Raw genomic sequence first — 42,112 nt, 5'->3', positions numbered from 1 at the left:
TAGATATATATAGAGTTATTATTGCATTATTTTGCAAATAAAAGACGAACAGTAACTAATTACTGTCCGTCTTTTATGGTATCGGCTGTCATTGATGTGCCGGCAGGTCGATCCCCATTTTGTAAATCAGCAATACTCAAGCCAAAATTCATCTCTAAATGGGGATAATCTTTAAAGTCAGCCCAATCCCCTCCCCATTCAAAGCCGAGAACCTTTGCCATTTCAACAACCTCGTTCCAATCTGCTTTCCCGTTTTTATTTCCATCATACTGCCGATCCCAAATGATATCTCCTGAAGGGGTCTTTAGCGCAAAATCAACGGCAAGCCCAAAATTGTGGTAGGACTCTCCCCCTTTGGCATACGTGACAATTGTCCCGTTTGCTGTCCGTCCTTTTTCATAAAGTCGATTCTGATCTTCGGCACTTCGGAAGTCATCCGTAATCACAATCACGATTCCTTTTTTCGCAGATTGTTGGATCAATTGATTGCTCCGTTCTTTCACAATCGGATGAAGTTCAGTCGGGTATGAGTCAGATCGAGTATTTGTTGAGTCCGTAAAAGGATTAATTTCTTTATCAAAAAATATAAACAATAGGATAGCGGTTAACACAAGGAGAAATAAATAAATGGAATTTCCTATCCGTTTTCGTTTCAAGATTGCATATTCCTTTCACAACAAAAATAATTTCATTAGCTATGACGAAAAATATAGCCTAATTGTTTCATATTATTATAAACCTTATGCGAGCAATTGGATTATCTATACTCCGTTCTGGTTTACCATTGCTTTACAATAGTACTAAAATATTTGGGGGGAAATGGTGGAGGGATTATCGGAGGAATTCTGTCTATAGAGCTCTTCGAAAATCCGGAGCAATAGCCTGATGGCCTTTGGAAGCGAATAAGGCTACTTAGATCATAGTCCTTGGCAGAAAAGGGCGTGAAATTGATTTCATTGAAACGATTTAGATGAAGATTAATAAACTTTTCTAATTCCGGATAAACGGATCGTGAAGGAATTTTGTTGTTCATCCTTCAATGAAAGGATTTGTTCACGCAAATTAAGACAATAGACACGCCCTTTTATCGTTTGTGATCTGCCATTTTTAACATAATCAATCGTAACAGGTTTTCTCTCAGACAACTTTTTCAAAAACATCTATATCCCTTCTTTCAGCAGTATTGGTTTAACCAATACCATTGTAAACTGAGGATATTAAGAAAAAATGAAGAAGATGTTAAGGAAAGGTGTTAAAAAAGTAAATATATTAAAAGGTAGTGGGAGCCTGTTCTTTTTTCACGATGGTTAACTCACTTAAAAATGTTGCCCCCAAAACTAGAACACCGCCGACTAGTTGTATCACTGTCATGTTTTCGCTTAAGAAAATGGACGCCATGAGGACAGCGGAAATCGGATCGATATAGCTTAGAACGGCAATCGTTTGCCCCTTTAACTTTTGAATGGATGTAAAATATAAAAAATAGGCAGCCCCTGTATGTACAACACCAAGAATTAGGATAAACATAATAGAAGTCGAGTTTAAACCAGCCAAATGAAGATGACCCTGCCACAATATATAGGGCAGTAAGACCAATGCTCCTGCCATTAATTGTACTAACGTGGTTTCAAAGCCTGATAAATCTTTAATAAATTTGTTCATTAACACTATGCTTGCATAGAATGCCGCCGCTAATAGACCATAGAAAATCCCAAGTGCATGATGTCCAGAGCTACTTGTGCCGCCACTCCCAGGATTAACGATTAAAAATAGACCAACCATGGCCGTTATGATACAAGCAACCTTCATGCTTGTCAGTTTTTCCTTCAGAACCAATGGTGACAACAACATAACAAAGATAGGCGCAAAGTAATAGCTTATTGTTGCATTGGATATTGTCGTGTAGCGATAGGATTCAAAAAGGAAGATCCAATTAAAGCCAATCGCCGCCCCTGATAAGAGTAGGAGAACGGCATTCTTCTTAAGCGCTTTAAATGATGGCTTATGCTTCACTAGCAAACTAACAAGAAGCAGGAACAGACTTCCGATTACCCCTCGTAAGAACGCAATTTCACTTGAAGTTAGATCAATCTTTTTTACAAAAATACCGATGCTTCCAAAAATGAGCATGGTCGTGATCAGTCTCATTTTACCTTTCATTTTGATTCCCCCTTATTGATAATCCAATCACAAAACAAGTGAATTCTCAACCACTAAAAATGTGTATGAAGGCCATTTTTGGGAAGAGAAGCGGGATTTGCCCTTCAAAAGGAGAATGAAGATAGCCCGCCTAGATGATGGTCATTTATTAGTAAAAATCGGCACATGAAACCAGAACAGTAAAAATACAATAATAGGTATCGATAACATATACGCCCACATGGGGTGCTTATGATGGAGTAACAGCATAGGTATCATCATGCTTGCAAAAGAAATAGACCAGCCATATGACCAGCCGTGATGATAAACGCACAGTCCAAAGTAAACCATAAAATATTCGAAAACTGCCCAAAGTAAAATCCATATCAAAATAAACAGAAGCTGATGAAAGAAGTTTCGTTTAGGAAAGCGATATAAAAAAATGAGCACCGTACTTGGATAGATGATAAACATAATAAAGAGGTTAGTAAACAAATGATTTGGCAAAAGGTTTGGCGGATTGGGATATTGCCACAACGGAAAGCCCATCGTGAACAAGTTATAAAGCATGTCACCGATAATAAAGTATTGGATGGTGCTAAGATACCGGCGCCAATTTTTCCAATCTCCCCATCTCCAGGCGCAAAGGATTGAGATAAAGCCACTTATTATAAGAAACATATGATCCACCTTTATATGTAATAACCGTAAAAGATTACTCAAGTTTTGACAGCTTTATAGTAGAATGATGGTAGTATTCCTCAATAAGCCGTAAATCATTACTTTAAGTAACTTCAAAGGAAGTGTAAGGCTTGACAAAACACTTAACAAGAAATGATAAAAATATCCATCGCTACAGTGCTAACTGTGAAGATTGCTTTGGGCTATGCTGCGTAGCGTTACCATATGCCAAGTCAGCAGATTTTCCAGTTGATAAAGATAGTGGGACTCCTTGTTCCAACTTGCAAGCAGATTATCGATGTGGGATTCACAGCCACCTGAGAAATAAAGGGTTTCGCGGTTGCACGGTATATGAATGCTTTGGTGCAGGTCAAAAGGTATCTCAAATTACTTATGATGGAAATGATTGGCGGGATCATCCAGAGTCAGCTAAGGAATTGTTTGATCTATTTCCGATCATGCAGCAACTTCATGAAATGCTTTATTACTTAAATGAAGCACTTAGTTTACAAGAAACTCAACCTATTACTCAAGTTTTGCAGAAAGCTCTAGAAAAAACGGAGAAACTCACTTATTTAAGCCCGAAATCAATTATGGAGCTTAATATACCGGCCCATAGAGCCATGGTTAATGAGTTACTGCTACAAACCAGTGAATTGGTTCGTGCCCAAGTGCCCTCTTCTAAAAAAATAAAGCGTAGTATGGACCTACTAGGTGCAAAATTAAAAGGTGCTAACCTTAGAGGGGCTAACTTACGAGGAGCATTGTTGATAGCAGCTGACCTCAGAGGAGCTGACATGCGGGTAACTGATCTGATTGGTGCTGACTTTAGAGATGCTGATATAAGTGGTGCTAATCTTACAGGGAGTATTTTTCTCACTCAGGCACAAATTAACTCGGCTAAGGGTGATAGGTCGACCAAATTGCCCGCTTCTTTACGTATTCCAGACCATTGGAAAAAATAGTCAAACAATGCTCATTCTTTTTCCATCATTCAGTATCTGAAAAGTGAAAATTCAATCAGTTGTATGATACTATTATTGTTAAAAGGGAGGAATAAATAATGCCAATTAATTTACAAGACACGACTACATTACATAACGGTGTAAAAATGCCATGGCTGGGTTTAGGTGTTTTTAAGGTTAAAGAAGGGGCAGAGGTTGTCGAATCCGTAAAAGCAGCAATTCGAAACGGGTACATTAGTATTGATACGGCAGCGGTTTATAAGAATGAAGAAGGTGTCGGACAAGCGATCCGTGAATCGGGCGTTAATCGTGAAGAATTGTTTATTACTTCAAAGGTATGGAATGCGGATCAAGGGTATGAAACTACTTTAAATGCGTTCGAAACCAGCCTTAACAAGCTTGGCCTTGATTACTTGGATCTTTATTTAATTCACTGGCCTGGTAAAGATAAATATAAAGATACCTGGAAGGCTTTGGAGAAGTTATATAAAGAAGGGCGCATCCGTGCGATTGGTGTAAGTAACTTCCAGATTCACCATTTAGAAGATTTAATTAGTTCCGCGGAAATTAAACCAATGGTCAACCAAGTTGAGTACCACCCGCATTTAACACAAAAAGAGCTCCAGGCATTTTGTGTGAAGGAGGGCATTCAACTTGAGGCATGGTCTCCATTAAAGCAAGGCCAGCTCTTGGAAGAACCAGTACTTGTCGACATTGCCCAAAAATATAATAAATCCGTCGCTCAAGTCATTTTGCGCTGGGATCTTCAAAATGGAGTGGTTACCATTCCGAAATCCATCAAGGAACACCGTATTATTGAGAATACAGATGTTTTTGATTTTGAATTATCGGCTGAAGATATGGAAAAAATCGATGGCTTAAATCAGGATAGCCGTGCTGGATCCCATCCAGATGAGATGTCTGTAGGGTTTTAATACTGGCTAAGTCGTGTGGACAGTTACCGTTGTGAAAAAAATAATAGTAGACTAAAAGAGGGTGCGAAACACGGTTTCGCACCCTCTTTACATACATAAATACCCCTAAAAATGGAAAACTATATAAAAATTAGGGGTGGTTCAGAATGATTAAAAAAATGATTAAAACAATTAATAAGGCATTCAACACAGAACCACAATTCAGCGAACAATCCAATGCGAATGTCATAGAGGTAAAAAAGCAAGAAATTAGTCGCTATTATGAACAAAATAGGGAGATATTTAAGGCGCTTTTTAGCATTCCAAAAAGTGTTGATGTCAAAATTCGTGAGTTTACCATCCGTTCTTTAAAAAGGCGTGCCTTTATCATATATATCGGTACCATGGTAGACACGGATCAGGTTCAGAGGAGCATTGTAGAACCACTCATTGAAAACGAGCAGCCAACTGGGAATGTTGAAGATATTGTATCCTTTCCCGTCGCACAGACAATAGCCAATATCGGTGAAATTACAGAAAATATCACCAGAGGTGTTACAGCACTTTTTGTGGATGGTGATGACCAATGCTATGTATTTGAAACGACGAAAATTTCAGGTCGTGCCATTGAAAAGTCGGATAATGAGGTCATTGTCAAAGGGGCAAAAGAGGCCTTTAACGAAAGATTAGCCGATAATGTTGGGTTAATCCGCAAAAAAATTAAAAATGAGAATCTGATTGTTGAGGTCCATGTTGTTACAAAACGGTCCAGGAATGACGTGCTGATTGTTTATGAAAAAGACTTAGTAAAGGATGAACTGGTTCAAGAGGTTAAAGATAGGCTGGCTTCGATTAATACGGATAGTATTCTTGATTTAAGTATATTGGAGCAGTATCTTGAGGAACGGCCAAGATCCATATTTCCAACAATTTTAAACACGGAACGTCCTGACAGGGCGGCCTCTTTTATTGAAGAAGGTCATATTGTTTTGTTAATGTCCAATTCACCAAACTGTCTTGTCCTTCCTGCCACTTTTTGGGCGTTATTCCATTCACCGGAGGATCATTACCTACGTACACCGTATGGGAATTTTATCAGGCTTTTGCGATACCTTGCCTTTTTTATCTCATTATTTGCTTCCTCCTTTTATATTGCGATTACAAATTATCATGTGGGGATGATTCCGCCTGACTTATTAATGGCCATGGCAGGAACAAGGGAACGGGTTCCATTTCCATCTGTCATAGAAATCCTCATGATGGAAACTGCCTTTGAACTGATTCGTGAAGCCGGACTCCGGGTACCGTCCCCAATTGGGCCGACAATTGGGATTGTGGGTGCTTTAATTCTGGGTCAGGCTGCTGTTCAAGCCAATATTATTAGCCCAATCGTCATCATTGTCATTGCCCTAAGCGGCTTAAGTTCTTTTATTATCAGTGATACAAGCATGAATTTCGCGATTCGCATATCGCGCTTTTTGTTTATTTTAACAGCAGGCATTCTTGGAATTTATGGGGTAGCTGCATTAATCATTGCAGGTTTGTTTTATTTAGTTTCGCTAAAGTCGTTTGGGACATCGTATTTTGCACCGATGACCCCGCATTTTTTCTCTGGGAAGGACTTACTTATCCGTCATATTCCGATGAAAGCAAGGTTTCGGCCAGGTTATTTAAAACCAAAGGATATGGTCAAACAAAGAAAGGGTTAATCATCCGATGAATCAGTTGCCTGGAAAACTTGGAATTCGAGAATACGTGTCTATTGCCATTTTAATGGTAGGATCAAAAGCAACAGAAGATACCCCTGCTGTATTGTTTACTAAGGATCAAAACGCTGCCTGGATGATTCCAATTCTATCTGCAGGAATTTTTTTTATTCCTTTCTTTTTATTACTTAAGACTCTGTCGTTATTTCAAGGGAAAAACCTATTTTTTATTATTCAAAAATTACTGGGGAAATATATTGGTTTTTTCGTATGTCTTGTTATTTTTATCATTACTTCAGCCGGTATTTCATTTGATTCGAGAACCTATACCAACATTATTAGGGCATTTTATTTCAGAACAACACCCATCCTCATTCTCTATGCTCTTTTAATGGCGGTTTGTGCCTATGGTGCAAAAAAGGGAATTCAGCATATTGGGTCAGTTGCGTACCTGCTTATTCTTTATGCCATTATCGGCTTGTTTGTTGCGTTAGGATTAAGTACTCAAGATAGTAATGTCCAAGCCATGCTGCCTATTTGGGGCCCAGGGAAAATGGAGATCATCAGGCAAAGTTCACAAAGCTTAACCCTTTTTGCTGACTTTTTTCTGCTTACGATGCTTATTCCATATCTTACTTCATATAAAGAGTTTCGAAAGGGCACGTGGATAGCCTATATATATGTCAGTATCCAAATTAGTGTGGCTACGCTCCTTTTCATTTGCATGCTTGACCATATGTTGGGTGGCGTGGGCTATCCGTTTCATACGGCGATTCGCTATATATCACTTGGAAGTTATATTCCTAATATCGAAATTATTTTTTTCATTATTTGGATTATGTCCGCATTTATTCGTTTCACTGCCTTTTTGTATATTAGCGTTCAGATGTTCGGACATATATTTAAAATTAAGGATTTTGAATTCCTTATTCCATCGCTCGCTACCCTTTATTTATTGATTGGCATTATTCCGGAATCACCGATTGAGCTTGGTATAGAGTGGGAAAAAATGGTTCAAACAGTAGCTGGCCCTGCATTCGCAGCAATTTCTCTCATTTTATGGCTGTCCGCGCTGTTAAAAGGAGAATTTAAACATGCAAAAGACCAAAACAGTAGGTAAAGTTTTGTTGCTAGTAGTGATTGTTTTTTCTTTAACAGGCTGCTGGGATCGGGAAGAACTTGAGGATAGAGCCTATGTAATTGGACTCGGACTGGACCGCTCCCAACATAAGGGGAAGCTCAAAGTTACGATGTTACTTGCCAATGCCGAAGTTGGGAGTATGCAGGGAGGGGGCGGTTCGACGGAAAAGCCAAGGGAAATTATCTCATTCGATGCTAATGATTTCACCGTGGCGAAAGTGACAGCTAATGCCATTATCTCCCGAATCATTAGTTATGATTTATTAAAAATTATTGTTGTTTCGGAGGAACTTGCTAAAGATCCAAATTTTTTTCGGATTATTAGCAGTGCTTCCTATGATAAACAAATTCGGTTGAATACGTATATAGCGGTATCGAAAGAAAAGGCCAGTGAGTATTTCTTGAAAAACCGTCCAAAAATGGAAACGAGGCCGCATAAGTATTTTCAATATATGGTGGAACATGGGATTAAAAATGGGCTCATTCCCGATTCTACCCTTTTTCGCTTTTTTAAAACAAAGGAAAGTGGAACAGATCTCTTCCTGGCGATGAACACAACTGCAGTAAGAGAGAAAAAACCTAAATTTAAAGGGGAGGATGAGTACATGGCCGGTCAGGTGAATGCTTCAGGGGAGCTTGATGATACCCAATTTATCGGGTCAGCAGTGTTTAAGAATGGCGTGATGATTGGAAAGTTGAACGGACAGGAAACAAGTATCGTCAATACTCTTGATGATACAACAAACATTAACAACTTTTTGCTGAATATGCCGAATCCATTTCCAGGTAAACAGAAATCATTCGCAGCTAGAGTCATGAAAATTGAAAACAATAAAATCAAAATGGACTTAAAGGGACCGAGGCCAAAGATTTTTATCACTCTCCCATTAAAGTTTGAAATTATGTCAAATCCATCAATGGTTGATTTCTCTAAGAAGAAAAACCAAGAAATCATAAAAAAGGAAATAACCCGCCATTTCGAAATAGAGAATGAGCAGGTGTTAAAAAAAACTCAAAGAAACTATAAAGGGGCACCATTTCCGTTGTCCTATAATGCCCGAAAATATTTTGGAACGATTCAGGAATATAAAAGATTCAATTGGAACAAATCGTATCTAAAAGCGGACATTTACGTAAAGGCAAACGTTGAAATTGTTGATTATGGAAGGATAGTAAAGGAGGCGGGGAAGTAGGTTGAAGATAATCACTGTCATTGTGCTGATTATCATTGCTATTTATACCGCAGGTTTTGCCGTTACTTTGTGGAAGGAGAAACAAAAATTTGGAGCGGCAGCCGTTTTTATTCTTACCATTGCTATTCTTATTCTTCCATTTTTTTCGATTTTAAAATAAGAACAAAAGGACTTCTAGCTGGCAAAAGGCGTACAGGATTTGTGCGCCTTTTCATATTAAAATGGATACGCTAGGTAGGTGAGAACACCAACAATAATTCCTGTAATCACTCCGAAGAAAACCTCTGCAGGTTGATGTCCCAATAGTTCTTTCAGCTTTTCTCTGGATTCAGTCTTCTTTAAATTCGGATTTTTTAATGTTTCAATCAGACGATTCCAATCAGCTAACAAAGTATTTAACACCTCAGCATGGTATCCGGCATGCCTTCGGACACCTGTGGCATCATGCATAACAATCATCGATACGACCACGCAAATGGCAAACTCGTTTGATTGAAATCCTGATGTTAACCCAATAGCTGTAGTCAAAGAAATAATGGTTGCTGTATGTGAACTAGGCATTCCGCCCGTACTAACCATCAGATTCCATTTTAGTTCTCTTGACGTGATATAGTGGATGGGAATTTTTACAAATTGAGCAAACAACATCCCCAAAAGTGCCGCTAAAATAGGATAGGATAAAAACATGGTGATCCTCCTAATGATTGTCTGTCCTTAGAATATGTCAAAAAAACCAAAATGATGAAAAATAGTCATTATGGGCGAAAGTATTGTACAATGGTTCCTTTTCCATCTGCGACTTCAACTTCTGCATGAGCCCCATTGATAAATGTAATCTGTGGTGGAACATGGCCGCAATCAATATCATAAATAATCGGGATATCGAGTTCAGCAGTAAGGTCTTGATAAACATTTACAGCCGTATAGTTTTCGACGGGCGTATTCGCGGGGCTTCGGCCAAACATTAGACCGGAGCAATGGTCAAACCAGCCAGCTAATTTCATTTGCACCAATGATCTTCGAAGGTCAGTGGTATTTAATTCACAGTTCTCTAAATACCAAATAACTGGATCCCCATTTATATATTTTCCTCTAAAGCTTTGAACATCACCGAATGGTGTGCCGATCAAATGTCTAATCATATCAATACACCCGCCAAGTAAGCGGCCTTGAATTTTGACATTGTGATTCGAGACAGTTTTCCAACTGGTTTTTTCAGTTAAGTGAAAAACGCAGGGAGAGGGATGATCATGCTGCCATTCTTTCTGAAACAGTTCAGAGGACCGCTGTAGGACTGATTCGCCTGTTTTTGTCGATAAGACTGTCTGCCACATGGCGGTGGTTTCATCGGAAAATTCTCCTCGTAAATCAATTAAATTCGTTCCGTGAGCAGTTGCGATTCCTGTCTTCAATGTGATCGATAAGAGCAAGCCGCTAATGTCGGAGTACCCTAATATCCACTTGTTTTTAATATTTTCATAGTCGATATATTCGAGGATTTCAATTAACAATTCGCCGCCCCATGGGGGAATAAGGATGTCGATTTCGCTGTCAGCCATAAGCGTATTAAATTCGGTTGCACGTTTTATAGCAGATGCCGATTTTGCCTTGTTTTGCGTCCAAACAGTCTCACCACAGGTCATTCGAAAACCACTTCGTTCCAGCCTGGTGCAAGAATTTGTAACCAGTTGATGTAATTCAGCAGGTATACCAGATGAAGGTGCTGTTACCCCTATTGAGGCGCCTTCTTTTAAATGTGGATACGTAATCATGGAAAATCCTCCTCACTTTTAGATGATTTTACCAGATGATTTGCTTGAAGTTAAACAATATTTCTAAAAAGATAATTTATTTCCAAACCCAATGTAAATTAACTAGTACTGGCTCCGCCTTCGCCAAATACCATGATAGCCACGCATGCTATCCCCACTACAATTTACTATAGCTCGTAATTATTAATAAAATATGAATTAGATGTTACTCATCGGTTAATATTTAAAAACCAACAACGAAAATAGTAGGAATAATTGTGTGCCATTTTTAGATTGTGTATACTTCAAACAATAGAAGCAATCTAAAGGACAAAACTCCAGGAATCCAGATGGAAATGTCCAATAGAAGCACTCTAATGAGGTTAGCCAGATAGCTGATAGCTGGTTGACCTTTTTCAATGTGGTCTTTTTATTACAGTTGTCGAGGGAGAAAGATGCATGCCTGCAGTCCCTCAAATAATCGGATAATCAATTAATCTCTTTCTCTTGCCCTCTGGGTATCTCGTATATTCTTTTGAACGGTTATGGATGCGAAGATACTTAGAATAAATGACATCCCATAAAATCCCTTTTCACTTAAATCAATACTTCCTGCATTGAATAAGCCGATACCCATTAATGAAATAGATACAATAAGCGCAAACCAACTAATCCCATAATAAATAGTGGTTACTGGTATCCCCTCATCTTTATCTCTTACTGCTTTTTGTAAAGATACTGCTGCATAAAGTCCGAATACTAAAACAGCAAAGTAATACCCTTTTTCATTTAATTGCATCGATGCGTTAAACAAACCTATGAGATATGCCGCAACCCCTACTAATAGCGCTGCCCAGGAAGCCCCTATGAAAGCTGGAGTCGGTTCTCCTTCTTTCCTTGTGACTTTCACTTTTGGATCCTTGTGTTTACCATTCTCTACTACAACTTCATTCTCATTAGACATGGAATGTTCCCCTCCATCTTTTTAAAAATAAAAATGGAGCACTATAGTGCCCCTACCTTAATCTTATTATATAGATTTTTTTTACAAATAATAGTTAATTTATTTGAAATTTCCAATTAGAATTTCTGTAGTGGCGACTTGTTAAATTGTTGTTGTTTCAGAGTTTTTTTAAAAACAAAAAGAGCGAACAGTCCCAACCGCTATTCGCTCTTGATTCCAATGAAAAATACTTTGCAAAAAAACGCCAATAGACATAACAGTGACAACACCATAAGGGTCGCTCCTAGTTGGTTTTGCTGCCCAATTAAATAATTATTACAAAGGCGAATGGGGGCGTTGGCGTAAAGCCAGCCCATGACAAAAAGCATGGAAATAACGTTTGCCCAGACGACCCCTTTGACTGTTCCAGGCAATTTCCCCCAGCTCCATGCAAGGGGGAGGCCGATTAATAAAGGAACCGTCACATATTTTAGTATTTCAAACACGCTGCTATTTAAGGCAGCATCAAGGGAACGCGGTAAAAGCCAATAGATGCTTGCGAATAGTACTATTAGGAGACCAGGTATACCCAGGCTGTTATATTCGGAATCGTCCTTTCTAAATCCGCTCCCAAGAAAATAACCGGCTAATGCTAACAAAGGAATTTGAATGATCATCTGCCCAATCATGGTATCCACAAGACTTGTTCTAACCTGCGGGATGCTTAGGATTGCTACTAAACCAAGGCCAATGAGGATGTTCCTTTTCATTCTGCCCCCCTCCTCAAAAAGAGATAATCTCCCTCAATTCTTTGACCACTTCATTGGGAGAGTCAAAGTTGAATATTCGTATAAATTGACCTTCAGGATTGATTAAATAAAAAGCGGCATTATGCTCAAAACCGTTCTCAATGGGAAGGACAATTACTCCTGACTGTTCTAATAATAAATCCAGCTCTTTTTGGTTAGGAACACGCGCCATTTTCCAATAGACACCGTCTGCTTCATACATTTCTCGATGATGTTCAAGCATCTCAGGTGTATCTTGTGCAGGATCAAAGCTGATGCTTAGTAACTGTATTTTTTTTTCTAAAATTTTTGGGGGCAGCTGTGTGTATATTTTATTAAAATTCTTTTCTACTAATGGACAGACGTCACCGCAAGTTGCATAAATGTAAGTAACTAAAATATATTGACCACGGTAGTCAGAAAAGGTGAATTTTTCACCCTTACTATCTTCGAGTATCACATCCGGAACTACTGGGCTATTTTGTAAGACATTGACCCGACGCGCTTGTTCAGCCGTCAAAGCCTGGAAATGATCGGTAGAAAAGAATAAGAGCATGATCCCAAACACCGGTATTGCCATTAGAAGAAAAATACTTTTCTTAGCCATGTGTTGGGGTTCCAATATTATCTGTGTGGTCCTTATTCGTGCCAATTTTGCTGGAATAGTTAATGAAACGGACGATAAATAGCAGGAAGATAAGGGTTACTGCCATCCCAGAGAATGCGGCCATAACATCAGCCGGGATCCATTCCGGAAGATGTTCAGCCCAGCGCCTTGGGGTACTATCCGCTCCCGAAAATAAAAAGGAGCCTGTCAACCCAAGGAACGTTAGGACAAACAACCATAAGGTGAGAAAGTCCATTTTACTATCGCTCCGTCCGCCCTCCACTTTGGTCAGGTAATACATGAACCCAATAAGCATGGAACATACTCCAATCCCCATGTACATATGGAAATGTCCTGGAACCCATTTGGTGTTGTGCATCACATGATTAATGACAATGGTGGCATCGACAATCGCTGGAATAACCCCAATGACCCAGCCAAACATTGATAGGTATAAGAAGCCCGAGGCCACATCCCATTTAATGCCGGAACGATAGATGATCATCAATGCCCCATAAGCAGTGATAACTAGAACCGGTATTCCATTTAAATAGGAAAGAACCTGCCCCATAATTAGCATCCATTTTGGCATGACAAAGTCCATCAACAAGTGATGAGGATAGATAATCAGGGTGAAAATGGTTGATATATTCCAAGCGATTAGAAAAATCTTATTGGATTTCCACGGTCTTCCGGTATATCTAGGGAGCAATTCATAGACAACGATCACGGCCATATATATGGTGGAGTTTGCAAGGACATGGCCAAATCCGTAGGTCAAGTTTTTGGCTAGGAGGGGATCAATTGTAAAGCCTGGTGCATAGAGGTTGATAAGGCTTATTAACAGGATGGCAGCCCCTGCGATAATCGCTGTAATGTCAACAATACAAACCATAGTGCTGGCAACGACAGTCGTTGGCGGACCAAAGCCCTTTTTTAGACCTAAAATTTGTGGCCAGCCAAGTGTTGCCGCAAAACTGCCATATTGTTTAATCATGGCACGTGCAGCTTCTAAAAATAAAATTAAAAATCCGCTGCCAATCACCAGCATTCCCCCTAAATAGAGGGCAGCAGCCGTTTTTCCCCACATTCCCCCTGAAATGCTCGGTAGGGGATAAAGAAATGTCCAGCCTCCTGCGAAATCATAGGCAAATATTGCTACTAATACCATCGCCACACCCACAATGAAAAAAATGAGATTTACATAAAATACCGATCTTTTAAGTGAAACATATTGACTAAGGAAATACCACATAATGCAGGATACGGCCAGGGCTGCAGTTCCAATCATTCCTGTTCCGTGCAACGTCATAATTTTATAGAACATCCTTGGATCTAACGCAATCAACTTTCCTTGAGCCAGGAGCATGAGTACCCCCACGATCATCATTAGTAATAACAATGCCCCACTTAAGACTAGTGGAAAAATGACGCTTTTCTTTGTTTTCAAATCTATTGAAACTCGTAAAGTGTGCATCCTTTAATCACTCCCTCCGATTATTTGTTGACGGTGATTTCCCGTTTCATTAAGTGATGGGCCATGCCGCAATATTCCATACATAAAATTGTGTAGGTTCCCGGCTTCGTAAATTGATAGTACACCGTGTTTGTATATTTAGGCATTGCTTGAGTTTGCGCAACAATATTCATGGTTTCATCGTATAAACCGAAGCCGTGATTGACGTCCTTACTTGTAACATGAAAGGCGATATAATCTCCCACCTTAAACACATCTTCAGAAACTTCAAATCCAAATTGCATGGCCGTTACCTCGACATCAATCGGTGTTCCTTTTGCTTCCACTCGTTCAAAAGGCAAGTCTTTTAAGGTAAAATAACTGGCGGTTAACAGGGTGGTAAATAAAATGAGGAACCAGACCTTGCGAATGAAATACCATTTTTTCTGAACCTTGGCATAATCGGCTTTCTTTCTAGATTGGGATAAGACATAGAGGAAGAGAAAAATGACAAACATGCTTAGCAGTATCGTAATGATCCAGGCTGCTTGTTGATACATAAACGAACCCCCCTTATTTAAAATCAACCTTTTCTTCTGTGATGGTGGAGAAAAGAGCTATGTCTTAAAAATCATACAAGAGATAGAAGGGAATTACTGTTAAATTTATCACAATTTTCAGTTATTTAATTCGCGTGGTGGTGCCTGACACCAATTGGATATTGTTGGATATTAGCGAAAATTGGCTCGGGAGATAAGAAAGTTTTAAATTCGCTCATTGAACCCCGAAATTCGCTCATTGAAACATAAGATTCGCTCATAGAACTCCGAAATTCGCTCATAGAGTGGGACAAGTAGTGAAATGAATAATGAATTTCTGATAAAGGAAAGGAAATTTTAGAAATACGAAATTTACCGCGAATTAATTTGAACAAATTTAATGAAAATACCCCTTTTAAGAAGATTTTAGAGAGTTTACTATTATTTCGGGTCACTAAACGTTCACAATTTTCAATTTTGTGATAAAGTTAGGGGGAAATTATTAGGATACTAATGGGAGCGATTGGCATGCAAGGCTGGAAACGTAATTTATGGGTTTTATGGATTGGTGTCTTTTTTACATCGGCAAGCTTTTCGATGGTTATCCCCTTTTTACCGATCTTTCTTCCACAAATCGGCGTCCATGAACATATTGAAATGTGGGCAGGATTATTATTTAGCGCAGCTTTCTTTGCGGGAGCGATCGCTTCGCCGTTCTGGGGGAGCGTAGCCGATAAATATGGACGAAAGCCGATGATTATCCGGGCGGGATTTTGTCTTTTTATCATCTATAGTTTGACCGCATTTGTGACAAATCCCTATCAGTTATTGTCCTTACGGATTGCGCAAGGGCTATTAACCGGATTTATTCCTGGGTCGATTGCTTTAATTGGGACGAATACACCCGGTAAAAGGATCGGGTATGCACTGTCGATGATTTCGACTGCATCTGCATCTGGCGGGATTCTTGGACCGCTGCTTGGCGGAGGAATTGCACATTTGGTCGGAAACCGCTGGGCTTTTGGCAGCGCGGGAATCTTTACTTTGATTTCGACAATTTTGGTCATTTTTTGGGTAACGGAGGAGAACTTTACCCCAAGCAAAAAGCGTGGTTCTGTAAAAAATGATATAAAAGAAGCGTGGAGCAATCGGCCATTTATGCTAGTGCTGATCTTAACAGTTGTTACGGCAGGATCGATCATGACGATTGAGCCGGTTCTACCCTTGTATATTGTTAAATTGGGCGGCTCAGTTGATAAGGCTTCACTGTTAGCCGGTATTGTATTTTCACTTCCGGGGATTGCCAGTGCGTTATTTGCTCCTGTCTGGGGGAGATGGGCTGATAAAGTCGGATTTCATCGCGTACTTGTGGTCGGGCTGCTTGGCGGCGGTCTCGGCACGCTGGCACAGATTCTGTTCAGTGAAATCATCGGATTTTCCATTATCCGTTTTGTCTTTGGTGTCTTTTTCTGTGCGGTCTATCCAGCATTAAATGGTCTTGTCGTGAAGTCAACAGCCGAGGAATTCCGCGGTCGAGCATTCGGATTAAGCCAAACCGCTAATCAGATTGGCGGGATGACAGGACCGATGATTGGCGGCTTCATAGGCGGGATTTTTCCGGTGCAGATGGTCTTTCTCGTAACAGGTGTTTTATTGTTAGTGGCGATGGGAGCGGCATATTGGAAAGGCAAAGGTCTTAAAAGCTTGTCGATGCAGAAAAGAAACGCTTAATTTTGGAAGAATGTATAAATAAGGAGCAGGGCTTTCATCAAGATGATGAAAGCCATTTTATGTACAGTTGTGGATGTTGACACAAGAAGATAAATGTTTTATAATTATCTCGAATTCGAGATAAATGAATTCAAGGGAATTGGTATCAGAAATGAGATGTTCGGAACTTTAAATAATGATAAAACAGAAAAAATATGATAAAGAGGAGTGAAATGGAATGGAACTCTTAGGATTACATCATGTATCCATATTGACAGGGAAAGCGGAAAAGAATTATGAATTTTATACGAAGATTTTAGGAATGAGATTGGTAAAGAAAACAGTGAATCAAGATAATACAGAATCTTATCATCTCTTTTATGCGGATGCAGAAGGAACTCCCGGAGCCGACGTAACGTTCTTCGACATTCCTGGCCTTGGACAATCATATAGAGGAACTTCAGATATTTCCTTCGTATCGCTAAGGGTGAAAAGTTCAGATTCATTGTTATTTTGGAAACAACGTTTTCAACAATATGGTGTAGAACATGAGGATATTCAAAAAGGAGCCAATCGTGAGACATTGGCCTTCAGAGATTTCGAGGGAACCCGTTTAATCCTTGTAGCAGATAATGGGGAAAAAGGTGTTAGAGCTGGCGTACCTTGGCAAAGAGAGGACATTCCTTTGGAGCATGCTATTGTTGGATTAGGACCTGTAACACTTACAGTCGGAATCGCCGAACCAACGATCGGTGTTTTAACAGATGTTATGGGCTTCCGATTTGTCGGCTCCTATCCATCTCTTGAAGGGAATTTTCCTGATATATTGGTTTACGCGACTGGTGAAGGCGGCAGCGGTGCAGAAGTTCATATTGAAACAAGACCTGATTTGCCAAAAGCCCGACTTGGGCGCGGCGGCGTTCATCATGTTGCCTTCCGCATTCCCAATGAAGAAGAGTATGATCAATGGGCACAGCGGATAAAGGAAAATCGATTACCGAATTCGGGGAAAGTGGAACGGTATTACTTCAAGGCATTATATTTCCGAGAACCCAATGGAATATTATTTGAATTATCCACAGATACACCAGGGTTTGCAACAGATGAACCAATGGAAACCATGGGGGAGAAACTAGCTCTGCCGCCATTTTTGGAACCAAAGCGAAAAGAAATTGAAGAAAAATTGCGTCCATTGATCTTAGAATAAAAATCTAGCTATTATGGGAGGAATATATAATGAACCATCTAAAAGGACTGCACCATGTAACAGCGATTACAAGTAGTGCTGAAAAGAACTATGAATTTTTCACCTATATTTTAGGTATGCGGTTAGTGAAAAAAACGGTCAATCAAGATGATATTCAAACCTATCATTTATTCTTTGCCGATGATAAAGGTAGTGCAGGAACAGACATGACCTTTTTTGACTTCCCAGGCATTCCGAAAGGCATTCACGGTACAAATGAGATATCAAAAACATCATTTCGTGTACCAAGTGATGCAGCCTTAGACTATTGGGTAAAACGCTTTGATCATTTGGAAGTCAAACATACTGGAATCCAACAGCAATTTGGTAAGAAGACTCTCTCATTCGTTGATTTTGATGATCAGCACTATCAATTGATCTCGGATGAATTGAATACAGGAGTAGAATCCGGCACACCTTGGCAAAACGGTCCGATTCCACTTGAATATGCGATTACAGGTTTAGGACCAATTTTTGTTCGGATTGCCAACTTTGATTACTTTAAAGAAATGATGGAAAAAGTTCTCTTATTTAAAGAGACTGATAAAGACGGATCATTCCATTTATTTGAAGTCGGTGAGGGCGGAAATGGCGCTTCGGTTATTGTCGAATATAACGCGATTCTTCCAGAAGCCCGACAAGGTTTTGGTACGGTACACCATGCCGCATTCCGCGTAGAGGATCGCCCTGTTTTAGAAGAATGGATCCAGCGGATGAGTAGTTTTGGTTTCCAGACATCCGGGTATGTCAATCGTCACTTTTTTGAGTCATTGTATGCAAGAGTTGCACCGCAAATTTTATTTGAATTTGCCACGGACGGGCCAGGCTTCATGGGTGATGAACCTTATGAAACACTTGGGGAAAAATTATCTTTACCTCCATTCCTAGAGCCTAAACGTGCACAAATAGAAAAATTAGTTCGCCCAATTGATACAGTGAGGAGTACAAAGGTGTTTAGTAAAGAATAACAGACTCCTGAAAATATGTAGGTTCAGCCAATTTATATGGCTGGACCTTTATTTAATTTTTTTTCTAAGTATCTGTGAATCCTAGTGAACCAAATAAAACCTCTGGTAAAAAATGAAACCTTTTTTAAAATTAGGCAGTATACTATGTAGTATGTGTTTTAATTTCTGTTTCTGAAATAAGGGAGGAATGGTCACGTATGAGTATTATTTCAAGATTTAAAGATATTATGGCGAGCAATATCAATGCTTTATTGGATAAGGCTGAAAACCCGGAGAAAATGATTGATCAGTACCTACGAAATCTTAACAGTGACTTAGGGAAGGTAAAATCGGAAACAGCATCCGTGATGGCTGAAGAACAGCGGGCAAAAAGGCTCGTAACTAACTGTGAAGAAGATATGGAGAAGATGGAACAATATGCGATGAAGGCCTTAGAAGCGGGAAATGAAGGAGATGCAAGGAAGTTTTTAGAAAAGAAAGCCGCACTCACAGCTAGATTAACAGAATTACAGTCAGCCCATCAATTAGCCTCTGCGAACGCTCTGCAAATGAAACAAATGCATGATAAGCTTGTCGCGGATATCGGTGAATTGGACTCACGCAAAAATATACTAAAAGCGAAATGGTCTGTTGCCAAGACACAGGAACGAATGAATAAACTTGGGGCATCGGCAGCCGGTTCCGGCCAATCGATTACAGCATTTGAGCGAATGGAAGAAAAGGTGAATCGTGCGCTGGACGAGGCGAATGCCATAGCGGAACTTAATGCAGGCCCGAAAGATGAAATCGAAGACTTAACGGCTAAATATGACGAAGCGAGCCATGATGTTGAGGACGAACTTGCGGCGTTGAAAGCAAGAATGAAGAATAAGGGATAGAGGTCTATCAAAAGCTGTAGTTTTTATGCTGCAGCTTTTGAACACCGACCATTAAAAGATAGATATAAAAAGGGGTTGAAAACATGATCCTTCACTATAAATGCCCCAGCTGTGGAAATGATATGAACTTCGATTCTGAATCAGGCGAATTGTCTTGTCAAAGCTGCGGTAGACACGAAAATATAGAAAATTATCCTGAAGATTTGGTATCAGTCAGGTTTTCAATTGATGAGGCGAATGAGTACCATTGCGAAAATTGTGGAGCTGTTCTCATTACAGAAGCAGAAACAGCCGCAACAAGCTGCAGTTTCTGCGGTGCGGGTGTTGTAATTGCCGAACGAGTATCAGGTCAGCTTGCACCGGCAAAGGTGATTCCTTTTACCATTAATAAGGAAGAAGCAACGAATGCGTTTAAAAAATGGTGCAGGAAAGGGCTTTTAACTCCGAAAGGCTTTATGACCGCCGATCGAATTAAAAGTATTACTGGAATCTATGTTCCCTTTTGGTTATTTGATTTAAATAGTAAGGTGCAAGTAAATGCCACGTGTACGAAGGTAAGGACCTACGAACAGGGCGATTATATTTACACAGAAACAAAGTATTATGATGCCTTCCGCGATATCAACCTTGATTATGTTAAGATTCCAGTTGATGCATCGGAAAAGATGAATGACGAATTAATGGATAAACTGGAACCCTTCCCATACGATCAATTAAAAGAGTTTAAAACTCCCTATTTAGCTGGATATATTGCGGAAAAATACAATTATACAGATGAAGAGCTGCTACCAAGGGCGAAGGATAGAATCAGCGGTTACATTGAATCCTTTATTTCTTCGACTTTAACAGGCTATCATTCTGTAAATATAAAAAAGAAGCAGATCAATACGAGAAACGTGAACAGCTTTTATGTTTTACTGCCCGTATGGATGGTCAGTTATGATTACAACGATTCTGAGCACACCTTTGCGATGAATGGACAGACTGGAAAAATTGTTGGCAAACCGCCAATCAGTTTTGGTAAAGTAGCGATGTGGTTAAGTGGAATCACAGCAGGAACCTTTTTTGCCTTAAAATGTGTCTCTTATCTGATGGGGGGCGGGTTCTGGTGAGTGGAAATTTTGTAAAAAAATGCAGTATCCCATTCTTGTTTCTTACGATTCTCCTACTTCTACCGTTGGGGCTGTCGGTAAAAGCTCAAGACTTTGATCGGAATCAGTATATATATGACTCCGCCGGATTGCTAACGACCGAAGAGGCGGCAGAACTTCAGAATTTGGCAAGTGAGTTGGGAAATGAGAGGGAGACCGCTTTTATTATCCTCTCCTTAAATGGAACGGACGGAAAGGTCCTGAAACAATATGTGGAAGATTTCTATGATGAACAGGCTCCCGGGTTTGACCAACCACATGGAAATACCGCAATCCTAGCTATTGACATGCAAGAACGGGATGTGTATTTGGCGGGGTTTAAAAAGGCGGAGCAGTATTTGGATGATGGGCGGCTTGATCAGATTCGTGATTCCATTACGCCTGATTTATCTGCGGGCAATTATTATCAAGCATTTTCGGCCTTTTTAAATACTTCCTATGAATTTATGAGTGAAGAGCCGAGTTACAGTTCGGATGGATATTCAGGCAATGGTTCAGGTGGCAGTCCAGAGGGGTATATTGCCAACGATTCGGAGGGCAATCAGGAAAATATCTTTTTCCAATGGTGGTTTCAATTAATAGTCGCGCTTATCGTGGCAGGTACGGCTGTTGCGATTATGGCCTATCGTTCCGGTGGGAGGATCACGGTTACTGCCCGAACCTATATGGACAGCGATAAATCAAAAGTAGTTAGCAAGTATGATAACTTTGTCAATCAAACAGTGACTCGACAGAGAAAACCAGATAATCCGAAAAGTGGCGGTGGAGGCGGGATCACCGGTGGCGGCCACTCGCATAGCGGAAGCAGCGGTAAATTCTAACTAAGAAAAGCACAAGCGCCCTGGAGCTAGAAAATCTCTAGTTCAAAACATATAAATTCTGATATAAGTGGAAGGGAGTAATGAATCAATGTCTTTTTTTAAAAATCAATTTGCAAATGTCGTAGAATGGCAAGAATTTCGGGATGATATGATCTTCTATAAATGGAGCAATCGTGAAATCAAAAAAGGGAGCAGACTGATCATTCGGCCCGGTCAAGATGCCATATTTTTTAGCAATGGAAAAATCGAAGGGATATTTCGCGATGATGGAGAATATGATATCGAATCGCAAATCATTCCATTCTTATCAACTTTAAAGGGGTTCAAGTTTGGATTCAATAGTGGGATGAGAGTAGAAGTACTGTTTGTGAACACCAAGGAGTTTGTGGTGAAATGGGGAACTCAAAATGCAATTAATATCCCCGCACCGGGACTCCCAGGCGGTATGCCAATTCGGGCAAATGGAACTTTTACATTTAAGGTAGATGATTATATTGCTTTAATTGATCAAATAGCCGGTGTGAAGGATCAATATGTCGTGGAGGATGTAAAAATTCGCATTTCTTCTGTCCTTGACCAGCTCCTAATGAAATGGATTACAAAGGAAGGGAAGGATATGTTTAATCTTCAGGCCAACTCCTTCGACATTTCTAAAGGAATCCAAGAGGATTTGGATATGCAGCTGCTAAAAAGCGGTATTACGATCACCGGATTTACCGTCATGAGTTTCAGCTATCCAAAGGAGATTCAAGATAGGATTACCAAAAATGCTTCACACGGTATGGTTGGCAATATGGATCGGTACCAGCAAATCGAGTTGACAGATGGCATGGCCTCAGGGAAAATGGGCGGTGGCGGAGCGGCATCTGATATGGCCGGGATGATGATGGGGATGAATATCGCGGGGCAAATGATGAACAAAATGTCTCAGCAAACCCCAAACCAGCCTGCACCATCTCCAAATATGGCACTCCCTGCTGATACTGGTAACCAAAAGAGACCAAACTTTTGCCCGAATTGTGGAACCAAAACAGCCGGGGCCAACTTTTGTTCAAACTGTGGGCAAAAACTTATTTCCTAATTTCAACCACATGATCATTAACTCAATAAGTAGCACAGAAAAACGTCTAGGGTTTATATTACCCTAGCTTTTTTGTTTTGAATTGGCTGTTGCTATTACTCACATTTAAACTTCTAAAAACGTACTAATGAGGCGCGAAATTACATTTTGTTCGTAAGTTAATCTGATTTATCGGCGAATTTTCCAATATATCAGCGAATCTAAAAAGCAATCCATGTCCCATCAGTTAATGTTCCTGGAGCTTCAAACTAATCAATGAATACTCATTCAGTCTATGTTAATATTTAACAAAGGGATGGTTATAGGGGGGGCGCTTAATGTTTGTAAAAAAGAATTTCAAACAGCAGACGATAAATGGAGTCCAAATGGGGAACGGTACGGTAGCACTGCAAGGGGTAAGATTAAATGTTCATTGCTTTGTTGTGGACGGGGTATTAATTGATACGGGGGCAAAGTCATTAGAAAAGGACTTTAAGCCATTTTTTAACCAACAAGATATAGATCAGGTGGTCATCACACATTTTCATGAGGATCATACAGGCTGTGCAGCGTTTTTACAGAAAGAGCTGCACCTGCCTATTTATATGAGTGATATAATGATTGAATATTGTGAAAATAGAGCAGACTATCCAATGTATCGAAAAATATTTTGGGGGAAACGAAGTCCCTTTCAGGCGACGGCAATTGGAAAAACCTTTTTATCTCACCATGCAACATGGGACGTGATTGAAACACCTGGTCATGCTATCGATCATTTGGCGTTTTTAAACCGTGAAACCGGTCAACTTTTTACCGGTGATTTGTATTGCCAGGAAAAGACAAAGGTCGTTTTACGTGAAGAAGACATTCCCACCATTATTCAATCCTTAAAGAAAGTGTTAACCTATAATTTCGAAGAAGTGTTTTGCTGCCACGCTGGCTATTTAGAGGATGGACGTGCTGCATTACAAAGAAAGTTAGATTATTTGTTAGATCTTCAAGGGAAAATTATCAAGTTCCACCAAGATGGATTGTCGCCAAGTCAAATCAAAAACACTCTCTTTCCAAAGAAATATCCCATCGTCTTTTTTTCAAAAGGGGAATGGGATTCTGTTCACATTATTAATTCAATTATTCAAGAACATATGAAAAATTCATTTTCGGTATAACGTGGAAGAAGTGGGTATATAAGAATATGGTTTGGGAGCTGAGATTAATTGAAGAATTACCTGATTCATACATACGAAGAAGCCATTGAGGTGATTGAGGAAAATGGCTTGTTACCATTGGCAAAGTTAGTACCTAATTATCCTTCGTTAGATAGTATTACTTCAAAGGATCATTGGTATAGTGGTTCAGAATTGGATCCGTGGATGTGGCGTGTCGAATTCGCAGTTGATGGAGTAGCGGCATACGGAAAGTTTATCAAGAAAAAATCTGTTTTAATTTCACATAAGATCCTTCCGTTAGTTAGGATAATTTTGGGCTCAGCGCAACCATTGGAAAAACGATATGATGATGGAATGGTTTCAAGGGAAGCCTTAGAACTGTACAGGCTTATTCATGAGGAACCAGGCATTGATACTAGGCTGTTAAGGGCCAAAGCAGGAATGAAGGATAAAGAAAAGAAAAAGCCATTTGATAATGCGTTGCTGGAATTACAAGGATCCATGGATATTGTTGTTTCTGGGACGAAGGCAAAAACCAACGAATTGGGTGAAAAAAATGGCTGGAGCAGCACGTCATTTGAGACAATGGAATATTGGGCGGAAAATAATGATGTAAAGGCACTAAGCATGGATATAGAAGAAGCCAAAATGGAACTTAAAGAGCACTTCTCACGAATCTGCAGCCCGGAATCCATAAAAGGATGGGAAAAGATATTTAAGTTTTAACTTGTTTAAATAAAAACAGAAAAAAACGGGCTATCGAGGCAAATGATCTATATTTGTATCGTGATGGTGCCCGTTTTTCTTTGGAAATTGGTCGCTATTTGGGGTGGTTTTGTTTTATTTGCGAAAGTAAGCCGTTTGTTTGCGAGACCAATGGATTTGTTTGCGAAACCGGGTAGTTTGTTTGCGAACCTACCCCATTTGTTTGCGAACCTGAATTTTACCAAGGAATAGTATCGGGAGAATATGAACGATTCTTTTTTTCACCGGAACTGGTAAGTCCTGCGGATCGCAGATGCCTCCCTGCTGCATCGACAGATGTTATATGCGCAAAGGCACGAAACTCGTGGTTTGTTATTTTGGAATCAAAGAGCAAAAAATAATCCAGGAGCGCCCTATCTAGTGCATCATTAGCAAAGGTATTACAGGATGGGCAGTACCATTTTCTCTTTTTGCGGACAATCGGAAGATAATCACATGAAGGACAATGAGGACCGGTCCTTAATTCGCTCCTTTTAATACCACATCTTTCTAATACATGGATTGTTGGCGGAGTATTCTTTTTAACTAGGAGTTTACATAACTTTCGGAGCTCTTTTTCGGTGAGGAATTCATTTGTGTACATTTTCTCAAACATATCAATCTTTTTCAGGAGATTATGAGATTTGCAGACTCGTTTCTTCACTTCGGAGTGGTTTCCATTGTAGGAAATAACAGCATATGGATTACTAATGACAACTAAGTAATCAACTGGAACAGGAGGGAAATTATATTTTAATAGAAACTCCTGGATGCAGGCCTTATGCATCTCAGCCTGCGCGATGGGATCTGTGTAGCCTTTATCATTTCCATCAATCGTTTGAAAAAATTGCTCATTTTCTAAATCAAATTTTAACGTTCCTGTCATATTTTTAGTTTCTAGGATAAGGGCGAGTTTAGGTGTAAGGAGAATCGTATCGTTTTGGCAGTTATATTTTCCGAAAGGAAGGTTTAAATCGTGGAAAATCATATAGTCTTTTTCAGGTAGTCGGCATAAATAGTAGTCTAGGGACTCTTCTCCTTGGTATCCGGCCTGCCTTCTAGCAAGTTCCTTCATAATTTGTGACCGCTTATCATGATTTTTGGGAAGCCGACGCAATAGAGCCAACAAAATCAAGATAATTAATGGGACTTTCCGTGCCTTGATAATCAAAATAATCACTCCTTGTAGTTAATATCTACTAATTCTCATTTAGCGTGGTAAAATCCTGCAGAATTTGTAGAAAAATATCATTCATTTGTTACGAGATATTTGAAACTTTATAGTAGAAAATTTTATTTGCGAAAGTAAGCCGTTTGTTTGCGAAACCAATGGATTTGTTTGCGAAACTACCCCATTTGTTTGCGGAAACCAAACCAAGATAGAGAAATTTTGCGGCAGTTCATACTAAATTCATACATTTTTAATATAATTCGAATGGAGCAATGGATACTGAATGATGAGTGCTTGATAATGAAAGGATGTATAGATATGTCAAAAGAAAAACCCGAAAAAGGGTGGCGTCAATTTATTCGATTAGTGCAACAAACCAAGCCATCAAAACTACTGATTGCGATTGCTTTATTACTAAGTGTCAGTACAACTTTAGTTGGATTATCCGTTCCACTATTTACGAAAAACCTGATTAATGACTTTTCAATAAGCTCTTTAAGTCCAGGGAAAATTATTCTTCTTGCTGGAGCTCTTTTGATTCAGGCTGCGGCCAGCGGGATATCGATCTACCTCCTCAATCACATCGGACAATCGGTTGTTGCAGGTATTAGAGAACGTCTATGGAAGAAGCTTCTCACCTTACCAATCCCTTATTTTGATGAGCATCAATCAGGTGAAACGGTCAGCCGCGTGACAAATGATACAGGAGTTGTAAGAGGTTTAATTACGGAACATCTCACTAATTTCCTATCAGGAACGATATCTATTATGGGTTCCATTATTGTCATGTTTGTAATGGATTGGAAAATGACCATGTTAATGATGATCGCTATCCCACTTTCTGCTGTGATATTGATGGTATTAGGTAGAAAAATGCATCTAGTGTCGAAGGGTCTTCAGGACGAGACGGCAAAGTTCACTTCTGTCATCCAACAAGTATTATCGGAAATCCGGCTCGTGAAGACCTCGAATGCAGAGCCAATGGAGTATGAGAATGGAAAAAGGGGAATAACAAAATTGTTTCAATATGGGCTAAAAGAGGCAAAGATTCAAGCATTACTTGGTCCGCTAATGGGAATAGTCATTATGCTTTTACTCGTTACCATTTTGGGATATGGAGGAATGAGCGTTTCCTCTGGGGCTTTAACCGCAGGTGATTTAGTCGCCTTTATTATGTATCTTTTCCAAATCGTTATGCCAATGGGGCAATTAGCGGCATTTTTTACTCAATTTCAAAAAGCCACTGGTGCAACGGAACGAATTATTTCAATCATGGATTCGACGGAAGAACAGGATGATTCCAAACCACATGTAAAAAATATGAACCAACTCATTACCGTGAAGCAATTAGATTTTTCCTATCAAAACGGAGAAAAGATTCTGCACGATATCAACTTTACGATAGAAGCTGGAAAGGTGACAGCGATTGTTGGTCCAAGTGGAAGTGGTAAAACGACACTCTTTTCTTTATTGGAGCGTTTCTACCAACCAAATCAGGGAACGATTCTTCTTGGGAAAGAGTCCATTGATCATTTTTCGCTAGCTTCATGGAGAAGTCATATTGGCTATGTTTCACAGGAAAGTCCGATTATTTCCGGAACTATACGTGATAATATTTGTTATGGAATGAAAGCTGCCGTCGGAGATGAAGAGATCGCTCGTGTAGCGAAAATGGCTTATGCCGATCAATTTATTTCTGAGCTGCCGAGTGGATATGATACCGAAGTCGGTGAACGTGGAATCAAATTGTCGGGTGGTCAAAGGCAGAGAATCGCCATTGCGCGTGCCTTTTTGAGGAATCCTCAAATTCTTATGTTAGACGAAGCGACCTCTAGCCTTGATAGCAAATCAGAGCTTGTTGTTCAACAGGCATTGCAGAATTTAATGAAGGGAAGAACAACTTTAATCATTGCCCATCGTCTTTCGACTGTGATTGATTCTGACCAAATCATCTTCCTTGAAAAAGGAGAAATTACGGGGAGCGGGACACATGAGCAACTTGTCCAAACACACTCCCTGTATCGCCAATTTGCGGAGCAGCAATTACGTAGGGCCGAACTTGCTTAATCAATTGAAAGGATGAGAATAAATGACGAAGGTACTGATCGTTGACGATGACTCCCACATTCGCGAGCTTGTCCTTCTTTTTTTAAAAAAGGAAGGATTTGAACTTTACGAAGCTTCGGACGGATTAAAGGCATTGGAATTGATGGAGAAAACAAAGATGGATTTGGTCATCATTGATATTATGATGCCCAATATGGATGGTTGGGAACTATGTCGGGAGATAAGAGTTTTTAGTGATATTCCGATCTTAATGTTAACCGCTATGGGTGAAACGCCCCAAAAGGTTAAGGGCTTTGACCTTGGAGCAGATGATTATCTAGTGAAACCATTTGAGCCGATTGAATTAGTAGTGAGAGTTAAAGCATTACTAAAAAGGTATAACTTGAATGTCTCACAAATAATTAACATAGATGGCTTCAAGCTGAATCGGAGAACACATGAAATGTCTTATGGAGAACAGGAATTCACGATCCCATTGAAGGAATTTGAGCTTTTATTTAAATTAGCTAGTTATCCAGGAAAGACATTTTCTAGAGAAATGCTCATTGAAGATATTTGGGGTTATGATTATGATGGTGACGAACGTACTGTGGATGTCCATATTAAAAGGGTGAGGGAGCGATTCCCTGAAACCTGGGTCCCTTTTCGGATTCAAACGGTATGGGGGTTAGGGTATCGACTTGAGGTGAAACCGTGAAGAAGCGGAGCCTTGTTAGACATTTATTTGGTATTTTCATCTTTTTAACTACGATAATAGTAAGTTTTTCAATCGCCTATTTGGTTAAGATTATTTTTTATCAGAAATTTCATTTGCATTTATCTCATTATATTCAGTATTTAGGAACAACCATTCTAGGCTTTTTTATTTTTGTTTGTATTGGATATAGTTTTGGTAAAATCATTCGTTCTAGGCAACGTAACCACTTTAAGGAAATCATCGATGCTTTGCGAAAAATTGCGAATGGGGACTTTAATATTCAGTTGCAAACATTGAAAAGAGAGGATCCCTTCACTACATTAATTGATCATATCAATCATATGGCAAAGCAATTGAAGGAAATGGAAGCGATGCGACAGGAGTTTATTTCAAATGTTTCTCATGAAATTCAGTCCCCGTTAACGTCAATAGGTGGTTTTGCCAAAGCCCTTCAATATGATGAATTGACGAATGAGGAACGAAGCCACTATCTTAGTATTATTGAAACTGAAACGTACCGATTATCGAAATTAAGTGATAATCTGCTAAAGCTAACATCCCTGGAATCTGAGCATCATCCATTTGAGCGGAAAAACTATCGATTAGACCAACAAATCAGAAATATTATTTTGGCATGTGAACCTAATTGGATGGAAAAAGAAATAGAGATCGATGTATCATTGGAGAAAGTCCACATCTTAGCGGACGAGGACTTAATGAGCCAAGTATGGACAAATTTACTCCATAATAGTATTAAATTTACTCCTCATTTAGGAAAAATTCGTATCCAGCTTAAAAATATTGATGGCAAGGCAATGATAAAAATATCTGATACAGGGATTGGTATTTCTAAAAAAGATCAAGTCCACATATTCGAACGGTTTTTTAAAGCGGATAAGGCACGGGAGCGATCGAGAGGCGGGAGTGGTCTAGGGCTTTCTATTGTGAAAAAGATCATTGAGATGCATGATGGGGCGATTTACGTTGAAAGTGAAATAGAGAAGGGAACGACTTTTACTATCTTCATCCCAGTTTGATTAGTGGAAATCCCATCAGCGGGATTTCTTTTTTTGTTCTTTTCAGGAAGGAACTAGGACCTATGAAGAAGGTCCACTTTTATGTCAGGAATAATTTTAAAAAAACATGAAAAATTGGCATAGAAGGATAAAAAGGAGAAATATAATGAAGGTAAACTTAGTTAATTAAATTTATAAAGATTTTCGTATTCCGAAAAGGTGAGGATCGTTATGCTTCGAGGGACATTTGAATATATGAAATCAGTCAATAAAACAACTATTTTAAACAAAATTCGATTGTCCGGTTCTATTTCCCGTGCAGATATCGCAAGAGAAACAGGCATTACCCCACCTACCGTAAGCAGTCTAGTGAAAGAATTGATTCGTGAAAATTTGGTGATAGAAAGCCGCCTGGGGCAGTCAATAGGAGGCAGGAAGCCAACACTGCTTCAATTAAAAGAAGATGGATATTATGTGATTGGGTTGGATGCAGGTTCGAAAACGATTAAAGGGATTGTTAGTGATTTGGTGGGCAACATCTATGACCGTGTAGAAGTGGATATTTATCCAAACATCACCAAAGAGGAATTCTTGACCTGTTTGTCAGTGGTGGCAGAACAGTTAGTGGGGGGCAATAAACAGTATACAGGTAGGATTCTGGGGATTGGTGTTGCCATGCATGGGATCATCGATGTTAAGACAGGTACCTCTCTTTCCTCTGTCAATTCCGGTTTATTAAATGTGCCAATTAAGCAAACGTTGGAGAAGCAAACTGACTTACAGGTCTTGGTGGAAAATAATTCACGGGCCATGACGCTTGGCGAATATTGGTTTGGAAATGAGAGTGTCGCCAAACGTTTTGCGGTGATAAATATTGGCCGCGGTGTGGGATCAGGCCTGATTGAAGACAATAAGTTGATCCACGGTGCTCACGGTGTGGCCGGTGAAATAGGCCATGCTTCGATTTCATTAGAGGGTGAACGATGCAGCTGTGGCAATATTGGGTGCCTTGAAACTTTCGTTACGGGTGAAGCCATTGTCCGCAGAGCAAAAAGGTCTATACCGGATGCACCAGAAAACTTAACCGCAGAAGGAGTCTATCGTCTGGCAAAACAAGGAAAAAGGGAATATATTCAGGCGTTGGAGGAAACCGGGAGATTAATCGGAGTGGGAATTGTCAATTTCATCCATACGGCCAATCCGAATAAGATTGTGTTAAGCGGAGGAGTTATGAAAAGCAAAGAGTTTTTATTGCCGAGTATACAGCAAATAATTAGTGAGCGGGCTCTGATAGACGAAACTATTATTGAAGTAAGTAAACTAGGAGATGACATCACAGTACTTGGAGCGGCAGCATTATTGCTGAATGATTTGTTCTATTGTTATATCGTCTGAGAATACAAGTTTTATAGTTTAAGGATAATTTTATTAAAAGAGCTTTTGCAAACGGTTTCAGGTTAACGTTTTATTATGATTAGACCGAGCATATGCTGTTTTAGACCAAAACTTGAAGGGTGGGATGCGATGGAAGGAAAACAAAGAGAATTTAAGAAAGAAGAAACCTGCTTTGACCTAGTATTTGGATTTAGAACATGTTTTTAAAATCCTTATAGGGAGGTTTTACAATGCAATTTTTAATTGCATGGTTGGAAAAGTATTTTCTGCCACTTGCGGGTAAGATCGGGGGCCAAAAGCATCTGGTTGCTTTAAGGGATGCATTTATTGGAACAATCCCGGCAACGATGGCGGGATCTGTGGCTGTTATGATTAACGCTCTTATACGGGATCTGCCACCGCAATTCTTTGATGGATACGATGGGAACAGCATTCCAGTTATTAGAGAAATTATTGCCGTTAATGGATATGTATGGAGTGGGACCCTTGCGATTGCCGGTTTAATTTTTGTATTTTCCTGGGGGTATAATCTTGCCAAAGCCTACGGAGTTGATCAGTTATCTGGTGGAATTGTGTCAACAGCGGCTTCAATTGCTGGGATTACGTTCTCTTTCTCCGGTGGCATTTCTGGATTGAAATTGGATGCAACCACTGTAGATGCCATAAATGCAGCCGGGTGGTCTGCAACTGCTGATAGCATCACAGCTGGTGGATGGGGCTGGCTCCCATTAAACAACTTGGACGCGAACCTCTTCTTTACGGCCATGATTATTGGTTTTGTTGCTACTATGATATATGTAAAATTGATGTTGAAGGATATCACTATCAAGTTGCCGGATTCCGTTCCGCCAGCCATTTCGAAAGCATTTGCCTCCATTATCCCGGCAACTGCCGCTCTATATGTAGTTGGTATTTTCTATTTCGTTTTCTCCAAGATCGTGCCAGATATGACTTTCTTACAATGGATGCAAAAAACGGTGGCTCAGCCGCTTCTTGGACTGTCCCAAGGGTTTGGAGCAGTTATCCTAGTTGCTTTATTCGTTCAGTTGTTTTGGTTCTTCGGAATTCATGGACCGAATGTTCTTGCGCCAATCCTGGATGGGGTCTTCGGTGTTGCCCAATTGGAAAACGTTAACTTGTTCCAACAAGGCGGAGCTGATTTGGTCATTTCTAAAGGATACATGTGGGTTCGCGGGTCATTTGACGCCTATGCTTGGTATGGCGGCTCAGGCGGAACCATTGTATTAATTTTAGCGCTTCTTCTATTTTCTAAACGGAAAGATTATCGGACAGTTGCTAATTTGTCCATAGGACCTGGTATTTTCAATATCAACGAACCAATCCTGTTCGGTTTACCAATTGTATTGAACCCGATGATGTTCATTCCATTCTTGCTTGCACCAGTTGTGTCTGTTTCAATCGGTTACTGGGCGACGATGTGGGGACTTGTTAATCCGGTTTCGCAACAAGTGACCTGGGTGACACCTCCATTCTTACTATCCTTCTTGGCAACTGGGGCGGACTGGCGTGCACCAATTGTTACATTGGTTGCCATGCTAGTATCATTTGTCATTTGGATTCCATTTGTTATCTCCGCAAACAAGTTGGACCCAGATTTAGGACCTGATAAGTCTGTATAGATGAATTCTCAAATGGGGGGCTGCTTCCCTAGAGAAGTGGCTCATCCTTCTTTCCCATGGAGAAAGGGGTAGAAAACATGATTGAAATAAGTGCAGGAGTATTTCACGACAAAATCATTGAACTATTGAACCATTATAACGAGGAGGGGATTCAATTTTCTTTTAAAGAAAAAAAGGGTATCAATCTTTATTTTGAAACAAACGCGGAAGATTTGAAGGAAGCATCAAATTTGGCGAAATTGACCATTAAAAAACAGCCGTGGGGTTCGGTTCTTTATTTCCGTTCTTCCCCAGCCAAATAAAAAGGATGATGAACGTGGGTAAATGGGGTTTATTTCTTCTTAGTATTGGCTGTCTCCTATTACTATTCAGCGCAAATGCTAAAACAGGACAGTATGATATTCTTAATTTGACTACGGCACTCTTTCTTCTTATTGTTGGTACTATTATCCTTTTTATGGAAAAGAAGCGAAATAAAACAGAAAAGAAGATTAGGTGAATGGGATGGAAATAGTAAAAAAAATGAAAGTACCGGTAGCATTTCTTTATGAGACGATTATAAAATCAGTCTTGGCGGACATTCATTCCCAAACGGGGAAAAAGGTATCGGAAAAACAACTGGCAGGGTTCGAATATGTTAAGACGTTTTCAAAAAATGCCAAAGCCACCATTCGGATTGAAGAAATCACCCAAAATACGTCCTATCAATATCGAACAACTAGTAATAAACATGACTTTTTAGTAGCATACCAGATTCGTCCACTTACAGAAGAGAGTTGTGAATTGCACTATATTGAAAAGATGGACTCCTTTGGCTATCTCCAGAATGTAAATGATCTATTTATCGGAATCATTTGGTCTCCGTTGAAAAAAAGGAGATTTAAAGAAATGCTGAAACAAATAGAAGCGGCTTATTTACAAGAAGTCGATGGAAAGTGATTAAGAAAAAAGTTCAAACTGACAACTGAAAAATAAACCACTTTTATATAAAATAAAATGTTCCGTTGAAATAGGAGGAGGAAAAATGGGGAATTTAGGCTTATCTATATACCCTGAAAAAAGCACCTTTGAACATGATAAAGAATATCTTGATCTTGCCAGGAAACATGGCTTCACAAGAATTTTCACTAGCTTATTAGAAATTGATGGAGATGCAGAAGAAGTTATTAATAAATTCAACAGAATACTTGAATATGGCAATTCAATTGGAATGGAAACGATCGTAGATATCAATCCTGGATTATTCAAACAACTAAATATCAGTTATGATCAACTCAGTTTTTTTAAAAATTTAGGGGCGGCAGGAATTCGTTTGGATATTGGCTTTACTGGTTTTGAGGAATCTCTCATGACAAAGAATCCCTTTCATTTGAAAATCGAAGTAAATATGAGCAGCGGCACAAAATACATTGAAAATATCGTAAGCTACCATCCAAATATGGAAAACTTTCGCGCCTCACATAACTTTTACCCACAAAAATACTCTGGTATATCACAATCTCATTTTGAAGAGACCACAGCCCAATTTACTAAATACAATATTCATACCGCAGCTTTTGTTACGTCAATGGAAGGTAAATTCGGACCATGGCCTGTTCAAACGGGCTTGTGTACATTAGAGCAGCATCGGGGCTTAAATGTACAGACTCAAGTTACCCACTATCGATTAATGGGGACAATTGATGATTTATTAATTGGTAATGCATATGCAACTGAAGCAGAATTAAAGGCAATGTCAGAAGCATTTTTTAGCGCGCATCCAAACTTTGAAATTGAATTAATTAATAGTCTTTCTGATGTAGAAAGGAAAATAATTCTTGATGAGATCCATCTATACAGAGGGGATCGCTCGGAATATATGATTCGTTCAACTTCTACACGGATTAAATATAAAGATGAAAGTATTCCGGCCCATCATACGGAACCCATTAAAAAAGGTGATATTTTAATTTGTAATGATAATTTTGGTCAATACAAAGGCGAAACTCAAGTCGCATTAAAGGATATGGAAAACGAGGGCAATCGGAATGTCATCGGGCATCTTAAAAAGGACTCCATCTTTTTAGTAGATTACCTCAAGCCTTGGTCAACATTTACACTTTCAATATAGGAGGGGAATAGCTATGAAAACCATTATGTTGGTATGTTCAGCCGGAATGAGTACAAGTCTGTTAGTATCAAAAATGCAAAAAGCAGCCGAAGCCCAAAATATTGAAGCGGATATTTTCGCAGTTCCGCAATCAGAGGTTGATAGTATGATGGGAAAGAAAAATATCGATGTACTATTACTTGGTCCACAGGTCCGTTATATGCAAGCTCAATTTGAAAAAAAACTACAAGGAAAAAATATCCCGGTTGACTCAATCAACATGCAACATTATGGATTGATGAACGGTGAAAGGGTGTTAGAACAGGCCTTAAAACTAATGGATACTAAATAATCAATCTTTGAGATTCCAATTGAAAGAGTAGTAACGTACGGTTACTATTCCCTTTTAAGATTCTTAGGCGAATAGAAGGATGTGAATGAAAATGGCAGATGAACGTTTAGAGATGATCGCTTTTCAAATTATTAGTCATGTCGGAACAGCAAAAAGTTTGGTAATGGAAGCCCTGTATGCAGCAAAGGAAGGGGATTTTGTTCTGGCAGAAGAAAAAATAGAAGAATCAAAGAAATATTTTGTTGAAGGACATAAAGTACACGCTTCCCTAATTCAAAAAGAGGCCGCTGGAGACAAAGTTGAATATTCCTTACTCTTTATGCATGCCGAAGACCAATTAATGAGTACAGAAACAATTAGTGAATTGGTGAAAGAAATGATTGAAATGTATAAAAAGTTCGGTAAGTAATGAAGCGCAACAAAAAAAGTAGTCTTAACGGCTACTTTTTTTGTTGCGCAACGCCCCGCATTCCACCTTTTGAACCCCAACTAGTAAACGTTAAGAAATTCTTAAGAAATCTATCCACTAGTTTCTAAGATTTTTCCATTAAGATAATCCCATCAGACAAAAAGGCTATTAGCCGTGCGTGAGGAGAGATTCTTTGAAAAATCACCATTCCTTTTTATTCTTGCAATCCTATTTACGAAAGCCAATGGAGATCGGCAGTGTATGGCCAAGCTCACGTTTTTTGGCAAGAAAAATGATTCAGCCGGTGGCATGGAATGAAGTAGAGGCAATAGCTGAGCTTGGTTCCGGTACGGGTGCGATTACAAAAGAAATAAAATCACATGCATCTAAAAAAACAACTGTGCTTCTGTTCGAGAAGGATGAAAAAATGAGGAGGAACCTCCAGCAAGAATTCCCGAATTACCCTTGTAACCAGAACGCTGTTCATTTACTAAATGTAATGAGCCACAATGATATTCAGCAATTAGACTGTGTCATTAGCGGACTACCCTTCTTTAATTTTTCAAAGGAACTACGTGAAAGATTACTTAATCAAGTGCTGAATTCATTAAAACCGGGGGGTTATTTCATTGCTTTTCAATATTCTTTACAAATGAAAAAGCAACTCTCCAAAACCTTCCACATTGAGAGAATTGATTATGTCCCGTTAAATTTCCCGCCAGCTTTTGTTTATGTTTGCAAAAAAACTAGTTAAAAACGAATAATAGGGGGAGTGACATGACATTTTAGCTTATTTTAGGGGTGGATTTAGTGAATATATTGGTTTGTGATGATGATCAAGCAATTGTTGATGCAATAGGAATTTACTTAGAAAATGAGGGTTTTTCTATTTTCAAAGCTTTTAATGGAATAGAGGCAATTGATGTCATCGACCATCAGGAGATTCATCTAGTGATCATGGATATTATGATGCCAAAAATGGATGGAATAAGAGCTACTAGGAAGATTAGGGAAGAGAATAACATACCACTGATTATGCTTTCCGCCAAAACTGAGGATTACGATAAAATATTAGGATTAAATATTGGAGCAGATGACTATATTACCAAACCTTTTAATCCCTTGGAGCTAATTGCGAGGGTTAAATCGCAGCTTAGGAGATATACCACACTGGGAAGCCTTGAAACCAAGAGCAATGTTTTTAAAACAGGTGGGCTGATGATTGATGATGAATGTAAAATGATCACCGTGGATGGAGAGGCAGTTCAGCTTACTCCAGTACAATACAAGATTTTAAAACTATTGACAGCAAATGCAGGTAGAGTGTTCTCTATCGAGGAGATTTATGAGAAGGTATGGAATGAAACAGCCTTTAGCCCGGAAAATACCGTGACCGTTCATATAAGAAAAATTAGAGAGAAAATAGAAATCAATCCGAAAGAGCCAAAATATTTAAAGGTGGTGTGGGGAATTGGATATAAGGTCGAAAAAATTTAGCCACTCAATGATAACAAAGTTGATGGTCTTTATCATCATGATTGCCTGTTTTACAGGTGTCATACAAGCAATTGTCGATTTAGATGACATGGCAGATGGGGATGTTGGAATGGTTTTTGAAGACAACTACTTCCTAAGCAAGTCATTTATGAGAGAAAGTGATAATCTCATGAGTGATCTGACCCGTCTGTTGAAGTATAAAAATGAAGAATATATTTTAAAGGGTGAGACGATTAGTAAGGAAGAATTAAGAAATGAAGTACAGGACTTGTATTTCAATTTTCAGGTTGATTCAAAAAGTTATAATCCAAATCTTAGTGAAGCGGAGAACTATGAAAAGTTTAAAGTGGAGAATGCCGATAAAATTGCCCAGGTAAGGGATCGGTTGATCAAGAAGGATGTAAGAGAATTTCATTTACTAGAGCAAAATATTCAAGAGGTTAAGGATCCAGTATATTATGCAAGCGATGGTGTAAATGTATATTCAAATAGTATGATGAAAGAAAAAGAACCGTTTAAAACCTATCCATCCTACATGGTGTTTGAGGGATATAATCAAGAGGTCTATCCAAAAGAAATTGAAGCAAATAAATACTTGGATTGGGTTACGATGCAAATGGATGAAATGGGCTCGGATAACAATAAGGTTTATGTTGCTTTTTCTAAGGATTTCTTACATTCGAAAATAAATGCGTGGAAAGAAAATAAAGGAACTGCTACGAAAGACTTCTATCGATTACTTGGGTTTCTAGCTGGATTTATCTTAACATTTTTCTATCTGATCCTTGTAAACGGGAGAAAGTCCTTTAAAGATAAAGAGGCGCACTTTCATGCACTCGATAAATTATATAGTGATTTGAACCTCTTGTTATGTGTAGGACTTATAGCGCTTTGGGTTGCGATAGTTGATTTTGTTGGACTTCCAACTATCATAAAATGGGTCACTCCCATTACGATTCTTTTTTCCGTAGTTTTTTTCGTATTGATTCTATCATTGGTAAGGCATGTTAAGAATGGAACGCTGGTTAGGCATAGCCTGATTTATCAAATTATCAAAGGAATTGTCCTATTTATAAGGAATGTCTACGATAGCGGAAATGTTGGAGTAAAGACAGTCCTGATTGTTATAGGCTATCCACTATTGATTGCTATAACATTTTTTATGTTTCCGATCACCATAGGGGTGGCTGCCTGGTTCGCCTTAAAGAAAGTGAAGGCCTTTAAGGCCATAAAGGATGGAGTAGAGAGAATCAAAAATGGCGAAATCCATCATATCATTGATATAGATGGAAAGGGAGAGTTTGCGAGTCTGGCTGCCAATATTAACAGCATTACTGATGGGTTGAAAAATGCAGTAGATAACGAACTAAAAAGTGAGCGTTTAAAAACGGAACTGATCACCAACGTTTCCCATGATATTCGAACACCGTTAACATCCATTATCACGTATGTAGATTTATTGAAAAAGGAAAAGGACCCATCCAAGATGGAAGAATATATCGCCGTGTTGGATCAAAAATCAAAGAGGCTTAAAACCTTAACGGATGACTTATTTGATGCTGCTAAGGCTTCGAGCGGAAATATTCCGGTCCATCTTGAGAAAATTGATATTGTATCGTTAATCACTCAGGGGCTGGGAGAAGTAAGTGAAAAAATTGAAGAGCAGGATTTGGAATTTAGGTTCAACAACCCTAATGATAAATGCTATGTGGCCGCCGATGGAAAATTAGTGTGGAGGTCTATTGAGAACGTATTATCCAATATATTTAAGTATGCCCTGAGAGGGTCAAGGGTTTATATTAATATTGAAGATTTAGGTACCGAAATCCTTGTTACCTTCAAGAATATTTCAGCTTATGAGTTAAATATTTCGGCAGATGAACTAATGGAGCGTTTTAAAAGAGGCGATGAATCCAGATCCAGTCAAGGCAGCGGGTTAGGGCTATCCATTGCCAAAAGCCTAATTGATATACAACAGGGTAAATTTATCATTCAAATTGATGGGGATTTATTTAAGACAATGATCTATTTGCCTAAGCATAGTAATGAGTGATAATAAAGTTTTAGGGACAGTCCACAGGCTGCTAATCCGCAGGTAGAGACTGACCCTCATTAATCATTTGCTCTTTCAAACTCTCTAGCCTACCCTAGAGAGTTTTCTTCTTTCGTTCTTTTTGCGTTTACACTTAAACGTTTTCAACAAAGTTAGCAGCAACTTTATTTAGGAAATAACTGTAACCAACTTGCTGTTGTTCTAACATAGATCGTTGAAAATCACTTCACTAGAACATGACAAAAATGTCACGTTAGACATTGATATATCGATGGTTGACGGGCAAATTAGTCTGTATAGTGGTTGGTGAAGGAGGACGAAACAATGATGAAAATGATTCAAACAAAGAACTTAACGAAATCTTATGGGAAGACACAGGTCTTAAAAAATATTGATTTGATCATTGAACAAGGAGAATTTACCGCCATTATGGGACCGTCCGGTTCTGGGAAAACAACCTTAATGAATACCCTCTCAACTATTGATTCCTTTAACGGCGGAGAGGTTTGGATTGAAGGACAATCCCTGTTAGATTTGAGAAAGAAAGCATTACGAGACTTTCGCCAAAAACGAATGGGGTTTATTTTTCAAGATTACAACCTGCTGGATACTTTAACGGTGAAAGAAAATATCCTCCTGCCGCTTTCATTACAAAAAACCCCTATCAACGAAATGGAGCAGCGCTTAGCGAAGATAATTGAAGCGTTAAATATAGAATCGATTTTACATCAGTATCCGGCAGAAATTTCCGGTGGGCAAAAGCAGCGCACGGCTGCTGCCAGGGCGATTATTACCAATCCGGCGATTGTGTTTGCCGATGAGCCGACGGGTGCACTGGATTCAAGATCTGCCACACAGCTGCTAGAACAAATTCAATTACTGAATAAAACGTTTCATACCACAGTTGTGATGATTACCCATGATCCGTATGCGGCAAGCTACTGCCAGCGAGTCATATTTCTTCGTGACGGAAAAATCGTCAATGAAATGTTTAAAGGAGAACAATCGGAAAAGGAGTTCTTCGACCGGATCCTGACGATTCAGAGTGCAATAGGGAGTGACAAGCGATGAACTTAATTGATTTATCCTGGCGGAATATGAAACGGAACTTCCGTTTGTATACCATCTATTTCATTTCCATGCTTGTCGGGGTTGTCATTTACTTTACTTTTTCTGCGTTAATGTTTAACGAGGACATTGTTGCTGCCATTCAAAATAAAGAAAATTACAAAATGGTTATTTTCGTTGCCTCGATGATCGTCTTTTTATTTATTGTCTTTTTTATTTTGTACGCTAACTCGTTTTTCATGAAGCAGCGGAAAAAAGAATTTGGCATGTATTTACTTTACGGGATGAAAGAAAGACAAGTTGCGGCAATGGTCTTTTTTGAAACATTATTTTTAAGCGCCATTTCTGTTTTCAGCGGGATAGTAATCGGTGGATTATTATCGAAATTTTTTGGGGCGATATTAATGAACTTAATGCATTACCAAGACAACATCTCTTTTGCCTTTCCACTGGAAGCCATCGGCTCAACTATCCTGTTATTCGCCGTATTAATCGCCATCATTACGATTCAAAGTTATTTTAATGTTCGGCGGGTGCAGTTAGTTGAATTGTTTCGTGCAAAGGAAAAAATGGATAAGCCTTTTACCTTTTCTTTTGGGTTGGCGCTATTGTCTATCCTATTCATTGCGTCGTCTTATTACACGATTACACTAGCGGACAATACAAACATATGGAAGGATCATTTTAATGAAACCTTAATTGCTGTAACCGTGGCATTAATCATCGGAACATATCTATTTTTCCGTCAGTTCTCGGGTTGGATTTTACAAAAAATGACTCAAAAGAAGAATTACTTTCATGGTAACAAAATGTTATGGATTTCTTCCCTTCGTTTTTCTATCAGGGGAAATACGATTAACTTTACGTTTAATTCTCTGCTTAGTGCGATTATTATCTTTTCCGTTGGATTTATTGCTGTAGATTACGCAATAAAAGCAGATGTTGTAAAAAAGGAATTTCCGAACCATTTTGCTTTTTCACAGCAGGATCATCAATCTCAAAAACAAATTGAACAAATAATGAGTGATTCCCACCCGATAATTGCTCATGAAACGATAACAGGAATTCAAACAGAAAAAGTCTCAAATCGAAGTACGTTTTTAAGCCATCCCGAATATTACACAGAGAGATTTACCCTTTTCCCTGAGTCACAATTAAACGCGATTATTGATTTGCGTAAAGTGGGTGAAAAAGTAGATTTAGAAGGGAAAGAAGCTATTGTTTTAACCAGAGGAATCGATGCGCCGACTAAATATCATAGTCCTAAGTACAAAATGACTGTTTTAAAAAATCATACATTCCGAGTCGTCGAAAAAATACGTTACCCGCTGTTAAGTATCCCAACGACTCCTGATGGAGATACTGCTCCACAGCCTTCTGTACTCGTTATTTCTGACGAAGCCTTTGCGGACTTAAAAGATCGGCACACCCTTTCTTCCTATGAAATATACAAAATAGAAGATCCGAAGACATCCAATGACGTATCACGAAAAATATACGATATCGTGATGAAAACAGAAGGGGCCTATTATTCTGCTTATGTCGATCAGTATGCCCTTAATACAGAATCATCCTCGTTAGTATTGTTCTCTGTGGCGTTTTTTGCTGTCATTGCCTTGTTTGCTTTAGGAAGTGTCATTTACTTTAAACAGCTGCGTGAAGCGACAGAAGAGCGAGAACATTACGCGATTTTACGAAAAATGGGTGTTGGCAACAAAGAATTGAAACAGATTATTCGGAAACAATTGCTGTTCGTCTTTTTACCGCCACTCATACTGGGATTGGTACACAGTTGGTTTCTTTTATACTACTCCGTCATCCTTGTCATAAAAGATTTACCTTCCTTAACGACGATTATCTTTTCTGTCATGGGATTGTATGTGTTAACGTACCTCATCTTTTACGTATCATCAACGTCTATATATTACAAAATTATCAACGAAAAAAACACATGGTGAGTTGTTTGATATGCTCCCCTTTAGGTAGACAGATTAAAAAATAAAAATCTGGCTACTTAAGGGGAGTATTTTTTATGTCCAAAAGAGCTTTTTCTGCAGAGTATAAATATGAGGTTCTAAAAGCTTGGGAG

Annotated in this window: 42 protein-coding genes; 30 read left to right on the top strand and 12 right to left on the bottom strand. The window is 39.1% G+C overall.

The features are described 5' to 3' along the window. Window positions 1-59: 59 nt before the first annotated feature. The 4 genes from G6554_RS20065 to G6554_RS20050 form a co-directional block, all read right to left on the bottom strand. The gene (locus G6554_RS20065; RefSeq protein ID WP_207627697.1) at window positions 60-656 is read right to left on the bottom strand and encodes a M15 family metallopeptidase; all 597 of its coding nucleotides are present in this window, start codon (window positions 654-656) and stop codon (window positions 60-62) included. 321 nt (window positions 657-977) lie between these two features. Next, window positions 978-1,160 carry a YolD-like family protein gene (locus tag G6554_RS20060; RefSeq protein WP_166245107.1) on the bottom strand — a complete coding sequence of 61 codons (183 nt, stop codon included), beginning with the start codon at window positions 1,158-1,160 and terminating at the stop codon, window positions 978-980. Between the two features lie 109 nt (window positions 1,161-1,269). Next, window positions 1,270-2,160 (bottom strand): DMT family transporter, encoded by an 891-nt coding sequence (locus G6554_RS20055; RefSeq protein ID WP_166245105.1) that lies wholly within the window; start codon window positions 2,158-2,160, stop codon window positions 1,270-1,272. 141 nt (window positions 2,161-2,301) lie between these two features. Then, window positions 2,302-2,820, bottom strand: coding sequence for a CBO0543 family protein (locus G6554_RS20050; protein WP_166245103.1), 519 nt, complete (start codon window positions 2,818-2,820; stop codon window positions 2,302-2,304). 131 nt (window positions 2,821-2,951) lie between these two features. Between G6554_RS20050 and G6554_RS20045 the strand changes: the two genes are divergently transcribed. The 6 genes from G6554_RS20045 (at window position 2,952) to G6554_RS20020 (ending at window position 8,898) form a co-directional block, all read left to right on the top strand. Further along, window positions 2,952-3,785 (top strand): pentapeptide repeat-containing protein, encoded by an 834-nt coding sequence (locus G6554_RS20045; protein WP_166245101.1) that lies wholly within the window; start codon window positions 2,952-2,954, stop codon window positions 3,783-3,785. A 98-nt stretch (window positions 3,786-3,883) separates the two neighbouring features. Then, a complete protein-coding gene (locus G6554_RS20040; protein ID WP_166245099.1) occupies window positions 3,884-4,720 on the top strand; it encodes an aldo/keto reductase in 837 nt (278 codons plus the stop codon). 146 nt (window positions 4,721-4,866) lie between these two features. Then, a complete protein-coding gene (locus G6554_RS20035; protein ID WP_207627696.1) occupies window positions 4,867-6,408 on the top strand; it encodes a spore germination protein in 1,542 nt (513 codons plus the stop codon). 7 nt (window positions 6,409-6,415) lie between these two features. Then, the gene (locus G6554_RS20030) at window positions 6,416-7,525 is read left to right on the top strand and encodes a GerAB/ArcD/ProY family transporter (protein ID WP_166245097.1); all 1,110 of its coding nucleotides are present in this window, start codon (window positions 6,416-6,418) and stop codon (window positions 7,523-7,525) included. Beyond that, window positions 7,500-8,738 (top strand): Ger(x)C family spore germination protein, encoded by a 1,239-nt coding sequence (locus tag G6554_RS20025; protein WP_166245095.1) that lies wholly within the window; start codon window positions 7,500-7,502, stop codon window positions 8,736-8,738. The genes G6554_RS20030 and G6554_RS20025 overlap by 26 nt, the downstream gene beginning before the upstream one ends. 1 nt (window position 8,739) lies before the next feature. After that, window positions 8,740-8,898 (top strand): hypothetical protein, encoded by a 159-nt coding sequence (locus G6554_RS20020; protein ID WP_166245093.1) that lies wholly within the window; start codon window positions 8,740-8,742, stop codon window positions 8,896-8,898. 56 nt (window positions 8,899-8,954) lie between these two features. On the opposite strand, the gene G6554_RS20015 is transcribed toward G6554_RS20020, so the two are convergent. From G6554_RS20015 to G6554_RS19985, 7 genes are all read right to left on the bottom strand, one after another. Next, window positions 8,955-9,425, bottom strand: coding sequence for a divergent PAP2 family protein (locus G6554_RS20015; protein WP_166245091.1), 471 nt, complete (start codon window positions 9,423-9,425; stop codon window positions 8,955-8,957). A gap of 68 nt (window positions 9,426-9,493) precedes the next feature. Next, window positions 9,494-10,510, bottom strand: a complete 1,017-nt coding sequence (locus G6554_RS20010) for a S66 family peptidase (protein ID WP_166245089.1) — start codon at window positions 10,508-10,510, stop codon at window positions 9,494-9,496. Window positions 10,511-10,982: 472 nt separating this feature from the next. Continuing rightward, window positions 10,983-11,453: an inner membrane protein YiaA gene (gene yiaA, locus G6554_RS20005; protein WP_166245087.1), complete on the bottom strand. Its 471-nt coding sequence runs from the start codon at window positions 11,451-11,453 to the stop codon at window positions 10,983-10,985. A 200-nt stretch (window positions 11,454-11,653) separates the two neighbouring features. After that, a complete protein-coding gene (locus G6554_RS20000; protein WP_166245085.1) occupies window positions 11,654-12,202 on the bottom strand; it encodes a hypothetical protein in 549 nt (182 codons plus the stop codon). A gap of 13 nt (window positions 12,203-12,215) precedes the next feature. Then, window positions 12,216-12,827: an SCO family protein gene (locus G6554_RS19995; RefSeq protein ID WP_166245083.1), complete on the bottom strand. Its 612-nt coding sequence runs from the start codon at window positions 12,825-12,827 to the stop codon at window positions 12,216-12,218. Beyond that, window positions 12,820-14,304 (bottom strand): cbb3-type cytochrome c oxidase subunit I, encoded by a 1,485-nt coding sequence (locus G6554_RS19990; RefSeq protein WP_166245081.1) that lies wholly within the window; start codon window positions 14,302-14,304, stop codon window positions 12,820-12,822. The genes G6554_RS19995 and G6554_RS19990 overlap by 8 nt, the downstream gene beginning before the upstream one ends. 20 nt (window positions 14,305-14,324) lie before the next feature. Beyond that, window positions 14,325-14,843 (bottom strand): cupredoxin domain-containing protein, encoded by a 519-nt coding sequence (locus tag G6554_RS19985; RefSeq protein ID WP_166245079.1) that lies wholly within the window; start codon window positions 14,841-14,843, stop codon window positions 14,325-14,327. A 507-nt stretch (window positions 14,844-15,350) separates the two neighbouring features. Here G6554_RS19985 and G6554_RS19980 point away from each other — a divergent pair. The 9 genes from G6554_RS19980 to G6554_RS19940 all read left to right on the top strand — a co-directional run bounded on the left by G6554_RS19980 (window position 15,351) and on the right by G6554_RS19940 (window position 24,551). After that, window positions 15,351-16,553 carry an MFS transporter gene (locus G6554_RS19980; RefSeq protein ID WP_166245077.1) on the top strand — a complete coding sequence of 401 codons (1,203 nt, stop codon included), beginning with the start codon at window positions 15,351-15,353 and terminating at the stop codon, window positions 16,551-16,553. Window positions 16,554-16,770: 217 nt separating this feature from the next. After that, a complete protein-coding gene (locus G6554_RS19975) occupies window positions 16,771-17,739 on the top strand; it encodes a ring-cleaving dioxygenase (RefSeq protein WP_166245075.1) in 969 nt (322 codons plus the stop codon). Between the two features lie 29 nt (window positions 17,740-17,768). Further along, window positions 17,769-18,746: a ring-cleaving dioxygenase gene (locus G6554_RS19970; RefSeq protein WP_166245073.1), complete on the top strand. Its 978-nt coding sequence runs from the start codon at window positions 17,769-17,771 to the stop codon at window positions 18,744-18,746. Window positions 18,747-18,943: 197 nt separating this feature from the next. Continuing rightward, window positions 18,944-19,624, top strand: a complete 681-nt coding sequence (locus G6554_RS19965) for a PspA/IM30 family protein (RefSeq protein WP_166245071.1) — start codon at window positions 18,944-18,946, stop codon at window positions 19,622-19,624. An 83-nt stretch (window positions 19,625-19,707) separates the two neighbouring features. Further along, a complete protein-coding gene (locus G6554_RS19960; protein ID WP_166245070.1) occupies window positions 19,708-20,736 on the top strand; it encodes a TFIIB-type zinc ribbon-containing protein in 1,029 nt (342 codons plus the stop codon). Then, window positions 20,733-21,596 carry a TPM domain-containing protein gene (locus G6554_RS19955; protein WP_347564333.1) on the top strand — a complete coding sequence of 288 codons (864 nt, stop codon included), beginning with the start codon at window positions 20,733-20,735 and terminating at the stop codon, window positions 21,594-21,596. Before G6554_RS19960 ends, G6554_RS19955 begins: the two co-directional genes overlap by 4 nt. Before the next feature lie 88 nt (window positions 21,597-21,684). Beyond that, complete coding sequence (locus G6554_RS19950) at window positions 21,685-22,677, top strand: SPFH domain-containing protein (protein WP_166245065.1); 993 nt, start codon at window positions 21,685-21,687, stop codon at window positions 22,675-22,677. A 317-nt stretch (window positions 22,678-22,994) separates the two neighbouring features. Continuing rightward, window positions 22,995-23,825: an MBL fold metallo-hydrolase gene (locus G6554_RS19945; RefSeq protein WP_166245063.1), complete on the top strand. Its 831-nt coding sequence runs from the start codon at window positions 22,995-22,997 to the stop codon at window positions 23,823-23,825. 48 nt (window positions 23,826-23,873) lie between these two features. Further along, window positions 23,874-24,551 carry an AlkZ-related protein gene (locus tag G6554_RS19940; RefSeq protein ID WP_166245061.1) on the top strand — a complete coding sequence of 226 codons (678 nt, stop codon included), beginning with the start codon at window positions 23,874-23,876 and terminating at the stop codon, window positions 24,549-24,551. Window positions 24,552-24,768: 217 nt separating this feature from the next. On the opposite strand, the gene G6554_RS19935 is transcribed toward G6554_RS19940, so the two are convergent. After that, the gene (locus tag G6554_RS19935; RefSeq protein WP_166245059.1) at window positions 24,769-25,740 is read right to left on the bottom strand and encodes a nuclease-related domain-containing protein; all 972 of its coding nucleotides are present in this window, start codon (window positions 25,738-25,740) and stop codon (window positions 24,769-24,771) included. Between the two features lie 318 nt (window positions 25,741-26,058). On the opposite strand from G6554_RS19935, the gene G6554_RS19930 reads away from it, so the two are divergent. The 15 genes from G6554_RS19930 to G6554_RS19860 all read left to right on the top strand — a co-directional run bounded on the left by G6554_RS19930 (window position 26,059) and on the right by G6554_RS19860 (window position 41,981). Further along, window positions 26,059-27,807 (top strand): ABC transporter ATP-binding protein, encoded by a 1,749-nt coding sequence (locus G6554_RS19930; protein ID WP_242637854.1) that lies wholly within the window; start codon window positions 26,059-26,061, stop codon window positions 27,805-27,807. A gap of 22 nt (window positions 27,808-27,829) precedes the next feature. Further along, on the top strand, window positions 27,830-28,504 hold the full coding sequence (locus G6554_RS19925; protein ID WP_166245057.1) for a response regulator transcription factor: 675 nt from the start codon (window positions 27,830-27,832) through the stop codon (window positions 28,502-28,504). Continuing rightward, window positions 28,501-29,541, top strand: coding sequence for a sensor histidine kinase (locus tag G6554_RS19920; RefSeq protein ID WP_347564332.1), 1,041 nt, complete (start codon window positions 28,501-28,503; stop codon window positions 29,539-29,541). The genes G6554_RS19925 and G6554_RS19920 overlap by 4 nt, the downstream gene beginning before the upstream one ends. Window positions 29,542-29,751: 210 nt before the next feature. Continuing rightward, window positions 29,752-30,915 (top strand): ROK family transcriptional regulator, encoded by a 1,164-nt coding sequence (locus G6554_RS19915; protein ID WP_166245055.1) that lies wholly within the window; start codon window positions 29,752-29,754, stop codon window positions 30,913-30,915. Between the two features lie 230 nt (window positions 30,916-31,145). Then, entirely contained in the window at window positions 31,146-32,555 is a 1,410-nt protein-coding gene (locus tag G6554_RS19910) for a PTS sugar transporter subunit IIC (RefSeq protein ID WP_166245053.1), read from the top strand. Between the two features lie 77 nt (window positions 32,556-32,632). Continuing rightward, window positions 32,633-32,857, top strand: coding sequence for a hypothetical protein (locus G6554_RS19905; protein ID WP_166245051.1), 225 nt, complete (start codon window positions 32,633-32,635; stop codon window positions 32,855-32,857). Between the two features lie 202 nt (window positions 32,858-33,059). Further along, the gene (locus G6554_RS19900) at window positions 33,060-33,494 is read left to right on the top strand and encodes a DUF3284 domain-containing protein (protein WP_166245049.1); all 435 of its coding nucleotides are present in this window, start codon (window positions 33,060-33,062) and stop codon (window positions 33,492-33,494) included. A gap of 85 nt (window positions 33,495-33,579) precedes the next feature. Next, complete coding sequence (locus G6554_RS19895; RefSeq protein WP_166245047.1) at window positions 33,580-34,665, top strand: DUF871 domain-containing protein; 1,086 nt, start codon at window positions 33,580-33,582, stop codon at window positions 34,663-34,665. Window positions 34,666-34,678: 13 nt separating this feature from the next. Beyond that, window positions 34,679-34,996: a PTS sugar transporter subunit IIB gene (locus G6554_RS19890; RefSeq protein ID WP_207627694.1), complete on the top strand. Its 318-nt coding sequence runs from the start codon at window positions 34,679-34,681 to the stop codon at window positions 34,994-34,996. Between the two features lie 91 nt (window positions 34,997-35,087). Then, window positions 35,088-35,405 (top strand): PTS sugar transporter subunit IIA, encoded by a 318-nt coding sequence (locus G6554_RS19885; RefSeq protein WP_166245045.1) that lies wholly within the window; start codon window positions 35,088-35,090, stop codon window positions 35,403-35,405. A gap of 193 nt (window positions 35,406-35,598) precedes the next feature. Next, window positions 35,599-36,159 (top strand): class I SAM-dependent methyltransferase, encoded by a 561-nt coding sequence (locus G6554_RS19880; RefSeq protein WP_166245043.1) that lies wholly within the window; start codon window positions 35,599-35,601, stop codon window positions 36,157-36,159. Window positions 36,160-36,215: 56 nt separating this feature from the next. Continuing rightward, window positions 36,216-36,902: a response regulator gene (locus tag G6554_RS19875; RefSeq protein WP_166245041.1), complete on the top strand. Its 687-nt coding sequence runs from the start codon at window positions 36,216-36,218 to the stop codon at window positions 36,900-36,902. Next, window positions 36,877-38,955, top strand: a complete 2,079-nt coding sequence (locus G6554_RS19870; protein ID WP_166245039.1) for a HAMP domain-containing sensor histidine kinase — start codon at window positions 36,877-36,879, stop codon at window positions 38,953-38,955. The genes G6554_RS19875 and G6554_RS19870 overlap by 26 nt, the downstream gene beginning before the upstream one ends. A gap of 324 nt (window positions 38,956-39,279) precedes the next feature. Continuing rightward, on the top strand, window positions 39,280-40,026 hold the full coding sequence (locus tag G6554_RS19865; RefSeq protein WP_278187273.1) for an ABC transporter ATP-binding protein: 747 nt from the start codon (window positions 39,280-39,282) through the stop codon (window positions 40,024-40,026). Beyond that, window positions 40,023-41,981, top strand: a complete 1,959-nt coding sequence (locus G6554_RS19860; RefSeq protein ID WP_166245037.1) for an ABC transporter permease — start codon at window positions 40,023-40,025, stop codon at window positions 41,979-41,981. The genes G6554_RS19865 and G6554_RS19860 overlap by 4 nt, the downstream gene beginning before the upstream one ends. The last annotated feature ends 131 nt before the right edge of the window (window positions 41,982-42,112 follow it).

Origin of the sequence: Bacillus sp. MM2020_4 (genome assembly GCF_011250555.1) — a bacterium.
In the GTDB taxonomy this organism is placed as follows: Bacteria; Bacillota; Bacilli; order Bacillales; family Cytobacillaceae; genus Neobacillus.
Note: the sequence above shows the minus strand (reverse complement) of the source record. Positions and strands in the feature narration are given on the sequence as shown.

Bases quoted from the DNA above. Each gene is read 5' to 3' on its own strand.
- G6554_RS19905 (WP_166245051.1), top strand. From the start codon at position 32,633: ATGATTGAAATAAGTGCAGGAGTATTTCACGACAAAATCATTGAACTA.
- G6554_RS19975 (WP_166245075.1), top strand. From the start codon at position 16,771: ATGGAACTCTTAGGATTACATCATGTATCCATATTGACAGGGAAAGCG.
- G6554_RS19895 (WP_166245047.1), top strand. From the start codon at position 33,580: ATGGGGAATTTAGGCTTATCTATATACCCTGAAAAAAGCACCTTTGAA.
- G6554_RS19900 (WP_166245049.1), top strand. From the start codon at position 33,060: ATGGAAATAGTAAAAAAAATGAAAGTACCGGTAGCATTTCTTTATGAG.
- G6554_RS19970 (WP_166245073.1), top strand. From the start codon at position 17,769: ATGAACCATCTAAAAGGACTGCACCATGTAACAGCGATTACAAGTAGT.
- G6554_RS19960 (WP_166245070.1), top strand. From the start codon at position 19,708: ATGATCCTTCACTATAAATGCCCCAGCTGTGGAAATGATATGAACTTC.
- G6554_RS19995 (WP_166245083.1), bottom strand. From the start codon at position 12,827: ATGGCTAAGAAAAGTATTTTTCTTCTAATGGCAATACCGGTGTTTGGG.
- G6554_RS20000 (WP_166245085.1), bottom strand. From the start codon at position 12,202: ATGAAAAGGAACATCCTCATTGGCCTTGGTTTAGTAGCAATCCTAAGC.
- G6554_RS20060 (WP_166245107.1), bottom strand. From the start codon at position 1,160: ATGTTTTTGAAAAAGTTGTCTGAGAGAAAACCTGTTACGATTGATTAT.
- G6554_RS20025 (WP_166245095.1), top strand. From the start codon at position 7,500: ATGCAAAAGACCAAAACAGTAGGTAAAGTTTTGTTGCTAGTAGTGATT.
- G6554_RS19890 (WP_207627694.1), top strand. From the start codon at position 34,679: ATGAAAACCATTATGTTGGTATGTTCAGCCGGAATGAGTACAAGTCTG.
- G6554_RS19885 (WP_166245045.1), top strand. From the start codon at position 35,088: ATGGCAGATGAACGTTTAGAGATGATCGCTTTTCAAATTATTAGTCAT.
- G6554_RS20050 (WP_166245103.1), bottom strand. From the start codon at position 2,820: ATGTTTCTTATAATAAGTGGCTTTATCTCAATCCTTTGCGCCTGGAGA.
- G6554_RS19925 (WP_166245057.1), top strand. From the start codon at position 27,830: ATGACGAAGGTACTGATCGTTGACGATGACTCCCACATTCGCGAGCTT.
- G6554_RS19910 (WP_166245053.1), top strand. From the start codon at position 31,146: ATGCAATTTTTAATTGCATGGTTGGAAAAGTATTTTCTGCCACTTGCG.
- G6554_RS19945 (WP_166245063.1), top strand. From the start codon at position 22,995: ATGTTTGTAAAAAAGAATTTCAAACAGCAGACGATAAATGGAGTCCAA.
- G6554_RS20015 (WP_166245091.1), bottom strand. From the start codon at position 9,425: ATGTTTTTATCCTATCCTATTTTAGCGGCACTTTTGGGGATGTTGTTT.
- G6554_RS19930 (WP_242637854.1), top strand. From the start codon at position 26,059: ATGTCAAAAGAAAAACCCGAAAAAGGGTGGCGTCAATTTATTCGATTA.
- G6554_RS19915 (WP_166245055.1), top strand. From the start codon at position 29,752: ATGCTTCGAGGGACATTTGAATATATGAAATCAGTCAATAAAACAACT.
- G6554_RS19990 (WP_166245081.1), bottom strand. From the start codon at position 14,304: ATGCACACTTTACGAGTTTCAATAGATTTGAAAACAAAGAAAAGCGTC.
- G6554_RS19865 (WP_278187273.1), top strand. From the start codon at position 39,280: ATGATGAAAATGATTCAAACAAAGAACTTAACGAAATCTTATGGGAAG.
- G6554_RS20030 (WP_166245097.1), top strand. From the start codon at position 6,416: ATGAATCAGTTGCCTGGAAAACTTGGAATTCGAGAATACGTGTCTATT.
- G6554_RS19985 (WP_166245079.1), bottom strand. From the start codon at position 14,843: ATGTATCAACAAGCAGCCTGGATCATTACGATACTGCTAAGCATGTTT.
- G6554_RS20040 (WP_166245099.1), top strand. From the start codon at position 3,884: ATGCCAATTAATTTACAAGACACGACTACATTACATAACGGTGTAAAA.
- G6554_RS20055 (WP_166245105.1), bottom strand. From the start codon at position 2,160: ATGAAAGGTAAAATGAGACTGATCACGACCATGCTCATTTTTGGAAGC.
- G6554_RS20010 (WP_166245089.1), bottom strand. From the start codon at position 10,510: ATGATTACGTATCCACATTTAAAAGAAGGCGCCTCAATAGGGGTAACA.
- G6554_RS19860 (WP_166245037.1), top strand. From the start codon at position 40,023: ATGAACTTAATTGATTTATCCTGGCGGAATATGAAACGGAACTTCCGT.
- G6554_RS19950 (WP_166245065.1), top strand. From the start codon at position 21,685: ATGTCTTTTTTTAAAAATCAATTTGCAAATGTCGTAGAATGGCAAGAA.
- G6554_RS20035 (WP_207627696.1), top strand. From the start codon at position 4,867: ATGATTAAAAAAATGATTAAAACAATTAATAAGGCATTCAACACAGAA.
- yiaA (WP_166245087.1), bottom strand. From the start codon at position 11,453: ATGTCTAATGAGAATGAAGTTGTAGTAGAGAATGGTAAACACAAGGAT.
- G6554_RS19980 (WP_166245077.1), top strand. From the start codon at position 15,351: ATGCAAGGCTGGAAACGTAATTTATGGGTTTTATGGATTGGTGTCTTT.
- G6554_RS19965 (WP_166245071.1), top strand. From the start codon at position 18,944: ATGAGTATTATTTCAAGATTTAAAGATATTATGGCGAGCAATATCAAT.